We start from the raw sequence: 54,286 nt of genomic DNA, 5'->3' as shown, positions 1-54,286 counted from the left end.
ATTGCTGGGCTTACCTGGTCTAGTCTAGTACGCTTTATAAGCCCGCTACATGGCCGCTATATGATATCTATCACAGACCACACAAGCCCGCTTATATGACACGCTAGACACCTTACACAGCGCGCGCTTGTCTGCTATCCATGACCACACAGCACAGCACAGACCGACCGACCACAGCCGCGCGCCTGGTATAAGTTGCCAGGGTAAAGGCCCGGTAAAGTTAAGGCCCGTAAAGTTTGAGCACCAAAAAAAGCCCGCCAAAAAAGCGGGCTTTTAGCATGCAGTCATATATTAGATAACACGTATTATTTTATTTATTTGATAACAACTATTGTTTTATTGCTATTGCAAGTTATTTGATAACACTTATTATTTTATTGCTATTTGGATTGGTCTATACCCCCCCTGGGGTTGCTTACTGAAGGTAAGCGGCTAGGGGAGCGGGCGCCAGGGGTTAACGCGCGATAAATTCGTTTTTTGCAAGTCTGCTATACGCCCTGTGCATACGTACGAGTTAGACCTGTTCCAAACGAACTTATCGCGTTCACCTTCATTCTAGCACAAGCCGGACAAAACGCAAGACAGCCCAGGAAAACTTTTCCAGGCTGTGATTCTTGCGGTGTTAAATTTTAAATCTTGTGTCACTGACATTATATACCCTATAGAAAGCCCAGACAAGCCCGTAGAAACGTTTTATTTTCGTTTGTAGATAATCATGCCTAAGTGGGCTGAAGCGGCTCAGATCGGCTTAATTCGCGTTTTATTAACAGGCCATGCGGGCGCTGGTGTAGAAGATAGCAAGTTAACCAACCCCTCTCTTAGCTGAATTTTGGACACAGCTATTTTCTCAAATTGACCACCTCTCTCCCTAAAATCAGACCACACCAAGAATCCCGTTATATCAACGTTTCTAAGCTCTACCATGGTCAAATCTATCTACCGTGGTCATCCCTAAACCCTTGGGGCTCTAAGCCCCATCTATATATGACCACATGACCACACCTAATATATAAAGTATAGGGGAATATACTAGGGTAGGGAGATACCCCTCTCTATATATAAGGCTGATTTTGGTGTGGTCACGTGGTCAATTTGCTTAATCCCTTGGGAGAGTAAGGCTCAAGGCGTGGACACAGTGTGGACATTGACCACAGCGCAGGCGTGGTCAGCCCCAAAATCAGCTCAAAAAGCGTGTGGTCAATTTTTCTCGATCAGAAAACCATGCCCCAAAATCATCAGAGGTGTGGTCACCTACTTCACCAATCAAATGTTTGCATGAGACAAAAATGAGACAAACAAGATGGGCAAAGATGGTATATTAGTAGCATAGAAAATTAATGGGACAGCTATAACGGCTGCCCTTTTTGTTTTGCCAGAAGGGAGGGAAAAGGAAAATGGCACAGAGAATCCAGTCTAGTCTTGTGGCCTTGGTGAACGGCAATCCAAACCGCAAGACCAAGAAAGAACTCAAGCAGAACATCAAGAATGAACGGCTACTAGCCGTTGATGATGACAAGTTGTCTAAAGTACCCACTTGGCTAGATTCATACGGCAAGAAAGTCTTCAAAGAGACTGTTGATACCTTCAAGGCTACTACGCTATACAACAATGCTGACGTGACGACCATTGCCCGCTATGCTGACATGATGAGCGAACTTAAGAAGTGTAACGAAGAACTGAAGAAGTCTGGCCGGTCGAATGAGAAGGGAGACCCTTCCGGTTTCCTTACTCTGAAGATCAAGCTGAACACAGAACTTGATAAGCTGGCTGACAAATTGGGGCTTATGCCTACGTCAAGAACCAGCCTTGCCTTGAACTTGAAAGATGATCTCCAATCCAAAGCTAAGAAGGAAGCACTGGCGGAAGGCGATGACTTCGATGAATTTGAGCAAGAAGCCTAAGGTGTGGAATGGCAAACAGCCGGCTAAGGAAGAAAAGAAGAATGAGCGGTTTGGAACTAACAACAATGAGTTCTATCGTTCAGCTTCCTGGCGATCAATCAGACAGCAGGTACTTCAAAGAGACATGCACCTATGTCAAATTTGCAAGGCTGAGGGCAGATATACGTTAGGCGATACTGTTCACCACCTTGAGCCACTTAGAGCGACTGGTGATGATTCATACAAGGCTTTCAGCATGGACAACCTAATCACAGTGTGCCGGCAGTGCCACAACCGCCTGCACCGTGAAAAGGGAATGAACTTAGAAAAGAAAATCCGGTACATCAAGCCGGACAAGAAGACAGAAGTATTTAAGCCAAATAAAGAGGTGTGGTAGTGAACAATCGATGGCAAAACGGCATTCCTAGAATTGGGCGTAAGACATACAAGGCAAATAAAATATTAGACTTGATCCCAGCCGGAAGTCATCTTGTTGACGTATTCGGCGGCGGTGCTTGTGTCACGCTCCATGCTTTAGCTAAAGGCAAATGGAACAAGATTACTTACAACGAGTTGTCTCCACATATTTATCGATTGGTTGATGAACTGATCTTTAAGAAAAAGCAGGTTGACCTTGAAAAACTTTGCTTTACAACCCGTGAACAGTTTAAGGCAGTACTGGCAAAACCAGAGAGCGAATACACGCTAGAAGATGAAATTATCCGGCTGTTCCTTTCCTTTGGATACAACCAAAAAGAATATATCTATGGTAAGAAAATATTCCCGCAAAAGATGCTAGCAACACGGGCACTATTGTGCGGCGATAGTGGAACAAAGCTTGATGCGGCTTATACTGAATCAAGCAAAGAAAGCACGCTGTCCGGGAAGTATGCCGTATGGCGTAAATATTTCTACAGCAACGAACGACTTAAGCAAATCGAGAATCTCCAGCAAATCGAGAATCTCCAGCAAATCGAGAATCTCCAGCAGATCGAGAACCTTAATCTTGATTATCGTGAACTGAAGATTAAGCTTGATGACATTGTTTACTGTGATCCACCTTATGCTGGTACGAACACATACTACGATGTTCCACCTTTTGATGAAGAAGCGTTCGTCAATTGGTATATGAATTGTCCAGCTAAGGAAATCTATATCAGTGAATATACAGTACTACCTGGGACAGAGTTAGTGGCTGGCCTAGGAAGCAAACATTCATTTAAAGCAACAGCATGGAAGAATGAATTGCTACTTAAAGTAGTTCGTTAGCCAGAAGGAGGTGATAGGTTGAATTACGCTGAATCACCAGAGAACCCGCTAAACATGAACACAAGGGGAATTGAAGAGTGGGTTAAGAATTATAAGGAGCAGGAGCGAAAAGCATACCACCTTATATCTAGGCCGCTCCCTGCGCTTGCTACAGAGGCGTACGCACGAGATGTAGTTAATGGCGTACAGATAGCCTGCAAGGAAGTTAAACGGGCTTGTATGCGATTTTTACGCGATCTGGAGCGAAGCAGGACAGACCCCAACTTCATGTGGAGGTTTGATGAAGCTAAAGCATGGCGGCCAATCAGATTCATTGAACAGAAGGTAGCACCAAGTAAGGGGACTATTCGAAGACTGGTCCTCCAGCCCTGGCAGCACTTTGTGGTTGGTAATCTGTTTGGTTGGGTTCACAAGGAGACTGGCCTCAGAAGATTCAGAGAAGCGCTGATCTTTATGGGCCGTAAGAACGGTAGAGTTTTGCCGTTGTAAAAGTGCGGTAAATCGGTGAAAACCTCACTGAGAAGATACCGAGATAACTGGCCGGATTGCGAAAGGCTGACCAGCATTGTAGAGCATAGAAGCTGAACAAATATAATGCTTCCACGAGACCGCACCTGGACTAGTCCAGAAAATATATGCCGAACTAGTAGGCGACTACTAGAAGCCGGGATAAAAAACCCGTGCGATAACACAAATGAAGACTACACTTGAGTCCGGTCTGGCTGACTATATGGTTGGTTTTGACGGGGAAAACGGTGCGAACGTTTACTTCCTGGCAAACTCGCAGAATCAATCATCAATTCTTTTCAAAGAAGCCAAGAACATGATTGACAGCTCCCCGTGGCTGTCAGAAAGATTTAGAACGACACGTTCAGAGATTCGCTTCCCAGCAACGAATGGTTCAATCGTTGCCATGTCCGCTGAAAAGAAAGACAAGGACGGGGAAAACTTGCACTTTGGCGTGTTCGATGAAATTCACGAATACAGAGACTATTCCTTGATTAACGTCATGAAGCGTTCACGTGGGACACGTACTCAGCCGCTGATTGTTTATATCACGACTGCGGGCTATGTACTGGACGGGCCACTGGCTGACATGATAGATCAAGGCGAAGACTGTCTCAACAATTACGAAGATGACGTAGACGAGCGTACATTCTATTTTCTCTGCAGTCTCGATGACAAGAAGGAAATGGATGACCCTAGAATGTGGGTTAAGGCTAATCCAAATATTGGGCTGATGGACTTAGCCGGTATGCTTGGTGACTATAAGAAAGACAGACGCAGTCCTAAGGAAAAAGCGGACTGGATGACCAAGCAATTCAATTTGTTTGCAGAAACAGATGAGCTTAGCTTTATCTCTCCAGAGACGCTAAAGAAAAACACTCGCAGTATTGACCTGTCAACGCTTGACGGCCGTCAGTGCGTGGGTGGTTTTGACTTATCCGAAACAGAAGACTTTACGGCCGCTTGCTTGGAATTTCCACTTGATGATGGCTCGGTATTCTTCCTTGAACACTCTTGGGTGCCACAGCCTCGCTATGAGCGAGACAACAATCAAGAGCGTATGAGAGCTTGGGAAGAAGCCGGAGACTTGACCATAATTCCCAAAGACTTTGTGGACTATGAGTACGTGCTGGATTGGTACAAAGAGATGTCTGAAAAATACGATATCTTGCAGATCAACTACGACCCAGCCAAGGCGCTTAGATTAAACAAGGCTCTGGAGCTGGAAGGGTTTGCCACCAACATTACCAGACAAGGGGCTATTACTTTGTCCGGTCCAATGCAGAATCTGAATGAGATGTTTTTGGACGGCAAGGTTGTCTTTAATAATCAATCAATGTTCAAATGGTACGTCAATAATGTTCGGCTTGTTAAAGACCGCAACGACAATTGGCTGCCAAGCAAGACTAGCATGTCAAGAAAGATTGACGGTTTTGCCGCAGCTCTTGACGCACACACAACAGTAATCAACATGCTTATGGAGCCAGAAGAAGATGACGACACGAGCATGTTTATCTCATTCCGCTAAACGGGGGAGGTGATTAACCCAGATGTCATTTATGAGTAGAGTCCGACAATTCTTCGGCTTTTACGACCAAGCAAATCAGATTGTTCAGAATCCTATGCCACAGCCGCTAGACATGGCAGGTGTAAGACTGGAACAAGCAAGATTTTCAAGAGAACATATCCTTGAAAGCAACGAATACATTTTCAGTATCGTTACCAGATTGTCAAACGTGTTGGCAAGCTTACCTTTGCATGAGTATCAAAACTATAAGCAAATGGACAGCGAGCCTTTGGCTGATTTGCTGAGAACGTCACCTAATCCGAATATGACGGCCTTTGATTTTATTGTCCGCTTAGAGACTGACCGCAACGTGAATGGCAATGGCTACGCGTGGATTCAGAGAAGCATCACGACTGGCGAGCCTATCGCCTTGTGGCCGCTTGACCCAAACACGGTATCGATTCTAAGAAATACGGACAACAACAGTTACTGGTACAGAGTGACCAGTGATGTTTACAATTTCACAATTCCAATTGGCGATGTGATTCACGTGAAACATGTCGTACCAAGCAACAGTTGGTACGGCGTTTCGCCTATTGATGTGCTTTCATCATCTCTGAAGTTCCAGAGAAGCATCGAGGACTTTTCACAGAATGAAATGGACAAGAAGGACAAGTTCGTTCTCCAGTATGACCGATCTATCTCTCCAGAGAAGCGGCAGGCTATGGTCAATGACTTCCTGCGAATGGTCAAGGAAAACGGCGGTGCTGTAGTCCAAGAAGCAGGCTGGAAGGTAGAGCGGTATGAATCTAAGTTTGAACCAGCTGACCTTACCAGCGTTGAACAGATCAGCCGTATTCGAATTGCTACGGCCTTCAACGTGCCTATTTCATTCTTGAACGATGACCAGGCAAAGGCTACTACCAACGTTGAACACGTCAACTCACAGTTTGTGACCATGACCTTGATGCCGATCATCAGACAATACGAATCTCAATTCAACATGAAGCTCTTTACTCCAGGACAGCGAGTAAAGGGCTTTTACTTTAGCTTCAATGTCAACGGTCTGCTTCGTGGGGATACGGCGGCTAGAACGCAATACTACCAAACGCTTACTCGCAACGGTATCTTCAAGCCAAATGAAATCAGAGAGCTTGAAGGACAAGCGCCTATTCCAGATGAAGCGGCAGACCGCTTGTACATTTCTAAAGACCTTTACCCACTTGATAAGTACTACGAAGCGATTCTTGAAAATCAAATGCAGACTGATACCAGCGTAGCAAGCGCTGATTCGCAAGTACCGAAAGGGGGTGAAAGCGCACATGAAGATGAATTACAAAGCACTGAGCAAGAAGGAAGCTGAGATTGATATTGAAGGCGAAATCACTTCCCAAATCTGGGATGACACTGATACGTCAGCTAGTCAATTCAGAGATTTGTTGAAGCAAGTTGGTGATGTAAAGACTATCAACCTGCACATCAATAGTCCAGGTGGCGATGTTTTCGAAGGCGTGGCTATCTACAACATGCTCAAGCAAAGTAAGGCTGACATTCACGTTTACATTGACGGTCTGGCGGCTTCAATTGCCAGCGTTATTGCAATGGCAGGTGACACGATCACTATGCCAGAAAATTCAATGCTCATGATTCATAACCCGTGGACCATTGCTCAAGGCAACGCCAAGGAATTGCGAAAGATTGCTGACGACATGGACAAGATGGGGGAATCAATCAAGACTTCATATTTGTCTAAGTCAAACGACAAGCTAGATGTGGATACTTTGACCCAGCTCATGGACGAAGAGACCTGGCTGACGGCTAAGGAATCTGCCGAGTATGGTTTGGCTGATGAAGTACTTGAACCTGTAAAGATGGTTGCATGCTTGACTGAAGAACAAGCCAAGAGCTTCAAGCATACTCCAAAGTCATTGGTTACTGCTCACCCAGTTGATGAACAAAAAGCGGAATCAAACACAGAAGAAGAATGGCGCGAGCAAGCGCGGCTGTCAGCTCAAGAGTCACTGAACTACTTGAACGACAGCTTTTTATTTTAACTCAAGGAGAATAATTCATGTCACACAAGATGAACTCTTATGAATTGAACGCTCAGCGTTTGAACCTCAAGGAAACCCTGGCAGACGCTGAACAACGGATTATTGATCTGTCAGTTGACCCAAACGCTGACAAGGAACAAATCGATGCCGCTAAGAAGCACCGTGATGATTTGAAGGCTAAGTTCGAAGCTATCAACGAAGCTTACGAAAAGGCTGCAGCCGAAGAAATCAAGGCCGCTACTCCAGTGGACAAGCCTAAGGCTGAAGTTGTCATGACTCCAGAAGAAAAGAAGGAAACCATTGAAGCCGCTTGGATTCGGAAAACCATGAAGCCAGAAGATGCCGCAACTCTTGAAAAGTGGCACTCAATCAAGGACGAATTGAAGGATGACAAGGACACCACTAACGGTTCAGATATCCTGCCAATCAACGTAGCAAGCGAACTGGTTTACGAACCATTGGCAGTTAACCCACTTCGTTCAATGGAAGAAGTTTCAACCATTACCAACCTGGTATTGCCAACCATTGCCTTTGAAGTTGTAACTGACGCAGTTAAGGACGGCGACAAGGCTAAGGACGCAACTGTTAAGGGTGGCGAAATCGAATTTGGCCGCTTCAAGACTAAGGTTCGTGCAGGCATCTCAGAAACTATCTTGAACGGCACTGACACCAACCTGGTTGAATACGTAAACAACGCACTGTCCTCAGCATTGCAAGAACGTGAATTGACTGCCGCATTGTCAGCATCCCCAGCAACTGGTGAAGAACACATGTCATTCTACAATGCCGCTAACAACATCAAGACTGTTAAGGGCACTGACATGTTTAAGGCTATCAACAAGGCTTTGGCAGACCTGGACGACGCTTACCAAGACAACGCACAAATCTTGATGACTCGTGCAGACTACTTTGACATGCTGGACAAGCTGTCAAACAATTCAACCACCTTGTACGAAAAGCAACCAGAACAAATCTTTGGCGTTCCGGTTCACTTTACTTCAAAGGCAACTACTCCAATTGTTGGTGACTTCAAGCAAGCACGTTTGAACTACGACATTGCTACTCCAGTATTTGAACAATACAAGGACTACCAAACTGGCTTCAACTACTTCCAACTGACTGCATGGCTTGACCACAGAATCAAGTTGGCTAGCGCATTCCGTCTTGTTGGCGTTGACGCATCAGCGGGAAAATAGCCCCGGTTGATGGCGGTTCAACCGGCACTAAGCCGGCTGGCTCAACTAGTGAATCAACCGCCTCAGCCGGTTCTACTAGTTCAGCTGGCACTGACACTAAGCCAACTAGTGCAAACACTGTTGCAGAGATCAAGGCTTACCTTGATGCTCACAACATCAGCTATGCCTCTACCTTGACCAAGGATCAATTGTTAGCCCTGGTCAAGTAAGGAGGTGACAGCCTATGTCAATCAGTTCTCTAAAGACAACTGTCACTGATGAAGAACTGACCAGCGTTCGCAACTTCTGCAAGCTTGATGAGGGTGTGGAAGATGAACTGCTGAAGGTTTGGCTGTTAGCCGCACGAAGAAAAGTCATGGGTTCGGTCGGTGAACAAATCGATGATTTCTACGATGACAACCCAGTATTCCAGCAAGCGGTTTGGATTGAAGTCTTCAATCACTTCAATGACCGTACGACAACGTCTACGGCTTATCTGTCTTACAACAGAATTGAACGTGATGATATCAACGGCTTGAAAGATGACTATCGTTACGCACTCGAACAGCAACAATTAAAGGAGGACACCAACGATGGCACATAATGTAAAGCCTTCCCGAATGAAGCTGAGATTGCAGTTTGGCAAATATACGTCCGGCACTAAACGCAATCCTAACACTGGGAGATACATTGAAGAGTTTAAGCCAGACCTTACCGTGTGGGGTGCTGAGTGGAACATCAGTCAGTCAAGACAATTGTCATTGGCTGGCAACGGAATTACTGACGCAGTGGAGTTTGCTATTAGACACAATCCTAAGGTCACGACTGAGCAAAAGCTCAAGTGCAAGGATGCTGTCTATGACATTTACAGCATTGCGTATGACGATACTGGCTCGCCTAAGGACTTTGACATTCTGACGTGCAGAAAGGTTGATAAGCATGGGTAGAGTTGAATATTGGAATCAGCCGGGTACCGGCGTTCGAATGAAGGTCAGCGACCCAGGCAATATCGATAGGGTATTGGCATCCCTTCGCTCATCGTTTACTGGGCGGGAAGCTATCCGTATCAACACGGCAGGTGCTGAGGCTTATAAGGTTGTCCTTAAAAAGAATTTTCTTGCGCGCGATAGAGCTGACTCTCCGGGTGGCCCTATCACTCACCACGATGATTCTAAGGGCATTCCCTATGACAACAAGCATGACCGTGACAAAATGGCTGACACGCTGATTGTCGCTCATGAACGTGGGCAGACGGCAGTTGGGGTGGGCTTCTCTACGGAAGGGAAGCTCGCCTATGTTGGTCGTTTCATTAACGATGGCTGGGATCCACGTAACCAATTTGGTGGTCCATTCCCACACGTCAACGGTGAGTTCTACTTTGAGAAATCAGAAGTAGAAAGCGAAGGGGCTGTCAAAAAGGCGATGGCTGATAAGCTCAACAGAATCCTGGGCGAAATCAACACTCGTGGCGGTGTCGTACTTGATGATACTGGAGACTTAGTTCCAGCTGACAGCGAAGGTGATAGCGATGGCGACTAAGGCCGCAGAACTGGCTATGCTTTTGCAGGACAATGTAGACAAATTCGAAGGACTGAGTGCTAATCATGTTCATGCTTTCATGATTCCGCAAGATGATACCAGCACTGATGTTCCAATCGTAGTTGTCAACGAAGTCCCAATGAAGTTTAGGCAATACGCTAACAATGCTCCAGTAACGGAACTGGGCAGAATCCAGCTTACATATTATTGCCCGCCTACATATGATGGCGACATTGAAGGTCTCGCACGAAGTGTTGAGGCCTTTTTGTTATCCAAAGGCTATGCCTTGTATTCCGATGCAGGCTGGGCAATGACACCAGACAGCCAAAACATTACCAATACTTACAAATTCAATTACGTAAAAGATCTATTAGATTAAGGAGAAACGATTAGATGGCATCTCTTGGTTTACAAATGGTGTACTTCGCATTGCGTGATGTGAACACTGGCAAGATCAAGACTGGCTCTGATGGCTTGAGCGAATCCGGTATCTTTGCAATTGACACCGACAAGTCTAAGGGCAACTTGGGTACTAAGCAAGCCAACATCACTAACCTTGCTGGGTCAAACACCAAGATCAACGGTAACGACCGTGTGGTAGATGTGTCCAAGGGTCAAGCGGCACCTTCAATTGCTATTGACTCAAACGCAATCAACCATGAAGTCAAGGAAAAAATTCTCGGTCACAAGAAGGTTAACGGCTACTGGGTACCAACTGACGACAACGTAGAAGTTGCGTGCGTGGTAGTAACTCGTGACCCGGTAGACCGCAAGGAATTGTACATGGGCTTTGGCCGTGGTATCTGTACTGAATCATCAATGGACGTACAGACCAACACGGACACTGCCGAAACTAGATCAGACGACCAGATTACTTTTGAAGCATTGTCATTCGATGGTTTTGAAGGCAAGCCGTTCGTACGTGCTTACGCATCAGACTCTGACTTTGACAAGGCTAAGTTCTTTACTGCGGTAATGCCTGGCCAAACTATGTTTACTGGTACTACTAGTTCAACTGGTACTGGTAAGTAATTAATAGCGGGCAAGACGTAAGCGTGTGGCAAAGTCTTGCTCGCTTTTTTTATTTGCCGGGAACGGGTGGGCACTAACAATAACAGTCATTGAAAGAAAGCGAGAAAAAGTTATGAAACAAGTTTCATTCAAGATGGGCGAAAAGGAATACCACATCTTAGACACTAACACTAACATGAAGTTGGCTAGCCAAGGGTTAAGAAAGATTCTTGACGCATACAACGAACTGGAAGAAAAGCTCGATGCAGAGCAGAAGTCACCAACCATTCTTGATTATGAAGATGTAGGCAATCCATTAATCATGGAAGGCGTAACTAAGTTGCTGGGCTTGTCTAAGGCTGACGCAAAGGAACTGGACAACATGTCATTCAGTGACATTCAAAAGTTCTATTCAGAAGTCTGCGACAAGTTCCTCAACATGCCTTTGGCAACCGGTGACTACCTGCGTGATGTCAACGAAGCTATGCTGAAATCTCAGCTTGCAGAAGATGGCGTAGATTTTAATGATGAAGGTGCCTCCGACCCAAAACAAGAAGAAGACAAGTAATCTGGGACTTGTATCAGTTAGAGCAAGACATTGATTATCTTGCACAGCAGATGATGGTCAACTACCACATTCTGCCAACTGATTTTTATAACAGTTCTTTCTCTGACTATATCGAAGCACAGAACGCACAGTCACGAGAGAAGCGGCCTGGGCGAATAAGTGATTTCCTTGAATCACTCTAGAAAGGACTAGGCTATGACACGAATTTCTGGTTATGAATTTGTTATCAACCTTGATGCACGTCAAGCGATAAACTCTATTAACACTTTCAGCAACCGTGTGAAGGTTATGAAACGTGTTATGGAGGCCAACTTTAGCGAACTTTCTCGTTCGGTAGGTTCACTCAGCGCTTACGGGCAAAGATTGCATGACTTAGGCAGGCAGGAAGAAGAAGCCATGATGGAGGTGGACAAGCTTAGAGATAAGCTTGCTAACCAACGGGCTGAACAAGAGCGCTTGCGCAAAGAGTTCCAGAACGGGGCGAAAGCTCAAGACCAGTACAGAGCTGGGTCAGACAAACTGGACAGTCAGATTGCCAGCACCCAACGCAGGATTGCCAATGTCTTAATCAGAATTGCGGCAATCAACAAGGACATGGAAGAATCACGTCAGCATATTCTTCGACTGTCCACTGGTGTTGATGCTTTAAGAGAACACAATGAAGGCTTGCAAAAGTCTTATAACGCTCTTGAAGAATCTCTGCGCAAGTCGGGTAATCTCTACCGGGCTAACCGCACTCATGTTGAAGGCTTACAGCAAACTGTCAAGGGCTTGAGCAAGCAAGTCAAGGCTGAATCAATGGTGCTAGACCAGAACAGAAAGCACCATGCTGAACTTACTGAGCAGTTTAAGGCACAGTCAGCAACTGTGGATAGATTGACCGCTAAGAAGGCTAAGAACGGCAAGCTGACCGAAGCTGAAAATGCTGAACTGACTGAAGCTAAAGGCAAGATGCAAGGCCTTAATGAACAGATGGGTGCATCTAGCAAGGCTATTGGCGAACAGTCAGAACAGTTGCGGAAAACTACGCAAGCGTTGAGAGACGCTAAGCAGGCGGCTGGCTCTTTCTCATCAACTAAGATTGGCAGTTTCTTCAGTGCGGCTGGTTCCAAGATGGATATCGTTAAGAACAATAGCGAACATATGCGGAACTGGGCAAGCTCAGCCAAGTCCACAGCCGTAGCGGTAGGCGGCGCTTTGGCGAGTGTGGGTACTGGAGCTGGTGTCTTAGTCAAGAAGGCATCTGACGTTCAGAACAAATTCATTGAAGTACGAAACCTCATGGAAACAGCGGGCGAAGGCTCAGCCAAATCCATGAGAAACATGAATAAGATGATGTCACAAGCCGTGGCATTATCAACTAAGTACGGGGTAAGTCAAAAAGATATTGGTGCCCAGTACGAAGAATTAATCAAGCGTGGGTATTCTGGGACTGCCGCATTAGGTTCTATGAACTCCATGCTTAAAGCATCAAAGGCATCTGGCGATGAGTTCTCAGATGTCGTTAAGGTATCCTCAACCGTATTGGACTCATTCGGTCTGCGTGTTGAGAATGCTACTAAGATGGCCGCTAACTCCAAGCGAGTTAACAACGCAATTGCGTCAGCCGCTGACAGAACGAGTACTAGCTTCAAAGATTTGGGCGCTGGTATGGCGTATGTTTCTGGTACTGCACACAATGTTGGATACTCGGTTGAAGAAACAGCGGCCGCTCTTGGGGAATTGGCGAACCGTGGGATAAACTGTTTGTCCCGGCTGTCAGAAATGGCAGCATGAAAAGTCCGTGAATACGGGGAACGCTAAGTCTGATATAGATAAGCCAATCCCGTGCCAAGCTCACAGGGAAACCTGGAGAAGGCGTAACGACTAGATGAAGTAAGCTACGGCAAAAGCTATGCTGAAACATCCACGAGTGCGGACCACCTAACCATGGTGATGATATAGTCTGAACACTATGGAAACATAGTGATGCCCAGGATAAAGAGCCTGGACGATAACATAATTGGGACGGTACGAGAGCAGGTACTGGTCTGCGTAAGGTATTGACTTCCTTGACTGGTCCAACCGATTCAGCGCAAAAAGCGTTTAAGAAAATTGGACTGTCAACGAAAGACTTTACCGACCAAAAAGGCAACTTGCTTTCAATTGACCAAATCTTCAAGAAAATTAATGACCACTTAGGCGGTGAGTCCGGTACAGATAAGGCTAAGTTCTACAAGACAGTCTTCGGTGCTACTGGTATGGAAGCCGCTCAAGACTTAGCTAAGACAGCTGGGGAAGTAGGCAAGACTGACCAGAGCATCACGACCTTGATTAAACACATCAAGGAAGATGAATCTGGTGACTACATTACCAGATTGGCTAAGAAGAACATGCAGTCCACCAAGAACCAGATGGCGGCATTAAAAGAAACCTTGTGGGCTACTGGAATCATGATCGGCAACCAACTGTTGCCAACCGTGAACAAGGTGGCTAAATCATTAGGCAAATGGACTGTAAGCAAGGAAGGAAAGCAAGCCATTAAAGATGTATCCGATATGGTCAGTGGCTTGCTTACTGGAATTACTAAGCGGTCTGGTTCAATTCTTAAATTCCTGGAAGGCGCTGTGACCGGGGTTAAGGATATTGGCAAGGTAACCGAAGTTGTCTTCGGCCCAGTAGTCAAACTCTTTGATATGATGTCCGGCAAGAAAGGCGATGGCGCTAAATGGATGGGCAGAATAGCCGGTTGGTTTATTGCTGGTGCGGCGGCTGTCAAATTATTTAATGCAGTATTCGGCTGGACTATTGCCGGATTCAGAGACCTTAGAGCGATGGCAAAGAATGGTTTGTTTGGTTCGAAGCTGACTACCGAACAAATTCAACTCAAAGGCGTAAATGAACAGCTGACCATCACAAACGATTTGCTTAGTCAGATTCAACAAAAGCAGATTGACATTAATCAATATGCTGGAGAAGTAGCTAACGCTACTACGTACAAATCAGAACATGGACCGCTTGGGAGTAAAGCTCCGTCTGGTGTGGAAAGTGCTAACTCTGATCTGTCAATCATTGACTACAACCAAGGTGGCAAGTCAGCTGAAAAGGTTGTCTCTGGTGCTGAGAGCGAAGGCTCAATCATTCCTTACGCTAGAGAAGAAGGACAGGCTATTGCCCAGGAAGTAAGTGCAGGTGCGACAGAATCTGGTGCTATAAAGCAAACTGGAACAAAGCTCGCCCAAGAAATGGGTGAAGCCGTTGAATATTCCGGCGGTATAGCTAAAGGCGTTGAAGGTGCTGTTGAAACGGCTGGCAAGTCAGCTGGATTTTTGTCTAAAGCGGCAGGAGTAGCTGGCAAGCTGATGAGTGTTATCGGTACAGCACTTGTAGTTTGGGATGTTGGCCGTGATATTTACGGCGCACTAAAAGGTGCCACTAAGGATGAGCGGCTAAAGCGAGGTGGCAGAGCAGTTGGTGAAACGATAGGCTTAGCAATTGCTGGGCCAATTGGTTCGCTAGTCGGCGGCACAGTTGGCGAACTTGTCGGTAAGAACACGCCTAAGAAAACAGGTAAGCAGTTCCGCTTGCAACGCCAAGGCGGTATCACTGCATCAAATTTAAAACCACTGAGCGAACAAGGTGTGATTACACCTAAAGCTAAGAATAAGAAGTCCGTCTTAGATAAGGGACAAGTCAAGCAGGCCGAAGACGTTGCCAAGGATGTAAGAAATCTGGGCACGGCTAACCTTAAACTCAAAGTAAGCGTCAATAGCAAGTCCATCAAGAACGCTGGCAAGTCTCTTGAAGACATGTACAGAAGCTTGCAGAAGAAAGCTGACAAGGCTTCAAATGCTCGCATGAAGGGTGATAAAAAAGCCCTTGACTTTGCCTTGAAGTCTGGGGTCATTAACAAACAACAGTATCAGAAAGCAATGGGTGAAATTCAAGATGCTGACACTAAACGTCAAAAGCACAACAAGACCGTTGCAGATAAATTAGTCCAAGATACAAAAGCTGAAACCAAAGAAAGATCTAAAGCTTACAGTCAGTACTACAAGGACTTGAAGAAGAAGGGCGTTAGTCGGGAATTTGCTGAAGCAAATCTGCAAGGCAAGTTAGTCGCAATCGATAACAAATATGCCAGCTCAAGAAAGAAAAACGAGAAGGCATTAACAAAAGCTCTGGAAGCAAACTGGAAAACCAGAAACAATAAAGAGCTTTCTAAGATGCAAAGCATTGTTAAGAAGAAGGGCAAGCTTTCTGAAAAGGAAGCAGGCCAGCTGATTAATAACAGTGCTAAGGCTACTGAGAAAACTATCAAGAATGCTAACAAACAACATGATAAGACTGTTCAAGCGGCAAAGGATACATACAAAGAAAAAGTTAGAACTCTCAGACATCTTCGTGACGATAGTAAGACAATCAGCAATTCTGAGTACAAGGCACTTAAAGATAAAGCCTTAGACGAAAAGAAAGCCAAGATTGATGCGGCTGATGCGGCTAGAAAAGGCGTGGTAAAGCAGGCCAAGAATCAGCACAACAAGACGATTGAGTATGCTGAAAGCCAGAGCAAGGAAGTAAGCAAGCACATTGTCCGCCAAGGGAACAACAGTATTGATTCCTACAATGCTCAAAGTGAAAATGCAAGTGGCGTGATTGGGGCAATCATGGATGCGTGGAATGCGTTCATTGGCTTCTTTGGCGGCAAGGCAAATACAAAGCCTAAGACTAGCACTAAGAAGTCAGCCCACATCTCAGCAAACAGTTACGCAACTGGCGGTGTGGCTCGCAACGGCTTAGCCCTTGTGGGCGAAGCAGGGCCGGAACTGGTCTACACTCCATATGGCGATAACGTAAGAGTTGTCGGAGCAGGTGGGGCTGAGTTCACTCAGCTTAGAGCAGGCGAACAAGTCTTAAATGCTAGAGACACTAAGCGCTTGATGGATGGCAGTTACTCGGGCATCCTGCCAGGTTATGCTAAGGGCACTTCAGTATTGAGCGGTTGGTTAGGCAAGATCAAGAAGGCCAGCGAAAAGGTTCTCAAAAAGATTCCTAAGTCAATCAAAAACATGCTGAAAGCTCCGGTGAAATGGATTAACAATCTGTTCAGTACCAAGTGGGATGCACCAAAGACTGCTTATTCATTCGCTCACATTAGCGAAATGGGCAAGCTGAAGGATACGCTCAAGAAGAACATCACCAACTTCATCAAGGGCATTTTCAAGAAAGCTTACAAGGCCTTGCTTGATTCTGAGGAAGGCGCATTTGTAAAGGGTTCTCTATCCGGTTCACAAGCCCAGCGTGCAAGACAGCTTGCCAAGATCATGAAGAAGGTCTACCCAGCCGCTACCAAGGCAGGTATGGCTGCAATCATCGGTAACTGGGTATTTGAATCTGGGCTGAACTCAGCAGCTGTCAACCCAAGCGGCGGCGCTAGTGGTTTGGGCCAATGGTTAGGTGGACGTAAGTCAAACCTTATTGCCTATGCTAAAAAGCATGGTACAAGCTGGACTAATGCAGGTACGCAGGTTTCATTTGCCTTGAATGCCGAAGGCTCAGACAGTGCTATCTTTAAGCGAATCCTGGGCGGTCATGGCTCTGTAGCAAGCCTTGCTAATGCGTTTTCAAGTCAATGGGAACGCGGTGGCTACAACGCACAACACGTTAATGGCGCTTTGCAGGTAGCCAAAGCATTAGGCTATGCAAATGGTGGCCTGGTAACCACAGACCAATTAGCTCATGTGGCTGAGGGGAATAATCCAGAAATGATTATTCCATTGTCGCCACTCAAGCGCCCCCGTGCTACTCAATTGACTCAGCAAGTGGTTGATAAATTCAATGCTGAATCAAGTCAAGGTATGCAACATACGAATACCAATGTCGAAGATAAGCTTGATGTTTTGATTGACCAGTTTACATCAGTGCTTGGTCAACTCAAGCAAGTAATCAGCAATCAAGATAATCCAGTCCCGGCAATCATGGGCACGGCTCAAGCTTACTCAGCATTAAATAAATACAAGAAAAATCAAGAGCTGAAAACTAAGATGCTCTACTAACAATTAATAAGCGAGCGTGGCTTTTAACAGCCACGGGATAGGGTGGGTATTATTTTTGAGGTGAACAAATGATCGACATGGAACATCACACGCCTGTTGACCCGGATACCATCAGTGATGATGATGCTTGGTTCAACGGGCTTTCTTTTATCAAGGACATTAAGGTTCGGCCTGTCAAAAGTTCAATCTCTATCGGGCCAACCATGAGTGCCGTCAATGAAAGCATTCCCGGCAAGTACGGAAATTTCTATGAAGGCATGAACTATGAAAGCAAGGAAATAAGCTTTCAGATTTTCGCTAAGTGCGGGACTGATGAACGGCTGGAGCAAGAAATCAGAGAAAACATTGCCCAGGCCTTTATCAAGTTCAACCCTAGCAATCCAACGCTGGAATACCAATTAGTGTTTGGCAATGAGAAAGCATCGGGGTTTGGTTACCATGCACACAAGCATTATGTTGGTCACATCACAAGCATTGGCAATCCGCAGTATTTGCATGACGATGAGACCAGAGACTTTACCTGTGACATTACGTTTGAATGCTCTGACCCACGGGCTTACTTGCCTATGCACACGGTTCAAGGCGTGTTCAGTTCAAACGACAACGCAGAGATCAAGATTAATTACAATGACGGCACAGCACCAGCCGAGTTTGAAGCTGAAGTGTTATACGCCAGTGGCAAGGCCGCACACCATGTAGGGTTTATTACTGACAGTGGCGGTGTCATGGCAATTGGCGATGACAGTTCCGAAGTAGGGAGTTGGTCAAGCTCAAGTGGCACGTCAGAAACAAACAATCTGATTCCAGTCAAGTGGGATCCAACTAACCTTGTGGACATTGCAAACTCAGTATCTGGCACATTAGCAAACTGGGTGACAGATCAAGCAACTATCTCACAAAACTTTGCAAACATTCAGTGGGGACACGATTCAGTCGGTCAAACGATTGGTGGTTCAGTTAAAACCGATGGTACGAAGATTACCGTAGGCACTCGCAAGGTCAAGGGATATAAGCCTAGTGAGTATCCTAAGAACAAGGAGTTGAAGGCTACTGACGGCAAGAGCTATAGCGTTCAAAACTACGGCACTGATACAGTAATGAGAACGGTTAAGGACGGCAAGCCTAACGGTTGTCCATGGTATGGGCCTGTGATCGTAAGCACTGGGATTGTCCCAGCTGACACAAGCACGACCATGAAGAACTTCAAGATTACATTCAGAATCCACCATACCAAGTTTGGCAAGGGACATCCACATAACGCTAGAGCCATGGGAGATATTGAATTTATGCTGCTGGACGCAAGCAACAACGCATTCTTTAGAGCTGGGATTAAGGATTCATCAACTGGTGAAGCCCCGACTCTGATTATGCAATTCTGCAAGCCTGGCAGTAAATGGAGTGATAAATCTAATGTGCTTACTCTGGTAAGTGATTCTAAGACTGCGCTCAAAGGGCAGACCAAGAAGAATGACCAGATTGTTAAAGTGCCTTACAAGACTAAATCAATCACAACGATTGTCAAGAAAGTTGTAAGCAAGACAACTAGAAAGTCTAGCTCATCAACCACACGGACTACCAAGACCAAGAAAAGTGGTAAGCACAAGTCAACTACTTCCCACTCTGGCTCAAGCACAAGCACGACTACCAAGACTGAGAAGAAAACGTCATACCAATACACTTACTACACTGAGAAGACTAAGAACGAAGAGAACGCATTTACTAACGGCTGGATTGAAGTGACTCTCAGCCGTGAGTTTGGCAAGTTTTATATCGAAGCGTACAAGCTGGATGGTAACGGCAAGCACATGAAGAACGGCTGGTCATTCACCAAATACCAGAAAGCGCCTGTGCCTAACGTTCCAACTGGTGACGTTTCATTAAGTCGTGTCGCTTGTGGATTCTTCAAACATTCCATCATGGAAGATACGGTCACTCCGTTTGAAATCTACAAGTCATGTGCATTGACTATGACACACTGTTCTATTTGGTCAATGAATCAAGAGTACTACAACATGTATGCGCCAAAGAATGTTAAGAGCTATCCTAACGTGACTATCTCAAGTGGTGACCATGTTACCTTTAGTTCAATTGAAACTAAGGTTGAAAAGAATGATGTAGCGGCTCAGCCGACCTGGGGAACTAACTACCCTACGCTTACTCCGCAGAAGATTAACACTTTGCATTTTAAGAGTGACGGAGATTTGACCGGAGCAACGTACAAGATTGAGTGGGCACCAAGAATGCTTTAAGAAGGAGCGTGATTAAATGGCAGTAAGCGAATACGGACAATACCGGATTCTGAATGAGGACTTGATGGCGATTGGCGTTTTGAAGATTGGTGGCAAGACTGAGTTCTACGGCGATACGATTACGCACCAAGTTGCGGACGCTGACCAATCTTCATCATCATACGGTGAATCGCCACAAGCCCCAGTGAATGAAAGCAACCCTAACCTTAATGCTGAATCAAAAAACTTTGACCACTCCGGCAGTATCTCAGTGATTGAGAAGCCGGGGACTGATTCAGACAAGATCAAGATTGGCAATTGCTTAGCATACTATGACGAACCACAAGAGCGCTGGTATGTCATGAAGATTTGGAATGTGGAGAGAACACTGAACGCAAGCGGTGCTCATGTCCTTACAGCACAGCTGGTCAACCTAGGCTTGTGGGACTTGCATTACAGAATGACGCAGAAAAAGTCTATGAAGAGCGCGTCAGCTAAGACAGCTTTTTATTGGCTCTTGCAAGATATGGATTGGAACGCAGACTTCAGCGCAATCCAGGACTATTCTGTAACTGGCAGTGTGGAGTTTAATGCAAACACAAAGAGCTCAGCAATGCTTCAAACGCTGTTACAGCAATACAATCTTGAGTGTGACTTTTATGTAGAATACAAAGGCAATTATGTAACCAAAAAGGTTTTTCAAGTCGCTCCAGAAATTGACTCTGGCTATTACGGCGAAGCCTATGTAGGCAAGAATGTAACAGCCCTCAGCCAGCAAACAAACGGTGACGTTATCACACGGCTTACTGTCATTGGCCCTAACGGCGAAACAATGGCAAAAGCTGGCAACTATACCTCCGGCCCTGTCAAGCATGACAAGGGCTTTTCTTATGTCTACGATGCTGACGCAAACGCTGAATACAGTGACGGCAAGCACTGGCTTGACGGGGTGATTACTACGGATAACATCACTGATGCCGCTGGGCTGATGATGTATGGCGCTAAGCTTTTGAAGATGTATAACCATCCAAGAATCAGCTATACATTGCAATGCACTCATACATTCAATCCTAAGCTGGGTGCAACGGTTCGGACTAAGGACTTTTTAGCTGACCCAGAAATTACAACTTACCAAAGAGTAATCAGCAAGACATTCTCATTTGCTGACCCAAGCCAGAACACTGTCTCATTTGGTGAATTTGTGACTGTCAGACGGGTTACGCCTGCATGGCTGGCTAACTATAGTACCAGCATTCAGAAGGCCCTTAAAGCGGCTAAGGACGACGCCTCAAACATCTCAGTTGCCGTGCTTACCCCAGATGGCACTGACTTCAAAGGCACTGACCAGACTAAGAGATTCTATATTCAAGCTTGGTCGATGGGAACAAACATCAGCGGCTATGTTCAGAATCAAGGCTTTGAATTTTTGAAGTATAAAGCTGACACAATTAGTCTGGGCGGAGTGATTGATGACAGTTCGATTGGCGAATACGAGAAGACATTGTATGGCTATTCTCAGACGCTGACTAGCAAAGACCTGGGCAACTACAGAGCACAGGTAGATAACGACTACCTTACCAGCGATGCTGAAATCTATCCAGATCAAACGGCTAGCGTAAGCGTAGCTCAATTACCACACGAAGCATTCGGTCACCAGATGGCTATGCAAAACGCACGGCGACTGAGTGATGGCTCAATTGTTGCTAGCTATTCTTTAGAAGGTGCAACGACAGACAGCTTAAATAGTCACCAAGATGATTGTGCATTGATTCACTATTCAACAAGTGGCACTGTCTTAGGTTCAGCCAGAATTGCAAGCGGTGGACACGGGTCTTGCTTCGGCGTAGAAGAAGTCAATAGTGACTACTGTTACGTTTACATGAATACTTACAATGATGACGACTCAAGCAAGAAATATAGATTCACACGAATCAAGTTTATGTTGAAACAAACCAATGTAAAGGTTTTAGACAACAAGACCAGTCGTGATGATTTCAAGATTGGCTATACCAGTCCCGACTATTTCTATACGTCATTAGACAATGACAGCGGCTATTGCGTAATGGTATTCAGCAAAGATTGGCGTGCTTACACTGTTAAGCTGACCGACCTAATGGCAGGCAACTTTAAGCCAACTCAAACCGCAGTATTGACTGACTACGGCTGGAATCCTAACACGCAGACCTGGCAATCTCCAGCAATCAAATACCCGTACGTATTCTGGCATAGCGGTGACTATGACATGCACGACAGACGGGTACTGTACGGAATCAACATGGAACACAAGGGGCAAGTATTTGAACTGGAATATAACTTCCTCGACTATATCCACACGCCAGCTGACTACAACGTGGTTGAACCCGAAGCATTGTCATATAGAAATGGCAAGCTGTTAGTGTCATTCAACTGTGCAAGCACAAACAGCAGTAGCGTTAAGAGAATCGAACCTGTGTTTGAAATTCCATTGAAGGGAAGATAGCATGAAAAGTAAATCAGTTTCAGTCAATGTTACGGCAAACGGCTTAGCCGCTAATCAAGCACAACAAACAGCAAATCAAGCGGTAGCATCAGCCAACAAATACAGAACTGAATGGGAAGAAGTCAACTCTGAAAACCTCGCAGCTTTAAGCACTGCTCAAAGCGAATTTGAGTCAAACCTTGCCTGGGCTAAAAGCCAAATCTATGAAGGTCAGCACCAGAACGATAGTGCGGTAGCTAGCCTGCAATCTGATATGGAATCCAGCTGGCAATCAATGTCAACGGTGGAAAAAAGCCTGTACAATTCAACAAGCACGGCAACGAGCGAAGCGGACAGCCGGCTTGAAAGCTTGCGCGCGCAGAACAGCCAATCACTTGCTGACCTCCACAGTGCAGCCAACAGCCTCCATGCGGCGGCAAATAGCTTACATGCCGATGCAGACTCAATGAGAGGCTCTCTGGCAGGCGCTACTAGCGAGCTTGGCAAAGACATAACGGCAACGAGAGACAGCCTCACAGCGGCTAAAAATAGCCTTGCGGCGGTGGACAGTAGCATGCGTACGGCAACCAGCGAAGTTGCCGATAATCTGAACAGCGTCAAGAACAGCCTAACCGCAGTAGACAATGATCTGAGAAACGGCGTCAAGCAGGCTGGCAATGATCTGTCAGTGGCAAAGACCAGCTTGACGGCTACTGGGAACAGCTTAGCAACGGCGACAAGCGAGTTGCAGACCAAGACCGGGCAATTAAGCGGGTCATTGTCCACGGCCGACAGCATGATAATGTTTAACAGCAACGCAATTTCCGAGGTCAAGAAAACAGCGGGCGAGATCAGCACGACCGTAAGCAATATTAGGGTTGGGGCTAGGAATTTACTTAGAAATTCGGCTAAGTTTCCGTATTCTGGGAATAATGATAATTCTTGGTCAACGGGCCAGTGGCGCATTGCGGGCATGACAACCGACACGAACGATATGAAACGGGCAAGCAAAGAAATCACTGATTCACCATTGGGTGGTAAAGCTACAGTAGTTTCCTTCACTGGCATCTTGCGTTCAAGCGTCAATGACATTTCGCTAGTCGCTATTAACAGCGTTCCGGTTTCCGGCAATGTGACACTCAGTTTTTGGGCACGGCAAACAAGCAGTGTTGACACGGCGTTTGTGTCCGCAGGCTGGAGTGGTAGAGGAATGGCAAACACCAACGCTTCAACCGAACGCTGGGGAACTACCCAATACCGCAAACTTTTCTTGCCTAAAGACGGAAGCTGGACCAGATTCTGGGCAACGTTCAATGTAAACAGCAAAGAAAATGTTTATATTGGTGCTGGGGATACTGGGACATCGGCGGAAGTTCAAATTTGCTTAGTTAAAATCGAAACAGGCACAATGGCTACGGACTGGGCGCCAGCCCCGGAAGACACCGACCAAGCGATCAGCACGGTCAGCCAGACCGCAGACGCTATCAAGGCCGACCTCAGCAACACAAAGGGCGATGTGGCTTCGATAAAGGCAACCGCAAACAGTTTGCAGAGCCAGATTACGGACAACAAGAATAACATTTCTTCGGTTAAGCAAACGGCAGACAGCATTAATACCAGTCTGACTAATGCTAAGGGAGATATCTCCAGCTTAAAGCAGACAGCGGCGGGATTGCAAACTGCCGTGGCAGATAACAAGAAAAACATCTCCAGTGTCACGCAAACCGCAACGGCATTGCAATCCAGCCTCAGCAATGCGCAAGGGGAAATATCCAATGTCAAACAGACCGCAAGCAAACTCCAGTCTGATTTAACTAATGCTAAAGGCGACATCAGCAGTTTGCAACAAACGGCTAACGGGCTGACCAGCACGGTAAGCAATTTACACGCTGGGGACAGAAATTATGCACGGTATACTTTCAACGATTGGAAGACATTTACCGGATTTACAGGGGCAACCAACTACTGCACACCAAGTTTAGGTGTTTTCTACTTAGACGATTTAAAAGTAGGCGATATTGTAACAATCGGCTACACGATCAAGAACAGTGGCATTCAATCTGGCAAGTTTTGGATACAAGCTCCGGGCAATGTAACGGACTGGAGTACTGGTGCCATTGGACTTGCTTCGCATGATATAGCCCAAGTATGTCCAGACGGCGCAACCACAACGTTAATAGCTTACTTTAAACTGACCGCTTACAATTTTAAAAACAGTAGTTTTGATTTTGATATCAGAACGGATAATTTTCCTGCCGGAACGTTATCGTACAAGGGCTTGTTCGTTAAAAAAGGCAATCTAGCCACCGATTGGTCTCCAGCCCCGGAAGACGTGGACGCTTCAATCTCCCAAATCAAGCAAACAGCCGACCAGATCAAAGCACAGGTCAGCGATAACAAGAGCAATATTTCTAGTGTCACGCAAACTGCCACGTCTTTGACAACCGGGCTTGCCGATGCAAATAAAAATATCTCTAGCCTCCAACAGACGGCAACCACATTAACCAGCGGATTGGCAGACGCTAACGGCAACATCTCAACCTTACAGCAGACGGCCAAGGGCTTGCAGACCTCGGTTACCGACAGCGCTGGGAAGATATCCAACTTACAGCAAACGGCGGACGGCTTAACAACGACCGTGGGCAAAGGCAACCGAAATTTAATTGCATGGTCGGGCAATTACACAACCGATCACTGGGGTATTAGAAGCGGTGGTAACGGGCGAGGCATAATTGCAACGAATGACGTAACCACATTCCCGGACAATTTGAGTACTGACAAGATGCTGACCATTAAGGGCAACACCTCCGGCAATCGTGATTGGTATGAATTTGACAAGATCAACGTTGTTAAAGACACAACTTACACAGCTTCCGTTTACGTCAAGCTCAACAGCGACACGGCGGTAACCAATCCAACGGTTCAATTCAGATTGTGGAATGACACCACTGATACACCGACTTGGGGGCTTGCCAGAAACAATTTGGCGCTGTCAAAGACAGCGTGGACACGAGTAACGTTTACCGTCAAGGCAATAGCAAGCGGACTTTCAGACCCGATATTTGGTATCTCTGGCACTGGCTCTATTGACCTTGCCTTCCCACAATTTGAAATTGGCTCAATCGCCACGCCATGGTCTAATGCACCAACTGATGTCGCCCAACTCAAACTCACCGCAGACGGCCTTACGAGCAAGGTAGCCGACACGCAGGGCAATGTAAGCAACCTCCAGCAGACGGCAAAGAGTTTGCAAACGCAGATTACGAACGCCAATGGTGATATTTCCAGCGTTAAGCAGACAGCCGGGGAAATTCGCACAGACCTCACGAATGCAAAGGACGATATTGCCAGTGTAAAGGCCAAGGCGGACAGTCTGACCTCCAGCATGGCAAACGCAAACAACCAGATCAGCACGCTACAGCAGAGGGCAGACAGCATTACTAGCACGTTGAGCAACGGTGGGCGCAATCTGCTGTCCAACACCAGAGAAATGAATGATCCATCAATTTGGAGCAACTTAACGTTATGGGACAAAGGCGACTTTTATCACGATGGTGGAAACGACTGTCAAATCGTGCAAACCAGCACTCAACAATGGAATGGGTTAAAGCAATATGTCTTTGTTGAGGCAGGTAGAAAGTACACCTTCTCAATCGATGCAAAGTCTGGTGACAACAGCAATCATACGGCTAGTTTCTACATCACTCTTAACAATGCACAGGAAGGCCAATACAATAGGGCAGATGCACTAGGTAACGGTCAAAAGCTGAATTACACACCGACATGGACTAGATATTCGTTCACAATCACGGCAACAACGAATGGCTATGTCGCTCCAAGAATTGAACGTGGGACAACCACTAACGAATTGTTGCAATTGGCAAGGCCACAGTTTGAATACGGCGACACAGCCACCCCATGGCAACCGTCTAATGGCGATATCTCCTCACTCCAGCAGACGGCACAGGGGCTGACCGCAGACATGAAGGACGCAAAGGGGAACATATCCTCGCTCCAGGCTACGGCAAGCGGGCTTAGCTCCGACATGAGAGACGCCAAGAACAACGTTTCCTCCCTCCAGCAGACGGCTAAAGAGTTGGACGCCCAGATCAAGGGCGTTGATGGCAAGGCAACTACGATTAAGGCAACGGCTGACGGCGTCAGTGCTCGTGTGTCTAAGATTGAAGGCAACAAGGTAGTTGGGTCACTGCTGAAGCTGGATGGTAGTGAAGCAGGGCTTGGTACGTATGTGAATGACAAGCTGATTGCTGGGATTAACACAAATCCAGATGGGGTATGTATTAAAGGCAAGAACCTTTACCTTGACGGCCAGACGCACATTGACGATGGTGTGATTAACGCAAGTAAGATTACGGTTTACAACACCGTCGGTGACAACAAAGGCAATCAATATCTTGCTGTAGCTTGGGGGCAGCTCAACTCCACGATTGGTGGCAAGGACGACAAGGGCAATACGCTGTGGGGATCGATCAACCAGACAGCTGGCAAATTCTCCAGCTACTACACGAGAGACGAAACCGATAATAAGCTGTCTCAGCAGTCATCGCTGATTTCACAGACGGCCAACAACATCACTATGTTGGTCAATGATGCAAAGAACTTCTCGACCTATACTGTTTCTTCAACGAATACTTGGAACTTCGATGATACCAAGTCCACATACGGCAACTGGTTCTTGAATGGTGAAACGACTGCCGATCACGTTTACAACGGGCCAAGCTTTACTAACGGCCAAAAGCTGACTCCATTTATGTACGTTACCAGCCGGGGGCCTAAGGACGGGTCATGCTACACTGTAACCGTATGGAAGGACAATGACCCTACGCAGTATCAAAGAACTTGGAATGGCGGTTCTTGGTCCAGTTGGGTAATCCTGCCTAACAGTCAGAACCTTATCTCAGCCATCAACCTTAGCCCAGATTCAGTTAAGATCAGCGGCAAAAACATCGAACTGAACGGTAACACGAAGGTTACTGGGCGGCTTGATTTAATGCAGAACGATAAGAACTGGATTGACCAGGATGAAGGGTATCACAACAGATGGAAGTGGAGTAATGCCCACATCTACTTTGATAACTACATGCAACTCTTGTGTGACAACACGCATGTTACTTACACTGACGGTGACACAACACGAACAACACTGAATGGCTCAAACAACTTCTACACGATCAACACGGTTACGCCAGGTTATATCAAGCTTACGTCATACACCAGTAGTAACTTGCAAAATCAGCTTTCAAGAAGCTATTTGGACTCCAGCCGTATTGAAACGCCAGAAGTCTACACTGATAAGTTCATCATCACTGGTCACCACATCAGAGTACGTGACAATCAATACTTGATGATAACAAACAAGGCTGGTACTAACTTTGACGGCAATGGCTCAGCTGGCTTCCAAGTCTGGGGTGGTATTGTCTTAGGACAGAATACGATTGGCGCACCAAGTGGAGACATCTATTTCCAACGAGGCAATATTGACGCTATCTTAGGGCAGAAATACAGTGATGCATCTAAGTTAACTATGCATGCTCAAAAGCTTGTTTCCCAGGAAGCCAATACCGTATCCTCCAGACTGTCAGTCAAAACAGCAATCACCAAGGTTACCTATGACCGGGCACTTATGGCAGTACAGAATACTGACATGTACGACTACCGTTATACCTCAGATACCACGGGTCAGCATTATGTCTCCGGTATCATCGATGACGTTCACGATAAGCCAGAGTACAACATGGATCCAATGCTGATTAACCAGGACAGAACGGCTCGTATTGACGCCAATCTGCTGGGCTATCACCATGTGGTATTGCAGGAAATCCTCAAGAGATTAGACAAGTTAGAGGCAAAGTAAAATGAGACAAACAAGAGACAAGCGTTCCCCTCCAGAACGCTATAATTGTAGTGTGTGAGAACTATAAAGGAGAACACATATGGATTTAAGAATCAATAACATTGAGCCAAAATACGACAACGACGACATTCAAAGTGAAGCCGTTTCAGTATCCGGCTATGCAAGCGATGGCTCCGGCGATTATGTAAATGGCCGGATTACCGTCAACAAGGCAGAACTGGCAAGCGACAAGACATTCGATGACTTAACGCCAAAGGACGTTTTAGCGCTTGTCAAGAAAAAGTTAACTTTTGCATAAAGGAGAATAGATCATGAAAATTAATGCAAAGGGCATCAGCTACCAATTCGCAGATTCAGATGGTAGTACTCAATCAATCACTGTCAACTTGAGTGGCGAACAATCGCCAAACTACATGAGTGGTTCTTTCGTAATCACGGCGTCAGATATGACTGACGGTACTACCCTCGATGATTTGAACAAGAAGCAGATCACCACCTTGGGCTTGAAGAAGCTGGAAGGCTACGTCAAGGCGGCATTAGGCGAGGCTTGATCATGAACATTGATGCTAATGACGTAATCGCAAAATACCGCAAGCTGACTGATGACTTGCAGTACAACTTGCTGGTAATGCAGGTGCAGGTTGAACAACTTCAAAAGGAACTGGCTGATGCTAAGAAAGATAAAGACAAGACTACTGAATAACGGCTGGCACTGTATCGTAGGCTTGTCTTTAATCTTAAATGGCATTGTGCTTGTAACCAACAAACGCTATTTCTTTTGGCCTCCACAGCCAGAATTTATCACTGATTTTCTTAATGATGACATTGTAGGCTATACGGGAATCCTAATCGGCATTGGCATGATTTATTGGGCATATCAAGAGAGCGGTTCAGTTAATCTGAATCGCTTTTTGCTTGCGGGCAGTTCCGCTTTTTACACTATGCTGGGGCTGACTGAACTTATGCATTCAATATTTGCCAACCCGTATACTCCTCGTATGGAATGGGGAGCTGTCAGTGACTTAATTATGGTCTTGGCAACTTTGTACATGGCAAAGGAATCACCAACCAAAAAAGACAAGTGACAGAAAGGAATGATCGGAACATGGCCTCTTTAATGGACTGGTTGACGAAAATCATTCCGACTGTAGGTACAGTGCTAGTAGCATTATTCAGCTACTGGACTAGTAAACAAAAGAGTGATCGTGAACAACAGCAAGATGAGCGCTCTGCCTTGAGGGAAGACTTGAAAGATCAAAGAGAGCGCAATGCTTATTTAGAAAAGCAGCATGTCGAAGACCAAAAAGAAATCGACAGCTTGACCAAGCAGGTTTCTAAGTATTCTATACGCTTAATTGCACTCGAAGATAAATTAGGCATAGAGCATACGTTTACTGATGCAAGCGATCATGGAGATGATGAATTATGACTCATGAAATTATCGTAGACATTATCCTGGCAGTGATTGCCTTGATTGGGACAGTCATGTGTCAGATTGTAAAGCAGGACAGCAAGGCAAGATTAGTCTTGCAGATCATTAATGAAGTAGCGCCAACTGCCGTAGTTGCCGCTGAAAAGATTGGCGGAGCTGGCAACGTAAAGTTTGCCAAGGCGGTTAATTATGTTCAGCGTGCACTCAAGCAAGCGGGCATTACCAGCGCTGACTTGACTGTGATTGAAAACGCAGTTGAAACTCAGTGGGCTGAACTGTCCAAGGCAGGGACGCTGGACCAATACAAGAAAGAGGTGCCAAGTGAAAAAGTTAACTCTTAGTTTAGCGGCTGGAGCGCTTGCCCTAGCTTTGTCTGCATCCCCGGTTAGTGCCTCCACACGGCGCTTAGGCGTTGATGTATCAAGCTATCAAGACAGCTCATACAGCTATTTTAACGGACTGAAAGCCAAGGGTGCTAAGTTTGTCCTGGTCAAGCTGGGCGGGTCTGGTGGCGGTGAAGGATACCACTACCAAAACCCTAAGGCCAGCGCCCAGCTCTCAAACGCCAAGAAAGCCGGTCTGAGCGTGGGCGGATACTACTGGGGACAATTTAGCGCAGACAAGTCTAAAGCCACTCAGATGGCAAATATGGCCGTCTCAGACGCAAAGAAATTTGGCTTGCAGTCTGGCTCAGTGATTGCCCTTGACTATGAAGCTGGGGCATCTGGTTCAAAGAGTGCAAACACGGCCGCTGTCAAAGTGTTCATGGACGCAATCAAGAAGGCTGGATACAAGCCTATTCTATATTCTGGCGCGTACTACCTCAAGCAGTATGTGGACTATGAATCAATTGGCAAGAAATATGGCAACGTATTGTGGGTAGCCAGCTATAAGACCACAAGCCTACAAACAAAACCAGACTACGGCTATTTCCCTAGCATGAACCACGTAGGGATGTGGCAATACGCAGACAACTGGTATGGTATTGACGGAAATGTGGAATTGATTAGCGGTCTGGTATCCAGTGGCAAGGTAGCAAAGAAGACTCCAGTCACTCCAGCAAACGCAACGACCAACAAGGCCCAGGGCGTTCAGCCTATTCCTAAGTCAAACAAGTACACGATCAAGCAAGGCGCCAGCTGGTATGCAATTGCCAAACGCTATGGACTTGATGCTGGCTTGCTTGCACAGCTGAACGGCAAGACGACCAAGAGCATGATTCATCCAGGACAGGTTATTAAGCTGACTGGCGTAATCACAATCAAGGTCCAGCCTAAGAAAACCAAGACAACCACTGCCACTCCGAAGAAAACCAAGACAACCACACACGTGGTCAAGGTCAAGAGTTTAGGTACTGGCAAGGCAAACTGGAAGGTGAACTTGATTGGCTCAAACGGCAAGTATGCTAATCATTACGTTGCCCAGGGTTCAAGCTGGAAGACTACCAAGAGCAAGACTTTCAAAAAGGGGAAGGCTTACTTGATTGGCAAGGATTTATGGATTCTTTCTAAATACGTAAAGGTGGTCAAGTAATATGGCATTAAGTTTAGGCGTAGCGGAAACTGTTGCCAAGGTTGGCGACACTTCACAGATTTATACGCTTGATTTATACGATGATGAAATGGACTTGTATCTCACTGAAGACTATGATCCAGAAGACATTGAGGTCAGAGTTGCCAATGAGCAAGGCCAGTATTTGTTTAGCACTGATGCAAGCGATATTGTGATTACCGATGATGACACGATCAGTGTCTTAGGAACTAAGCTTGCAAAACAGCCAGCAGGTCTGTACCAATTCGAAGTACGGTTGAAGAATGATGATGACACGGAGACCATCTTCCCGACTGGCGCGCGACCGGTTGTTCGGTTAGTGGGGTCTATCTAGTAATAGGCCAGGCCGACGCTGTAGTAGGGCGTGGTCAATCATGGTCAACCGTAACCACCCCGAGCCCTTGGGGCTCTAGGGATTATATATAGTGACCACATGACCACACCTAATATATAAATATATTTTTATAAGATAGATAGGGGGAGATACCTCTCTATATATAGTGAGAGATTGGTGTGGTCATGTGGACAAATCGCTGAAACCCTTGAGGCTCTAAGGTTCAAGGGGTGACCACACCTGTCCAAATGACCACAGAGGCGTGGTCATTTCTCTATTTTTAGTGTGTCCATAGCCAGCTCCAGCGCGAAGGCTGGTTAACCAGCTACACCTACATAAAACTGAAAGCCTTACCGGAGAAATTCTGGTAAGGCTTTTTTTCTTTTGCTATAATAGGGGTGTGGAGGAAAGACCGATGAAGAAAGAAAAATGCTTACCATTGCAGATGCTGAAGTTCATGTCCAGCAAATACCCAACCGCTTGGTCTGAGATTGAATCAGCTAGGGCAAATAGGAATTGGCCGGACTGGTGCTATGTTCCGATCAACCGCTGTTTGACAATAACCATGGCTAGCAAGGCAAACCTATTCCAGCAGGTCCAGGATGCCGTTCTCATGTCAGCACTAGCGCCATGGAGGATGAGCAAGGAAATCTATGTGTTTGATGATGAGCTAGCCAATGATCTGTACAGTCAGCCACTGGATACTCTTCCCACTGTGGTATTTGAGAGACTGCCGTTTCCTGCAATCTACATTCAAGCGCCTGGACTGGGCGTGAATGGCTTCTTTGTAAGCCGGGAATATGATGTAAAAAGCAAGGCGGTCGAACTGCGGCTTACTTTTTGTAACGGGCTTACCGAAGCATGGCCGGCCTACATTGCTTATGATTCAGCAAGCACGATCAAAGAGGCTGTGGATAAGATGTCACTGGGGCGGAGCAATCCAAGGCTGTTTGATATGGTCAAGAAAGCAATGCAGTTAGCTCTGTATCTTTGCACCAGTAATCCGGAAGCCAGACCACGCCAGAGTCGATTTAAGCGGCCTGCAAGCCGTCCTAAGGACAACTATAGGGAAATACGCACGTGGGACGTAGGGCTTCGCTACGGGGCTGCTATCAAGCAATACAAGCAAACGAATAAGACACATGCAGGAAGTCATACTGGCAAGCGGCCACACTACCGCAGAGGACACTTTCAACATTACTGGAGAGGGCCACGAGACGGAGAACGCACGCTTGAGTTTATCTGGATTGACCCGATTTTGGTCAATGCAGATAAGGTTGATGGAGAACTGCCAGCTGTTGTACACGAGGTGAAGAACGATGATTAAGAGAAGATTAGTAGGCGGTATTTTGTTGTTTATAGTAGCTGGGTTTGAATTGCTGATGTCTACTGGCTATTACGAAAGAGCGAGTGGCGATGCTGTTATAGATGATGCAGTGTCATATGTTAAGGACATGCGGTTGGCTGTTTCGTATATTATCTTTGCAGTGCTGGCAATCATTGTTGGCATTATATTTGTCTCTACGTGCAAGGGACAGCCAGTCAAGTGGTTTGAATACACTTTGCTTGCGGTTATGCTTTTAGCAATGGCAATAATTCCATACATGGCGCCACACACTGGTAATGATGGCGGGCTTTTTGGTTTTGTTGCGACTGTTGAATTGTTCTGTTATGCTGTTGGTGCTCCAACAAGAAAAGGCTTTAAGAATTTTCCATTCAAGAGCAAAGATGATGCTCACAGTGAAAAGAGCATCGACAAGCTGACCAAGCTCAAAGAGCTGTTGGACAGTGGGGCGATCACTCAAGAAGAGTTCGATCAAGAGAAAAAGAAAATTTGGAAATAATATTTTAAAGAGCCACTCGGAGATTAATCTGAGTGGCTCAATTTTGGCACAAACTCCAGCAACTTTTATGGACTTTAATAGCCTAAGATGACCTAACCAAAAGTGCTGTGAATCCCAGTACTATGCGGTTTTGCGGGAAGTGCCGGGATTATGATTAGATGTGGGACCAATATATTAACAAAGTGGCATGACCCTTGATATGATTGGGGTTGTGCCGCTTTTTATTTTTTCGTGGCTCAAATATGGCTCAAATAGAAAAATCATCGATTTGTTTCTCCATGTCTTCCTGCATCTTCTTAGTGACGTGAAGATAAATTTCTCTTGTAGTTTCCGCTTTTGTGTGCCCAACTCTTTTCTGAATTACATGCAGAGGGACACCTTGTTCAGCCAGTTTGGAGATGTGGGTATGTCTGAACATGTGCGTAGTTACTTTTCTGCTGAGTCCGGCTTCCTTAGATTTGCGGCCCAGCAAAAGCTCAGCCGCTTCAATCGTAAATGGCTTGTGTGTTCTCTGATTGATAAATACAAAATCATCTGGCTCAGCATCACGACTACATGATTTAATGATCTGTACAGCTTGCTTAGGCAGGAAGATCGTTCGATAAGATGCAAATGTTTTGGGTGAATCAGACTTAACTCCTCCACGCCAAATAGTACCCGTTACGTCAGCGTAGGGAAGGTGAACATTCTTAAATTGCAAGGCGGCTACTTCACCGAAGCGCATGCCAGTTAAATACATGAATTGAAAGAAGTACAGGTAGTCCGGCCGATCTATAACGGAAAAGAGCTTGTCCAGCTCATCATCAGAAAGCAACTTGGTAGAAACATCTGTGTGGTCTTTTGGTCGCCACTGTATTTTTAATCCTTTGGCTGGATTTTCGGTTAGGTATCCGTAGTTGATAGCAAACTCATACATAGCGCTCATCTCTACTCTGTAGACATTGACAGTGGCGTTTGCCTTGCCCTTCAAACTAGACTGGAGATATTTGGTAACCATAGGCTTGGTAATGTTTCTAGCTATTGCATCTTCGCCAAAATATTTCAGCATTGCGGACATTCCAGTTCGGCGGGAATTTAAAGTGGTTGGTTTGATTCCACGCTCTTGCTCATGATCTAGAAACAGCTTCGATAGCTCACCTATGGTTATGTCTGTCTCTGTTCTAGTATCGCTTATATTGACTAATTTCTGCGCTAGAATGAGTTCAGCTTCTTTCCTGGCCTGTTGACTGCCACGAGGAAGAAGACAAGTCACACGCTTGATCTTGCCTGTCAGCGGGTCACGATAGCGCTGATACCATTGATACTTGCCAGACTTCATTTTCTTAGGTTTTCCTATAGGATAGGTTTTCATCGTTGTCCTCCAGGGAAAATAAAGGCGCCTTTACTATCTATTAGTAAGGGCGCTCTTTTAGTATGCCCTCATTAATTTGCTAACTGTGTCAAACATTCTGTTAGGTATTCCGAAGGCCTGCATGAAGCTGTAAACATTATCGTATTCCACACCGATCAGTTTTGAATAGTTCCAGATGATTTCAGTTGCGAATACGTCAGCTTCGTGTTCCATTTTTATTTTGATTGTGGGTGCGGCTAAAGAACTGTATCTGTGCTGTAACACAATGTGTCCTATCTCGTGGGCCAAGATAAAAGGTGATTCAATCTGCCTGGCCCAGTTGCCGTTTAAAATGATAATTCTAGACTTAGCATAAGAAACAGATGGTGCGTCCGAAGGTAGAGTAGCATCGTAGATAACACCAATCCCTGCCTCTAAGGCGTAGTTCATCAAGTATTCTAGCAAGTCATTCATGGACAGATTTCTTTCTCTTCCTTATATAGGTTTCTGCCATCGATCTGTAATAGCTTTTTAGATCATCGGGCAACTCTACGCCTCTATAAGAAAGCGGTTCGTCTTCTCCGAGATCATAATGAACAGCTGACTCTCTGACTTCCAAATTTCCAGTGTCTCTACCTAATAGGTAGTCAGTAGAAACATCGAAGAAGTCTGCCAGTGTTACGATCATGTCTGCGTTTGGTTCTCTAAGCCCGTACTCCCAATTGGAATAGGTGGTATTTCCTACGTGAAGTCTTCTGGCAACTTCAGCCTTAGTAAGGCCTAGTGATTCTCTCAGCTGTGTTAAACGGCTGCCAAGTGCTTTGCTCATAATGCACACCTCCATTCAGCAATGTACACGTTCTGAGTTATTTCTTTAGACTAAGCTTAGACCAAAGCAAACGCTTTTGCAATATTTCTTAACAAAAAGAGAAAAGAGGGTTGCAAACTTCTCAAAAGGTGGTATCCTAATATGTGTAAGGAAAACACGAAAGGAGGAAACTGAATGACGGCAGTCAAAAGTGGTACTGGCCGCAAGCTAAAGGGAGAAATTGACAAGCGAGGACTGCGGTATGCGTTCGTTGCTGAGAAGGCTGGAATAGCTCCACAAACTTTAAGCAAGTACCTGCACGACCGTATTCCGATCAATGTCAATAACCTATATAGCATTTGCCAGGTGGTCGGAATTGACTACAAAATTTTTTTGAAGTAATTCTTCCCGTAGGGTGTAGAATTTGGAAAGGAATTTCTCATATGGAGAAGGAAGTTTTAAAGTTTACCTTTGAAGGCACTGAAGAAATTCGTGCAGTTCAAATCGATGGTGAGCCTTGGCTCGTTGGTAAAGATGTTGCAGAGGTTTTAGGATATGCACGGCCAGTAAAAGCCGTTCATGACCACGTTGACCAGGAAGACCAAAAAGAAGACATTGTGACGATTTCACAAGCGTCCCAAATTGGGACTCCCCAAAATGTGCTGTTAATCAACGAATCCGGACTCTACTCATTAATCTTGTCCAGCAAGTTACCAACCGCTAAGAAGTTCAAGCGCTGGGTAACGAGTGTGGTATTACCAAGCATCCGCAAGCACGGAATGTTCGCAACGGAAAAGACAATTGATGAAATGCTCCAGGACCCGGACAGCATGATTAAAGTCTTAACGGAAATGAAAGAAGAACGGGCCAAACGAAAGCTGGCCGAAGAAAAGGCTGCGAAGCTTGAACCAAAAGCAAAGTTCTGCGATGTGGTTCTGCAGAATCCGGCCTTGGTCAATGTAACCGTAATTGCTAAAGACTATGGCATGAGTGCACAAGCAATGAACAAACTGCTAAAGAAGCTGGGCGTTCAATACGATCAGCATGGAGTTTGGTTCTTGTACGCTAAGTATCAAAGCAATGGCTGGACTCAAAGCACTACCAGTATGATTAAAGGAAAAGACGGAGTTGAAAAGGCAGTAGTTCATACCAAGTGGACACAGAAGGGCCGCTTAGGATTGTACGAATTGCTAAAAGATCATGGATTACTGCCAGTGATTGAAAGAGAAGACAGCAACAATGAAGATCAGCACGATTAACGCAATTAAGCAACGCCTGGAAGATGATTGGAAGGGCAGAGAATTCAAGCCAGAAGTGGTTTTGCACTCAGCCAAGAAAATCATGGGCATGGATATCACTGAACATCAGATTGAAGTGACCTGCGATCATTACCGCAATGCTCAACGCTGGGATAAGAGTGATGAACATGTTGCTAACGAAATCTTCTTTCTTATTGATACAGAAAGACCATTTCGTTTGCTTGCCTGGATTGAAGACATTGAAGGACATGAAACCGCTGAAAAGATTTACAAGCACTTCGAAGAAAATGATGAAGGCCAAGACCCGTGGGGCTATTACAATTTTAAGTTTCTGGAGGAAGAACAATGAACGTAATCGAATTACACCCAACGAAAACTGAAGAAGAACTTGATGAAATGGAATACACGCCAATGAACTACATCATGGCGTTTCTGAATCCAGATCATCCGCCTGTGGTTGACGGCAGAGAAATGACTGACCATGAAATTGTGGAGTGGTTACGGCAATGCGTTTACTAACAAGCAAGGAAGTGATGGACCAAATGAAAATTAGCCGTCACTTCCTATATGAATTGAGACTTGAGTGCGAATACAGCCCGTACTCTGATGCAGTAATTAAGTTAGGCAAAAGAACATACCGGTATAACGAAGACCGGTGGGAGGAATTTTTAAGATGGCAAAGAAAATAGGAGAACAGATTAGATCATTAAGAGCAGCTAACCACATGACACAAGCAGAACTTGCTGAAAAGCTAGGTGTTTCGCCTCAAGCGGTGGGCACCTATGAGCGGGGAAGTCGAAAGGTAAGTCCTAAAATACTAGACAAGCTATCAAAAATCTTCGGCCTTTCAGTTGAACAGATCCTTTGTTGCGATGATGATATCACCATCGGCAGCAGATTGCGTGAATTGAGAAAAGGCCTTGGACTTACTCTAAACGAGGCCGCCCAAGCAATGACTGAACGCTTTCCAGATGAAACTAAGATCGTAGGGAATGCACTTGGCAAATACGAAAACGGCTTTCGCAAGCCGTCAGTTCAAACCTTAAAAATGCTAGCCAGATTTTACGGCGTAAGTGTGGAATACTTGCTAGGTACATCAGCAGAAGAGAACGTAATTGGAATTCTTATGGATTGCTACAATGCTGAGCCAAAAGTGAAGCTAAGTGAAGACAAATTATTCACAGTCAATGTAGCGCCTGCACCATTGCTTAAAGCAATTATCAGACGAACAGATGCTTATCTTGCAAAGCACCAAAAGCAAAATCTAGTCAAAGAAAAGAAAAGAAGTTTGGACTTCTGGAAAGAGACATTCGAATGGTTGAACACTGATTACAACTATTTGACTGAGTGCTATGGAAAAGTCAGCAAGCAGACTTTAGCACTAATGATTTCAGCTGCAATAGCAGCCAAAAATGAAGAGGAGGCTAGCCATGATTAGCGGCTGGGAAACATTATGTTGGTTTATTATAGGCGTTCTCATTGGGTTGATCATCGATGACCCTAAGAAGTATTTCAACTAAAGGAGGTGATAGGCGTGTCTAAGGAGACAATCAAAAAGCTAGTCAAGGCCAGCAATGCTTTCACGGTGAAAACAAAAAAGCTGGCTACCAAAAGATAGTCAGCAAGTCTAAACACTAAGGAGATTATAGCATGTTGACTCAACACATTCAACAGATGATTGACATGTCAGATGACTTTGAAGAGAAGCTCTACGACAAAGTAAAGGCTGGCTCAAAGTCACCTGCAGATGCGATCAGCAAATTGAACAAGATGAAATATGAACTGCCAGATCACACGTCTGGCACGCGTGATGAGTTGATTGCGTACTCTCTTTCTTATAAAGAAATTGATGACGTAATCAAGATGATTAGGGAGGAGGCAATGAAAAGAGAATGGCCTACGAGTTAAGAGACTACCAGGTTGATTTGATTAATCGAATCTACCAATCTCTTTTAAAAGGTCATAGACACATAATAGTTCAGTCTCCGCCAAGAACAGGCAAGACCGTGGTCATGTCTGAGATAGCCCGCAGAACGACTGATAAAGGCAATAGAGTTTGTTTCATTATCCACCGCAAGGAGGTCTTGGAACAGGCAAAAGCTACCTTTAAAGCGCAAGGGGTTAATCCAGACTTGCTGACAGCCGGAATGGTTCAGACACTGACTAGGCGAATCAACAAGATGAAAGCTCCAGCTGTAATTATGGTTGACGAAGCGCACCATGCGCTGGCTAAGTCTTATACCAAGATTATTGATGCTTTTCCAAATGCAATTGTTCTCTTGTTCACTGCTACTCCAGTTAGAACTGGGCGTAATCAGCTGGACAAGATAGCCGATGATATTGTACTGGGCAAGACAGTTAAACAGCTGATCGATGAACATTTCCTAGCTCCATTCACTTATTACGGAACTAAGTTCAAAGATGTTGATACTGAAAAGCTCAAGGTGTCAAACGGTGATTATACTAATGCATCAATGGAGGAAGCACTGGGGCGCAAAATCTACAGTCATACAGTTGATGAATATCTTGAAAAGGCAAAAGGAATGCAGGCTGTTGTCTACACCTATAGCGTTGAATCAGCAAAGAGGCTTGCCGAAGAGTTTAATGCAAGGGGAATTTCCGCAGCTGAATGTGACGGGGCTACTAATAAGGACGTTAGAGACTACATTGTAAAGAAGTTTCGCGATCAAAAGTTAAAGATTTTAGTCAACGTCAATTTGTTTACTGAAGGCATCGACTTACCTAATGTGGACTGCGTGATTATGGTTAGACCAACTCAATCACTAGCTCTGTTCATGCAGTTCAGCATGCGCTGTCTTAATCCTAGGCCAGGCAAGAAAGCAGTCATCATAGATCAAGTAGATAACTATAAGCGCCACGGCTTGCCTACTAAAGATCATGACTGGAAGAAGCTTATGACTAGTAGAAAGAAGCGTAATTCTCCGTCTGAAATATCTGTCATTCAATGTCCATCTTGCATGACTGTATTTGAACGAGCTGAGCTGAAGGAAAACACCTGCCCGTATTGTGGATATAGTCCAGTTTTACAGCAAAAGGCTAAGCAAGTTGAAGATGCTGACCTTGTAGAGATTAGCGAAGATTACCTTGATAGCGTTACGCAGAGAATGCAGAAGGCTATCAAGCAAGCGGCTAAGGTAGACGATTGGCATAAGCTTAATTCTTACCAACAGCTGATTGAGTATGCTAAGGAACACGGCTATAAGCGTGGGTGGGCCTGGCATAAAGCACAAGAGAGAGGATTTATCTAACTACTAAAGAGAGGATTTATCTAATTGTTTCAATTACCAAAAGATGAAGTACTTCATCCAAAAGTACAACCGAAAAATTTCTTCATTTATGGAAAGACAATGAGCGGTAAGAGTTTCTTTTCAAGCTATTTTCCGCATCCAATTGTCTTAAATACTGATGGAAACTCTGCCCAGGGAACAGCGCCAAGCGTCCAGATCAGAAACGTTCGTGACGCTAACGGTAACTTGGTAGAGAATGCAATGAAAACTATCAATGATGTTGTCATTGCCCTTCAACAACCAGACGTCACTTTTCAAACGGTGGTCATTGATGTTATCGATGATATCTGCGTAATGATTGAGCAAGCTATCTGTATTGATAACCACGTTGAATCATTGTCAGATATCCCGTACGGCAAGGGACACTATATGTTCAATAGCTTTCTTCAGCAAATGGTCATGGACCTTAAAGCATTGCCAATGAACGTGATTTACATCAGCCGTGAAATTGAACAGACTGATGAGAGCACGGGCAGAACTAAGATCAGCCCATCGTTAAAGAGCAGATTGTACAACGTGGTCAACGGCAACTGCGACCTGGTTGTACGTACTTACAAAGTTGGTGACAGTCATTACCGCATGGTCATGGACAAGCGGGCTGACTACAAGCCAGAAGATATTGAAGACCCAAGAGTAAGACAGCTGTTAGAAAGTTGTCAAAACATGTTCAAGAAATAACAGGAGGAACACAATTTATGTCAATGGAAGATGTTTTAAGCAAGATGATGAGCGGTGAATTGAAGGCTGGTTCAAGCAAGCAAAGAGAAGACTTGCCAGCTGGAACTTACAACGTAATCTTCAAGAGTGTTACGCATAATGTGGGCAAGAACTCAAACCGTGACTTCCTTATGGTCAGTTTCCAAGTTATGGACGGTCAATATGCAGGACGCACTGAGTCAGTCTTTCCTAACTTACACACTGTAAAGGCCGATGGACAAGACTACAACGAGATGTACACTGTACGTCAACTGGCCGAGGTGGTAAGCATCAGTCAAGCGATTGGCGCAGGTGTAACTTTCCAATGGCTTAACGAAGCCACTAAGCAAATCGAAGCACAAGCCCAGGGTCAAAATATGGACAAGGTTCAATCAAGCGATAAGGTAGCATCTGAACTTTATGAAGCATTGGAAAAGAGCTTTAGCCCGTGCATTGGCCGGCCGTTAAAGATGGCTATTGTAGAAAAGCCTAATAAGCGCAACCCACAACAACCATACCGCAACTACGAGTTTGCCGCACTGCCACAACAATCAGCTCCTCAGCCTCAGCCAGTTCAGCCTGCACCTCAACCACAACAACCTCAACCGCAGGCAAATCCATTCACTGCACCGCAAATCAACGATAGTGATCTTCCATTCTAGGAGTTTTAACAATGGAATCTTTAGTCAAGTACGCACAAGCCTATGCTGAAAAAGGCTTTAGCGTAATTCCAATTGAAGGCAAAAGGCCGCTGATTAAGTTTGCCAATCAGCCAGCTTTGACTAAAGAGGAAATTGCCGCAATCTGGACTAGACACCCAACAGCGGCAATTGCCCTCAAAACAGATCGTTTTTTAGTGATCGATGTTGACCGCCACAATGGTGACGGGATGGAATCAATTAAAGCTTTAGGCCACAATGAGTGGTTTGAAAATACTCTTTACGAACGCACACATTCTGGCGGCTATCATTTTTACTTTGTGAAACCGATGAAATACAACATCACGCAGAATATTGGCTTCCTGCCAAACGTGGATATTAAAGCCCACGTCAATAACTACGTGGTGGTTGCACCGAGTCCTGGTTATCAATGGCTTAATCATAATCCTATCCAGCCTTTGCCAGATGGCTTGTTGCAGTTAATTTTGGAAAAGCAAAGAGAACCTAAGCATGGTCCAGGGATTAGACCAGGCTACAAGGTTGAATCACAAAATACTACTGCCAAGCTATTTGAAACTATAGCACATGGATTAGGTGATTTAGGAAGCCGTAATGACACGCTGGCTAGCTTTATGGGAAGCTTGCTTTATAGAGGAGTAAGCCCAGAAACAGCAGCGTATCTGGCGGAGGTAGCTAACAATAATACGCCTAACAAGTTATCTGATATAGAGGTGGAGGCAACAGTTAATTCAATGATTATCAAGGAGTTTCATAGAAGACGAGGTGAAAGCAACTGATGGAGTTAGTAAAAGAAGCCGATGCAATAGTAGCAGATCAAAATAAAGCAAAGCTTGATTTTACTGTTACTACAAAAGGCAAGATCAAAAGCAATTCTCCCCGCAATGTTTCTTTGATTTTGGAGAACGACCCTTATTTAAAGGATGCTATCAAGTTTAATGAGTTTACAGAAAACATTGATGTTGTCCGTCCAATCGATATTGATTTGTCTAGCTGGGGGCTTCCTTCAATTCATATCAAAAAAGGCATTTACACTGATGCAGTTGGCGAAGACCTTGCCTTGTACATGGAAGTCAACCCGGACTATGGCAATACAATTTTCACGCCTACATTGATTCGGCAAGCAGTAGGCAATACCGCCCGTGACCATAGATATAATCCAGTAGTTGATTACTTTAACGAATGTCGCAGGAAGTGGGACGAGAAGGCTAGAATAGTTGATTTCTTTCCAGAGTTCTTAGGCGTTGAAAAGAATGAAGCTAACACATTGATTGCTAAGCTTTTCTTTCTGGGCATTGTAGGCAAGGGTCTTGATCCAGATGTTAAGTTTGACTACGTAATCGATTTAGTAGGTGGTCAAGGCGTTGGTAAAACCACCTTGCTCCGAAAGATGGCGCCAGGTGGTTTCTACACTGACAGCATTTCTTCATTCACTGAGAAAGATGACTTTGCAGAAATGAGAACTGCTGTGATTGTGAACGATGATGAAATGAATGCAAGTAATAAGGCAACGTTCGAAGAGACTAAAAAGTTTATCACAATGCCGGAATTTTCTTACCGTCCACCTTATGGCAGAGACAATCTTACGTTCAAAAAGAAGTTTGTCATTTGCAGAACTACCAACGAAATCAAGCACTTGAAAGATAAGTCTGGGGATAGAAGATTCTTGTCTCTCATGTGTGACAGAAGCAAACAAGTTCATCACCCAGTAACTGATTTAGACCAGGGCTTGGTCGATCAATTGTGGGGAGAAGCAATGTGGCTGTATGAAACAACCGAAGAACCATTTGCTTTAACTCCAGATCAGAATGAGCTGCTGGAAGAATCACGTGAAAAGTTTCTTTACACGTCAGCACTTGAAGATAATCTGCGCGACTTGCTGGATAACGAGTTTTCCAAAGAAGATTTCATCACTAATGATGAGATGTGGAAAACACTCAGCATGACGCAAGGCGGGCAAGCTGTGACTGAACAACAAAAGCGCAAGGTTCGCTACTACATGGAGCACCTTGATTGGGAAGTCGGAGCAACTCGCAAGATCACGCAAGCTGATGGCAGTCGAAAGACTTTCAGAGGATTTAAGAGAAAATGAGCTTAACAAGATTGCACATGCTTGACGGCCAGGACTTTACTGTTGAGATCGATGTCAATGGCTTGAAATGGAAAGTTGAAGAGGACAACAAAGAATGGCTGACTCTGACTTTGCCTGGCCTGCATAATGCAAGAATTATCAATAAGCATGCTATCTCGTGGTTTGAGCCAGTGGTAGACATGCAAGAAACAGCAATAAAAGATTGGCTGAGTTTTGGTCAATACGAAGGCGGTCACTCAGACATGCCAATCATGTGTACGACCATTCATCAAGACTTTTTAAAACACTGTGCTGATCGAAAGCTTAAAGTGCCAAGTCTTTATACGAAACAAAGTGAGTTCGATTTAGCACTTGAGCGCTATGGCTTTCACAAAAGCAAGCGTGGCGGAATTGATGTATGGCTTGATTTAAAGAGAAGGTTTTAGCAATGGCGATTATTAGAATGAACGTCCACGGATTAGTTTTGTATGACGTGCGTGAGTCATACGAAGAAGTGGCAAAGCTGCTGTCTAGTTATGACTCAAGTTTTCTGCAACTTCACCGTAGAGACAATCAGCTTCCTGTAATGCTTAACAGATTGAATATCATGGATGTGTTCCCTAGTGAAAAAGAATTGGAGGAATAAAACAATGACGGAAACAGTTATTTATTTAGACAACGAAAGATCAGTAAGAACAGAAATGGCCTATTTAGATGTTATCAAAGCATTGAGTAATACTGATGTTGCTTTCGTTGAATTCAAAAATCTGGTGGGGTACAAAGAAGCCGTTTCACCAGCTCATGTTGTGGAAGTGTTTCAATACAGAGCCTAGCCAATGCGTGAATCAGATATTCAGAAATTAACAATGGTTGCCTTATCGAAAGACAACTGCACGGTATTTAGAGCAAACGCAGGCAAGTTCCGCAGCATGGACGGCAAGCGAATTGTCCAGGGCTTGCCAGTTGGGCACTTCGATTTGTATGGATTTAAGCATGACGGCGGCAAGGTGTTCTACATCGAAATGAAAACCAAGACTGGCAAGGCTAGAGAAAGCCAGGTTAGGTTTCATGAAATGCTGAGTCGCTGGAATATCATCCACGGCATTGCACGAAGTCCAGAAGATGCGTTGAAGATTGTAAATGAGGAGTTAGTAGGATATGGCTTTAGATAAATGTGCTGAGTGCAAGACACCACTCGAAGACGGACAAGAGTACTGGGATATTGACGGCTTTAAATTGTGCAGTGACGACTGCCTGGTAGATTTCATGATGGAATACTACTGTCCAATCAAAGAGGTCTACCACCATGGTTGAGCAGATTAGAATGATGAATGCTTACCTGCAGGCGGCTTTAGAGGGCCGTGAGCAGGCTTGCAGAGATATCGTAGTCAATTACGCACATGTCTACCGCAAGCCCGTGAGAGACGTGCTAGCAATGATTAGCGTAGGTTTAATGGACCCGACTGGGTTTGAATACAAGGATTATCACAAGGTGAAGGAAATGATTGTTAAGAATTTGAACAGGGGGGACTCGAAATGACTTACAAAGAATTTATTAGCGAACTAGAAGAGTACAGTTCATTCACGTTAAATTTTAAAAAAATTACTGAAGAATGTCTAATCTTATATGTCGGAAGTGAAGTGCCAGTCGCCGCACTCAGCTTGGTAAACGATGACTGGCAGTTTATTAACCAGTCTGCAAACTTTGACGCCACCTTTTTAGGTGCAATGGCAGAATTAGCAGATACGCCTAAAGAGCAACGAGGCGACTGGGAAAATGACAATTAAGCAAGTGCCTCCCCGCTGGGAACGGCTGGGGTTTAACAGTGAAGAAGAGATGAAAGAGAATGAGCAAAGATACAACAATGAAGAAGCTTGAGGAAGTCCAGGGCTTGATTAGCAAGGCGGTTGATGGATGGAAAAAAGGTGATCTGGCCGCCTATAATGACAGCCTGCGCAAGGCAAGACATATCATCTTTCAAGCCTACTACAACGAGACATACGGTGATCGGAGGGAATCAAAATGAACGAAGTAAAAGTATTTAACAATGGCAAGATTGACCTGCCAGTAAAAGAAGTAAACGGTGAAGTTTACTTTGAAGCTGAAGCGGCCGCAATTGGGCTGGGAATTTATCTGGGAAAAAATGGCACTCAATATGTTCGCTGGGAACGAGTACGAAAATATTTAAATTCTCCACAAGTGGAGAAAGGCTCTTGGATTACTGAACAGCAATTCTACAAGCTTGCATTTAAAGCTAACAATGCTGTGGCTGAAGCTTTTCAAGACTGGGTAGCTGGTGAAGTCTTACCTGCAATTCGTAAGCACGGCGTATACATGACTGACCAAAAGGCTTACGACTTGGTTAGCAACAAAGATAGCTTGATTGACTTGCTGGAGCAGGCCGCCAATCAGTTAAAACAAAAGGACATTCAGATTAGCGAGATGAAACCTAAGGCACTGTTTGCTGATTCAGTATCTGGTTCAGAGACCACAATCTTGATCGGGGTGCTTGCCAAAATCATTAAGCAAAATGGGGTTGATTATTTGACTGTTGAAGGCAAGCAAAAGCCAATGGGCCCAAACAACTTCTTCAAGTGGTTGCGTGAAAATGGATACTTAATTAGCCGTAAGGGTGACAGCTGGAATACTCCAACGCAAAAGGCAATGGACATGGGCTTGTTCGAAGTTAAGGAATCAACTACACCTAATCCAGATGGTTCAGTACGAGTTACCAAAACCACCAAGGTTACTGGCAAGGGTCAGCAGTACTTTATCAATAAGTTTTTAGGGGAGGATGCGGCATGACAGAAGTAATTGTTTGCCGTAAGTCTGACAGAGAAGTCAGAACTATTTACGTTGATGAATCTGTAGATGTTGTCAGAGAAAAATATATTAAAGCAGCCCTGGGCGACAGACAACTGAGCATGGGCAAGTGGTTAATTGATTTAGACGAAAACCTCGTACTGTCAATTGAGCAAACATTGATGCCAATTGTCAGAGTAATAAACAACCCATTCGGACCGAGCAAAACGGTTAGACGTGGGGGCAGAAAGCGGCCAAGCAGTGCTGGACATTGAGACGGCAGTCTGGACTAGCGAGATAGCATTAGTTAAGTCATTAGGCAATGCACAAACCCAGCCTGCATTTGAAGCTGCTGTGCTGATTGTGGCTTACATGGCAAAGGCTAAGACTACCAACTATGCCCAGGCGACAGAGGCAATAGAACAAGCGTCTGGGGAATCATTAACCCTTGGGCTGAAAACAATAGAGCAACGCAGGCTTTACATTAAAGCTAGAGTTGTTGATTTAGCAAAGGAAAGCAACGATGAAAATTAACGTGCCAGAGAACAGAACAGCACCGGACTTTAACCCTATGACAAGGGAAAGATTTATCAAGGGGTTGGAATATCCTTGGTCAGCTGAAATAGATGACAGAGAATTTCTTAGGCTTAGCTATGCTGGAAAAGAGAAAGCCAGTATTCTTCCAGGCGGTGACCATTGGCTTTTTACCTCGAATGATTCAATTTATGACATTGACATTCCACTGATGAAAAATATGTTGGCATTGGCTGAATATGAGCATAATGGTAGACCGTATGTTCTTGCCAATGGCAAGGCAAAGCTTGAAGCTAATGGAAAAAGATATCGGGGCGTCTTTATCTTAGGGGCGGATGGCTTGGAAACAACGATTGCGTTTGATGATGAACTACAAAACTATGCTTATTCGAAGAAAGAACTGGAACGGCGGACCGAGCATTATCCAATTGAATTGCAATCAGTAGTTGATACATTAGCAGTTCCACTTGATGAGGTGTTAGCAAGCAATGACTAGCGAAGATTTCGTAGATGAGTTTAACGAGCAATACGCAGATGATTGTCGTGTTGTGGCAGATAATCAAGGCAACATTAAAATTTTGAACCGTGTAGGCACTATCTTGTTTGACTACAACGGCAAGGTTTGGCAGTTCAGAGGTGACGGATGCTTGGTTTTAAAGCTTTCAGAAAAAGCGTTAGAGCTGATGGCTGAATACGCTAAAGGCGATGTCAACGAACACATTGGTTTAAATTGGGAGGATTAATCATGACAACTGAAGAATTTATTGATGCATTCGATGGAGATTCAGCACATGCCGAAGTTGATGAGCAAGGAAATGTTTACATCTACGGAGGCGCTGGTTCGATGATGGCAAGGCTGGAAAGTGACAGTCACGTGTGGCTAATAGAAGATAAGAGTTTAATGTTTCCAGCTTTACTCGACTTGATGGCACAGCTAGCCAGTACGCCACCGGAAAAGCGAACTGAACCACGCAGATATGTGATCTTAAACTCTGAGCCACGTCACCAGCATTGGGACTATTTCAGAATTGGTGATAAGCACGAGTACTTGAAAAGCTTCAGCACGAACAACCCAGACTTCTTGATCGGCGGTTCTTACACGCTCGAAGAGCTGGAAAAAGAAAAGCGGTGGTTGCCAGAAGAATGGCGTGATGCAATTGACAGCATGCTGACACCACTTGAAGTAGCCTTAAAGGAGGGCAAGTATGACCACATGGAGCAAAATAGATCATCCAGCGATTTATGCCGTGGTCGCTAACTTTGACCAGGACCATTGGTATGTAGCACACAATGCTAACGGCAAGGCCAAGATTTACATTGATTTAGCAAGTGCATTGACCCAGCTCAAGCGGGCAAAAGAGAAATACGGTTGCCCAGTAAAGCTGGTTGAATACAAACTTGATGCAGAGGTTGTAACGGAATGAGGTTAAGGAAATGACACTTGATGAATGGAAGAGAGTATGCACGGCGGTTACGAGAGTAAGCGAGGTTGACTTCTTGCTGGCGACTGTGGATATCAATGCTGTGCTTGGTAAAGGCAATAAGTATTCTAAGCAACTGGAAGAGATTGGCAAGCAGGTTACTGAACTCAAGCTGAGCATGCAAGCCCAGCTGATTAAAGAACACCCGGAGGTCAATGCAGCTGAATTCATTTTCCCTGGAGGGCAAGATGATTAGGGAGCTTGGCATTTTTGCAGGCGTTTTCGTAAGTATCTTAGGACTGGCTTAAAAAAGCATTGAGGAGGATTGACATGTATTACATTCCAAGCACTGGAAGCCGTAACAGATTAGGCAATGCAGAGATCAGACGGCGGTTTAAGGCGAAAGCTGGTCACTGGGAATTGCTTTATCCAGGCATCGAAGATATTAACAAGCTGGCAATCAAGGCAGATGTGAAATGTCTTGATTGTGGGAAGACTCAAACTGTGGGGCTTAACTCATGGCTGAATCCTAAGAATTTAAAGAGAGGTTGTCCATACTGTGAATACAAAAGACATGATTAACGTACTGCTGTGGAGCGGGCTGATCGTACTCATCATTGACGAAATCCACAATGTGTTTGGCAATGACGACCTGCGAGATGAGATTAGAGACTTGAAGAAACGTGTAAAGAAACTGGAGGAAAAGAAATGAGCATCGTATTTGACATTTTGTTTGGATTGATTGTAACCACTAGTTTAGCTGGCTGGGGAGTGTGGATTATTGGTGACTAGCTACAGAGACACAATCAGAATGAAGGCATCAACAGCTATTACTAGCATTGCAAACAAGGCAGATGGTCAGTCTGTTTTGTTTGCAGGCACTGAACTGATTACTGAACTGTTGGCTAATGGCGTGAACCCTAACTTGTTAGATCAAGCCGTTAAGACAGTCAACGAAAAGCTGGAGGCTGGCGAGTATGAGTTCTTTTGATGTAACGATACCTGCTGGCAAGTCGGTTGAAGATTGCGTTAAACAAGCATACTTAGGCAAACCTATTGAGACACCCGTTAAATTGACCATACGGGCTGTATCAGCCGTTCCAAGATCGTATACGGATAATCATGCCAAGGCTTGCTTAGCAGGGCTGGAATGGCCTTCTAAGTGCCTTGACGTAAGCCAGGTGTGCAAGTCACTTGAAGGAATTGCCTATGACGATATCAAACGTGTAGCAATGATCGATGCGGCTAAGATTTACGGCAGTGAGAACAAGATTGATGTGAGAGTGGAGGACTTATGTTACTGACGGCATTTATTTATATCAGCTGGGGAGGACTGATTGCGGCTATTGCATTTTTGATGTGCAAGCCCAGTCCGCTGACCATGCTTATCTTCCTGGGCTTTATGCTTACGGCTTACTGGTCGGTGATGATCGTATGATGTTTCCAGAGATTGACGTAAAGCAGACAGCATTAAACGTGCAGACTTTTTTCAACGACACAGTGCCACGGCTGTTAAACTTCGCTGGTCGGTCTATCAATGACTTGACCAAGCCCGAAGAATGGCAAAAGCATTACCAGGAAGAATCAACGGGCAACGAATATGAGCAAGCGGTTGATGCACTGATTGAAGCAATTGGCATTATGCGTGATGGAACGGTTTACCACTACCACAGAACGCTGTTGATTGATTGTTATATCAAGCGCAAAACAAATCTGGACGAGGAAATTAAGCTGGGGTTCAGAGAGCGGACCATTAATAAATACCGCCAGCAGGCCTGCGTTGAATTTGCTGAATGCTTTGAGGGCGTAAAGGCAAGACGGGGGTTGAACATAGCTGGAGTGTTGGTAGAAACATGCGGTGAATGTGCGGTATGATTGCGGTGCTTATACGCTCGGTTAACGGTATCATTAAAGAGTACTCATATGAGTATATGCGCAAAGGTCTCAGCGTGACGGATAATAGTTGAACATTGCGCCTCCTTTTTTACTTAATCAACACAATTTTTTTCTATCGTTAACGAATCACTAACAACTTCGTGAATACTCCTTTCACAATTTGGTAGCACGGCACCATAGAGAGCCACTGGGTGCAAGCCCCAGACCGTGCATTGCTGTGATCGGCGTGGAAAACCGTGAACGGCAAATGAAGAAAACAGATATTGTAGTAGTAACTCCAAATATTTTTTAGCAGTGTTACTACGAGATTAGTATTAGTCTCGTTGCAGTTGTGTTTCGGTAGTATGCTGGTTCGAATCCAGCACACAACTTAGGGTCATTGAGTGGCCTGTTAATTCAATACGATTGCCCTGGCATAACGGGGTTCGACTCCCCTTTATGTCTTAGCCCAGCACCTCCGGCTGGGCAACCACCACTTTGATCTAAATGTTCTTCATTCGTTGATAAATGTTGGATTGTTTATTTTTCTTTCTTTTACCAGCAAGTCGGGGTTCAACTCCCTGGCTTGCCTTAGCCCTGCCGTGATAGCTAACGCTTAGCGGGGCAGGATGGTAGCATTACCTGCCGGAGTGGGTACTACCATCAACGGGTTGATTCATTACTCCATCGGTAACTTTTCTGGTAATGACAACTCATTTCTACAGACCATTAAGTTAGGACTTTAAGTCTGGTTCGATTCCAGGCGATGGTTATATTAATCTGGCTTGTGGTTGATCTGCAAGCCTTTTTATTTAAGGAGCTGACAATGAGACGCAAGCTGACTCTACTAGGAGATAAAGGCTATCCACTTTACATCATGCACTTTAGTCCACAGTGTCCAGACAAGACTTACTGGGACTTGAGAAAAGCGGCAGAATGGAAGACTTGCTTTAAGTTTGATAAAGGCATCGACTACTTAACACTGATCGGTGACGGCTATCGAAAGATCAAGCTTAACTGGCAGTGGATTAGCAGGCTGGAGAAATACAGATGAGAAAGTTAGTTAAAGCTGGTCAGATTATAGCTTACCTAATTGCATTCACAGTGATTATTTTGTCAGCTGTTTTGGCTGCTAGTCAGCATCTTTTAGTAGCTATTTTGTGGGGCTTTTTGATTGGAGCAGTGGTCTTCCCACTAACTAAAGCCTTCGTTGATGAATGGGAGAAGCATTATGGGAAAGATTGAAGCACGGACGGATAAACCATATCAGATTTACACTGACAAGCTGGCAGATATCTTAGCCAAAAAGAACACGGCCTACGGCGATGCATTTGGCAAGAGCATTAAGAAATACGGCTATGTAGCGGCATTGGTAAGAATGTCAGACAAGTGGAATCGGCTAAATAATTTAATGCTTGATGGTGAAGGTGTGGACAATCTGGGCGAGTCAGTCCAGGATACCTTGCTTGATCTGGCTGGGTACTGTATTTTAACCATGGCGGAGCTGGATAATAAAAATAAACGCTAAGCATTACCAGATAATTCATGACTGTGAAAAGCGGTATGGTTCACTGGGCAAGACTCCAGATCATTTGCTAAAGCCACTGTGGGACGATCTGTATGAAGATGATAGAGCTAACGCAGGCAATCCACACTATGACGATACAGAACTAAACAGCATGAAGCAGAAAGTTTGCCAGATGGCTAGGGATGGCTATCCGTGTGCTGAGATTGAACAGCATGTGCCGGTCCAGCGCACAACTGTTAACAGATACATTCGGGAAGCTGGGATTACAACCAAGCGCTGGTTTAAGTACTTGATTGTCAGTCCAGATGGCGTGAACTACTATACCACGGCAAAGAAAACTGCGTACAAGAAATTGCTGGGCGGCGGTGGCGAAAGCAACAAGGTAATCAACCGAGCCTTAGCAAGAAACGGCTATATTGTGGTCGACATTAAAAATGTCTGGGCGGATATACCCGACGGTGACTACTACATCACGCCTAACGGCTTGTTTAAAAAGCATGGGGACAATAACTATGAATGTTAATCTGAACGACTGGGATGAGCTGGCTAGCTATTTTGACAAACAGCCTACGTCACCCGGAATGATCTATGAAGACGGCATACTGCTAGGCTTCGGCTTTTCCAAAGACGACTATGCAGACTTGATCTATCTTGATAAGCATGGCAGTTGGCATTTCCGGGGTGACTGGGAACTTGGTGCTGAAGAGATTAACTTGATGAAGGCAATGACGAATGAGCGATTACATGAACGACAACGTAGCAAAACTCAGCCGTGAGTTGAGCTACTTTGACTGGTCAGATAATGAACCAGCCTTCGAAATTTCAGATGATGGCGATCTGGCAATCCACATGGACGATGACCACACGGGCTGGCTTGTGGAGGAAATGTCTGATGAGACTACCGGTTATTTGAGCAAGGAAACCTTGCGATTGATGTTGGAGATGCTTGAAGATGATATTTAGAATGGCGTCATTTCCAGAAGGCACGAGAGCTACGATCAGCGATGACGAAATTATGCTTTACGGTGCTGATGGCAAAGAGTGGGCTAGAATTGTACGAACGGACACTAAACTAATTCCGTTTCCGACTGATGACATTCCGGATGATTGTAAAGAAACCCTTTGCAGAATTTGTGAAAATAGTGTACAATAATATATGTAGGAACACGTATTCCTATATTTCTTAGGAGGTGAAAAGGTGTCGATCAGCAAACGTGAACGGAATGCCAAGCGCTATATTGAATCATTGCTTGAAGACTATCCACACTATGACGAATACGTAGAGCAAAGAAGATTTGAACTCCAGCACCCATATGTAGAGCCGGACGACAATGTGGGTGGGGGTAAATCCTGCAACAGCACACCATATCAAGAGCGGTGGATTGTAACGCTTGATGAAGACAAGCGGCTGAACGCATTGAGACAAGAGCATACGGCAATTCGAACTTGCTTTGAAGAAGCACCAGAGGAAGTACAGACAATCTGCAAAGAACTGTACTTCAAGCCGTCAAGACTAAGAAATGCAAGCACTATTCGAGACTTGGTGACTCAGCGGAAAATTCCCGTTAGTCCTGCCGAGGGATATCGAAAGTGGAACGATTTTATTTTTGATGTAGCTAGAGAGCTGCATCTGCCAATTTAGTAAATTAATTAAGTGTGTTATTTGACAAAAGTTGTGTGAACCACTGCATTTTGTTTTGTTTAGTTTATTTAATTCAGACTCACATGACTTCGGCTATAGTACGGGCGGAACTGTGCTATAGTCTTAAACCCTTGCATAGCGCTCTACTGCGGAGTAGGGATGCTGTACTCAAGCGATGACGGTCAACTGATCTGAGCGGGTTATTATAGCCGGGATAGCCGGCTTTTTGTTTATGGAGATATATCTATGCCGATTTATTTTTGGATTGGGCTATTGGCTGGACTGTTTAGTCCTGCATTGTCTTTAGCTGAAGTGGCTGTCTTGCCAAGACATGGCGTTGAAATTGCTACAACCACACTGATTTTAGGCGAGTTTGTAGGCTGGCCGCTGGTAATTATTGGAGCACTGGTAAGGTGGCTGGGGTGACTAAATGAAATTTATCGATTTATTTGCCGGAATTGGTGGTTTCCATTCTGGCCTGGAAAAAGCAGGTCATGAGTGCGTGGGCTGGGTCGAGTGGGATAAATACGCTAGACAGAGCTACCAAGCGATCTATGACGTTGACGGACTGTACACAGCTACAGACATTCAAGAAGTAAAAGGAGTTGATCTACCAGATGCAGACTTATGGACGTTCGGAAGTCCTTGCACAGATATCTCGCTTGCAGGACGAAAAGAAGGGCTTGAAGGCAAGCACAGCAGCATGTTCTTTGAAGTTATCCGGTGCCTTGAAGAAAGAATCAGACAGCGCAAGCAGCTCCCTGCCTATTTGCTCATGGAAAATGTTAAAAACCTTTTATCAAGCAATGGAGGGTGGGACTTTGCCCGGGTGCTCATTGAAATGGACAAAGTCGGGTATGATTGCGAATGGAGAGTTTATAACACTGCCGACTTCCTTCCCCAAAACCGGGAAAGAGTGTATATTGTCGGACGTTCTCGAAAAAAAAATACAGCCCAAATATTTCTTGAGCCAGGAGAAACTGAACAACCTGCTAAGAAGCCTCGCAAGAAAATTAATGTAATTGGTTCGATGAGCGACAAAGAAAACCCTAGACGTGACCGCAATC

At 45.0% G+C, this 54,286-nt stretch carries 74 protein-coding genes; 71 read left to right on the top strand and 3 right to left on the bottom strand.

Translation table 11 applies throughout. From position 1 onward, the window contains the following. Window positions 1-1,394: 1,394 nt before the first annotated feature. The 29 genes from ACYVUT_RS11400 (at window position 1,395) to ACYVUT_RS11260 (ending at window position 33,267) form a co-directional block, all read left to right on the top strand. Window positions 1,395-1,901 (top strand): phage terminase small subunit P27 family, encoded by a 507-nt coding sequence (locus ACYVUT_RS11400; protein WP_484502132.1) that lies wholly within the window; start codon window positions 1,395-1,397, stop codon window positions 1,899-1,901. Further along, window positions 1,879-2,277 (top strand): HNH endonuclease, encoded by a 399-nt coding sequence (locus ACYVUT_RS11395; RefSeq protein WP_484502131.1) that lies wholly within the window; start codon window positions 1,879-1,881, stop codon window positions 2,275-2,277. The genes ACYVUT_RS11400 and ACYVUT_RS11395 overlap by 23 nt, the downstream gene beginning before the upstream one ends. After that, window positions 2,277-3,149 carry a DNA adenine methylase gene (locus ACYVUT_RS11390; RefSeq protein WP_484502130.1) on the top strand — a complete coding sequence of 291 codons (873 nt, stop codon included), beginning with the start codon at window positions 2,277-2,279 and terminating at the stop codon, window positions 3,147-3,149. Before ACYVUT_RS11395 ends, ACYVUT_RS11390 begins: the two co-directional genes overlap by 1 nt. An 18-nt stretch (window positions 3,150-3,167) precedes the next feature. Further along, the gene (locus tag ACYVUT_RS11385; protein ID WP_484502129.1) at window positions 3,168-3,638 is read left to right on the top strand and encodes a terminase large subunit domain-containing protein; all 471 of its coding nucleotides are present in this window, start codon (window positions 3,168-3,170) and stop codon (window positions 3,636-3,638) included. A gap of 205 nt (window positions 3,639-3,843) precedes the next feature. After that, complete coding sequence (locus ACYVUT_RS11380) at window positions 3,844-5,184, top strand: terminase large subunit (protein WP_484502128.1); 1,341 nt, start codon at window positions 3,844-3,846, stop codon at window positions 5,182-5,184. Between the two features lie 112 nt (window positions 5,185-5,296). Continuing rightward, window positions 5,297-6,526 (top strand): phage portal protein, encoded by a 1,230-nt coding sequence (locus tag ACYVUT_RS11375; RefSeq protein ID WP_484502127.1) that lies wholly within the window; start codon window positions 5,297-5,299, stop codon window positions 6,524-6,526. Further along, window positions 6,486-7,217, top strand: coding sequence for a head maturation protease, ClpP-related (locus ACYVUT_RS11370; protein WP_484502126.1), 732 nt, complete (start codon window positions 6,486-6,488; stop codon window positions 7,215-7,217). The genes ACYVUT_RS11375 and ACYVUT_RS11370 overlap by 41 nt, the downstream gene beginning before the upstream one ends. Window positions 7,218-7,234: 17 nt before the next feature. Further along, window positions 7,235-8,413: a phage major capsid protein gene (locus tag ACYVUT_RS11365; protein ID WP_484502125.1), complete on the top strand. Its 1,179-nt coding sequence runs from the start codon at window positions 7,235-7,237 to the stop codon at window positions 8,411-8,413. A gap of 223 nt (window positions 8,414-8,636) precedes the next feature. Then, on the top strand, window positions 8,637-8,996 hold the full coding sequence (locus ACYVUT_RS11360) for a head-tail connector protein (RefSeq protein WP_484502124.1): 360 nt from the start codon (window positions 8,637-8,639) through the stop codon (window positions 8,994-8,996). Continuing rightward, a complete protein-coding gene (locus ACYVUT_RS11355) occupies window positions 8,986-9,339 on the top strand; it encodes a phage head closure protein (protein ID WP_484502123.1) in 354 nt (117 codons plus the stop codon). Before ACYVUT_RS11360 ends, ACYVUT_RS11355 begins: the two co-directional genes overlap by 11 nt. Then, the gene (locus ACYVUT_RS11350) at window positions 9,332-9,931 is read left to right on the top strand and encodes a hypothetical protein (protein WP_484502122.1); all 600 of its coding nucleotides are present in this window, start codon (window positions 9,332-9,334) and stop codon (window positions 9,929-9,931) included. The genes ACYVUT_RS11355 and ACYVUT_RS11350 overlap by 8 nt, the downstream gene beginning before the upstream one ends. Beyond that, window positions 9,921-10,310, top strand: a complete 390-nt coding sequence (locus ACYVUT_RS11345; RefSeq protein ID WP_484502121.1) for a hypothetical protein — start codon at window positions 9,921-9,923, stop codon at window positions 10,308-10,310. The genes ACYVUT_RS11350 and ACYVUT_RS11345 overlap by 11 nt, the downstream gene beginning before the upstream one ends. Window positions 10,311-10,324: 14 nt before the next feature. Continuing rightward, complete coding sequence (locus ACYVUT_RS11340; protein WP_484502120.1) at window positions 10,325-10,963, top strand: phage tail protein; 639 nt, start codon at window positions 10,325-10,327, stop codon at window positions 10,961-10,963. 112 nt (window positions 10,964-11,075) lie between these two features. Beyond that, the gene (locus tag ACYVUT_RS11335; protein ID WP_484502119.1) at window positions 11,076-11,510 is read left to right on the top strand and encodes a hypothetical protein; all 435 of its coding nucleotides are present in this window, start codon (window positions 11,076-11,078) and stop codon (window positions 11,508-11,510) included. A gap of 288 nt (window positions 11,511-11,798) precedes the next feature. After that, window positions 11,799-13,286 carry a phage tail tape measure protein gene (locus tag ACYVUT_RS11330; protein WP_484502118.1) on the top strand — a complete coding sequence of 496 codons (1,488 nt, stop codon included), beginning with the start codon at window positions 11,799-11,801 and terminating at the stop codon, window positions 13,284-13,286. Between the two features lie 275 nt (window positions 13,287-13,561). After that, a complete protein-coding gene (locus ACYVUT_RS11325) occupies window positions 13,562-17,545 on the top strand; it encodes a phage tail tip lysozyme (protein WP_484502117.1) in 3,984 nt (1,327 codons plus the stop codon). Between the two features lie 77 nt (window positions 17,546-17,622). After that, on the top strand, window positions 17,623-19,794 hold the full coding sequence (locus ACYVUT_RS11320) for a hypothetical protein (protein WP_484502116.1): 2,172 nt from the start codon (window positions 17,623-17,625) through the stop codon (window positions 19,792-19,794). Window positions 19,795-19,810: 16 nt separating this feature from the next. After that, window positions 19,811-22,252, top strand: coding sequence for a phage tail spike protein (locus ACYVUT_RS11315; RefSeq protein WP_484502115.1), 2,442 nt, complete (start codon window positions 19,811-19,813; stop codon window positions 22,250-22,252). Window position 22,253: 1 nt separating this feature from the next. Further along, entirely contained in the window at window positions 22,254-28,106 is a 5,853-nt protein-coding gene (locus ACYVUT_RS11310; RefSeq protein WP_484502114.1) for a gp58-like family protein, read from the top strand. A gap of 79 nt (window positions 28,107-28,185) precedes the next feature. Further along, complete coding sequence (locus ACYVUT_RS11305) at window positions 28,186-28,404, top strand: hypothetical protein (protein ID WP_484502113.1); 219 nt, start codon at window positions 28,186-28,188, stop codon at window positions 28,402-28,404. 13 nt (window positions 28,405-28,417) lie between these two features. Next, window positions 28,418-28,657 carry a hypothetical protein gene (locus tag ACYVUT_RS11300; protein ID WP_484502112.1) on the top strand — a complete coding sequence of 80 codons (240 nt, stop codon included), beginning with the start codon at window positions 28,418-28,420 and terminating at the stop codon, window positions 28,655-28,657. 2 nt (window positions 28,658-28,659) lie between these two features. Then, the gene (locus ACYVUT_RS11295) at window positions 28,660-28,809 is read left to right on the top strand and encodes a hypothetical protein (protein ID WP_484502111.1); all 150 of its coding nucleotides are present in this window, start codon (window positions 28,660-28,662) and stop codon (window positions 28,807-28,809) included. After that, complete coding sequence (locus tag ACYVUT_RS11290; protein ID WP_484502110.1) at window positions 28,775-29,191, top strand: hypothetical protein; 417 nt, start codon at window positions 28,775-28,777, stop codon at window positions 29,189-29,191. The genes ACYVUT_RS11295 and ACYVUT_RS11290 overlap by 35 nt, the downstream gene beginning before the upstream one ends. A gap of 20 nt (window positions 29,192-29,211) precedes the next feature. Further along, window positions 29,212-29,535 (top strand): hypothetical protein, encoded by a 324-nt coding sequence (locus ACYVUT_RS11285; RefSeq protein WP_484502109.1) that lies wholly within the window; start codon window positions 29,212-29,214, stop codon window positions 29,533-29,535. After that, window positions 29,532-29,879 (top strand): phage holin, LLH family, encoded by a 348-nt coding sequence (locus ACYVUT_RS11280; RefSeq protein WP_484502108.1) that lies wholly within the window; start codon window positions 29,532-29,534, stop codon window positions 29,877-29,879. The genes ACYVUT_RS11285 and ACYVUT_RS11280 overlap by 4 nt, the downstream gene beginning before the upstream one ends. Further along, window positions 29,860-31,071, top strand: coding sequence for a GH25 family lysozyme (locus tag ACYVUT_RS11275; protein ID WP_484502107.1), 1,212 nt, complete (start codon window positions 29,860-29,862; stop codon window positions 31,069-31,071). Before ACYVUT_RS11280 ends, ACYVUT_RS11275 begins: the two co-directional genes overlap by 20 nt. A 1-nt stretch (window position 31,072) precedes the next feature. Further along, the gene (locus ACYVUT_RS11270; RefSeq protein ID WP_484502106.1) at window positions 31,073-31,423 is read left to right on the top strand and encodes a hypothetical protein; all 351 of its coding nucleotides are present in this window, start codon (window positions 31,073-31,075) and stop codon (window positions 31,421-31,423) included. Window positions 31,424-31,838: 415 nt separating this feature from the next. After that, on the top strand, window positions 31,839-32,750 hold the full coding sequence (locus ACYVUT_RS11265) for an AcrVA2 family anti-CRISPR protein (protein WP_484502105.1): 912 nt from the start codon (window positions 31,839-31,841) through the stop codon (window positions 32,748-32,750). Next, window positions 32,743-33,267, top strand: coding sequence for an SHOCT domain-containing protein (locus ACYVUT_RS11260; RefSeq protein ID WP_484502104.1), 525 nt, complete (start codon window positions 32,743-32,745; stop codon window positions 33,265-33,267). The genes ACYVUT_RS11265 and ACYVUT_RS11260 overlap by 8 nt, the downstream gene beginning before the upstream one ends. Window positions 33,268-33,514: 247 nt before the next feature. Here the strand turns inward: ACYVUT_RS11260 and ACYVUT_RS11255 are convergent, their stop codons facing one another. The 3 genes from ACYVUT_RS11255 to ACYVUT_RS11245 are packed head-to-tail and all read right to left on the bottom strand — an operon-like array spanning window position 33,515 to window position 35,426. Beyond that, window positions 33,515-34,618, bottom strand: a complete 1,104-nt coding sequence (locus ACYVUT_RS11255; protein WP_484502103.1) for a tyrosine-type recombinase/integrase — start codon at window positions 34,616-34,618, stop codon at window positions 33,515-33,517. Between the two features lie 57 nt (window positions 34,619-34,675). After that, window positions 34,676-35,071 carry an ImmA/IrrE family metallo-endopeptidase gene (locus tag ACYVUT_RS11250; protein WP_484502102.1) on the bottom strand — a complete coding sequence of 132 codons (396 nt, stop codon included), beginning with the start codon at window positions 35,069-35,071 and terminating at the stop codon, window positions 34,676-34,678. Then, window positions 35,064-35,426, bottom strand: coding sequence for a helix-turn-helix domain-containing protein (locus ACYVUT_RS11245; RefSeq protein WP_484502101.1), 363 nt, complete (start codon window positions 35,424-35,426; stop codon window positions 35,064-35,066). Before ACYVUT_RS11245 ends, ACYVUT_RS11250 begins: the two co-directional genes overlap by 8 nt. A gap of 174 nt (window positions 35,427-35,600) precedes the next feature. Here ACYVUT_RS11245 and ACYVUT_RS11240 point away from each other — a divergent pair, with 174 nt between their 5' ends. The 42 genes from ACYVUT_RS11240 to ACYVUT_RS11035 form a co-directional block, all read left to right on the top strand. Then, window positions 35,601-35,807 (top strand): helix-turn-helix domain-containing protein, encoded by a 207-nt coding sequence (locus ACYVUT_RS11240; protein ID WP_484502100.1) that lies wholly within the window; start codon window positions 35,601-35,603, stop codon window positions 35,805-35,807. A 41-nt stretch (window positions 35,808-35,848) separates the two neighbouring features. Beyond that, a complete protein-coding gene (locus ACYVUT_RS11235) occupies window positions 35,849-36,664 on the top strand; it encodes a phage antirepressor (RefSeq protein ID WP_484502099.1) in 816 nt (271 codons plus the stop codon). After that, the gene (locus tag ACYVUT_RS11230; protein ID WP_484502098.1) at window positions 36,645-37,013 is read left to right on the top strand and encodes a hypothetical protein; all 369 of its coding nucleotides are present in this window, start codon (window positions 36,645-36,647) and stop codon (window positions 37,011-37,013) included. The genes ACYVUT_RS11235 and ACYVUT_RS11230 overlap by 20 nt, the downstream gene beginning before the upstream one ends. Then, entirely contained in the window at window positions 37,010-37,183 is a 174-nt protein-coding gene (locus tag ACYVUT_RS11225) for a hypothetical protein (protein ID WP_484502097.1), read from the top strand. The genes ACYVUT_RS11230 and ACYVUT_RS11225 overlap by 4 nt, the downstream gene beginning before the upstream one ends. Before the next feature lie 154 nt (window positions 37,184-37,337). Beyond that, window positions 37,338-38,102 carry a helix-turn-helix domain-containing protein gene (locus tag ACYVUT_RS11220; RefSeq protein WP_484502096.1) on the top strand — a complete coding sequence of 255 codons (765 nt, stop codon included), beginning with the start codon at window positions 37,338-37,340 and terminating at the stop codon, window positions 38,100-38,102. A 212-nt stretch (window positions 38,103-38,314) separates the two neighbouring features. Then, window positions 38,315-38,572, top strand: a complete 258-nt coding sequence (locus ACYVUT_RS11215) for a hypothetical protein (RefSeq protein WP_484502095.1) — start codon at window positions 38,315-38,317, stop codon at window positions 38,570-38,572. Further along, window positions 38,557-39,933, top strand: coding sequence for a DEAD/DEAH box helicase (locus ACYVUT_RS11210; protein ID WP_484502094.1), 1,377 nt, complete (start codon window positions 38,557-38,559; stop codon window positions 39,931-39,933). Before ACYVUT_RS11215 ends, ACYVUT_RS11210 begins: the two co-directional genes overlap by 16 nt. A gap of 24 nt (window positions 39,934-39,957) precedes the next feature. Next, window positions 39,958-40,650, top strand: a complete 693-nt coding sequence (locus ACYVUT_RS11205; protein ID WP_484502093.1) for an AAA family ATPase — start codon at window positions 39,958-39,960, stop codon at window positions 40,648-40,650. A gap of 17 nt (window positions 40,651-40,667) precedes the next feature. Further along, window positions 40,668-41,330 (top strand): DUF669 domain-containing protein, encoded by a 663-nt coding sequence (locus ACYVUT_RS11200; protein ID WP_484502092.1) that lies wholly within the window; start codon window positions 40,668-40,670, stop codon window positions 41,328-41,330. An 11-nt stretch (window positions 41,331-41,341) separates the two neighbouring features. Next, window positions 41,342-42,124: a bifunctional DNA primase/polymerase gene (locus ACYVUT_RS11195; protein ID WP_484502091.1), complete on the top strand. Its 783-nt coding sequence runs from the start codon at window positions 41,342-41,344 to the stop codon at window positions 42,122-42,124. Next, window positions 42,124-43,437, top strand: coding sequence for a VapE domain-containing protein (locus ACYVUT_RS11190; RefSeq protein ID WP_484502090.1), 1,314 nt, complete (start codon window positions 42,124-42,126; stop codon window positions 43,435-43,437). Before ACYVUT_RS11195 ends, ACYVUT_RS11190 begins: the two co-directional genes overlap by 1 nt. Next, on the top strand, window positions 43,434-43,862 hold the full coding sequence (locus ACYVUT_RS11185; protein ID WP_484502089.1) for a hypothetical protein: 429 nt from the start codon (window positions 43,434-43,436) through the stop codon (window positions 43,860-43,862). Before ACYVUT_RS11190 ends, ACYVUT_RS11185 begins: the two co-directional genes overlap by 4 nt. Before the next feature lie 2 nt (window positions 43,863-43,864). Next, window positions 43,865-44,062 carry a hypothetical protein gene (locus ACYVUT_RS11180; protein ID WP_484502088.1) on the top strand — a complete coding sequence of 66 codons (198 nt, stop codon included), beginning with the start codon at window positions 43,865-43,867 and terminating at the stop codon, window positions 44,060-44,062. Between the two features lie 4 nt (window positions 44,063-44,066). Then, the gene (locus ACYVUT_RS11175; protein ID WP_484502087.1) at window positions 44,067-44,249 is read left to right on the top strand and encodes a hypothetical protein; all 183 of its coding nucleotides are present in this window, start codon (window positions 44,067-44,069) and stop codon (window positions 44,247-44,249) included. Window positions 44,250-44,252: 3 nt separating this feature from the next. After that, window positions 44,253-44,588, top strand: coding sequence for a VRR-NUC domain-containing protein (locus tag ACYVUT_RS11170; RefSeq protein WP_484502086.1), 336 nt, complete (start codon window positions 44,253-44,255; stop codon window positions 44,586-44,588). Then, window positions 44,575-44,730 (top strand): hypothetical protein, encoded by a 156-nt coding sequence (locus ACYVUT_RS11165; protein WP_484502085.1) that lies wholly within the window; start codon window positions 44,575-44,577, stop codon window positions 44,728-44,730. The genes ACYVUT_RS11170 and ACYVUT_RS11165 overlap by 14 nt, the downstream gene beginning before the upstream one ends. Further along, the gene (locus tag ACYVUT_RS11160) at window positions 44,723-44,956 is read left to right on the top strand and encodes a hypothetical protein (protein ID WP_484502084.1); all 234 of its coding nucleotides are present in this window, start codon (window positions 44,723-44,725) and stop codon (window positions 44,954-44,956) included. Before ACYVUT_RS11165 ends, ACYVUT_RS11160 begins: the two co-directional genes overlap by 8 nt. After that, complete coding sequence (locus ACYVUT_RS11155; protein WP_484502083.1) at window positions 44,953-45,204, top strand: hypothetical protein; 252 nt, start codon at window positions 44,953-44,955, stop codon at window positions 45,202-45,204. Before ACYVUT_RS11160 ends, ACYVUT_RS11155 begins: the two co-directional genes overlap by 4 nt. 59 nt (window positions 45,205-45,263) lie before the next feature. Continuing rightward, complete coding sequence (locus ACYVUT_RS11150) at window positions 45,264-45,443, top strand: hypothetical protein (RefSeq protein WP_484502082.1); 180 nt, start codon at window positions 45,264-45,266, stop codon at window positions 45,441-45,443. Then, complete coding sequence (locus ACYVUT_RS11145) at window positions 45,440-46,222, top strand: phage antirepressor KilAC domain-containing protein (protein WP_484502081.1); 783 nt, start codon at window positions 45,440-45,442, stop codon at window positions 46,220-46,222. Before ACYVUT_RS11150 ends, ACYVUT_RS11145 begins: the two co-directional genes overlap by 4 nt. After that, the gene (locus ACYVUT_RS11140; protein ID WP_484502080.1) at window positions 46,219-46,494 is read left to right on the top strand and encodes a hypothetical protein; all 276 of its coding nucleotides are present in this window, start codon (window positions 46,219-46,221) and stop codon (window positions 46,492-46,494) included. Before ACYVUT_RS11145 ends, ACYVUT_RS11140 begins: the two co-directional genes overlap by 4 nt. Beyond that, entirely contained in the window at window positions 46,481-46,753 is a 273-nt protein-coding gene (locus tag ACYVUT_RS11135) for a hypothetical protein (protein ID WP_484502079.1), read from the top strand. The genes ACYVUT_RS11140 and ACYVUT_RS11135 overlap by 14 nt, the downstream gene beginning before the upstream one ends. Continuing rightward, window positions 46,743-47,249 carry a hypothetical protein gene (locus ACYVUT_RS11130; protein ID WP_484502078.1) on the top strand — a complete coding sequence of 169 codons (507 nt, stop codon included), beginning with the start codon at window positions 46,743-46,745 and terminating at the stop codon, window positions 47,247-47,249. Before ACYVUT_RS11135 ends, ACYVUT_RS11130 begins: the two co-directional genes overlap by 11 nt. Further along, window positions 47,242-47,496: a hypothetical protein gene (locus ACYVUT_RS11125; protein WP_484502077.1), complete on the top strand. Its 255-nt coding sequence runs from the start codon at window positions 47,242-47,244 to the stop codon at window positions 47,494-47,496. Before ACYVUT_RS11130 ends, ACYVUT_RS11125 begins: the two co-directional genes overlap by 8 nt. Window positions 47,497-47,498: 2 nt before the next feature. Next, window positions 47,499-48,011 carry a hypothetical protein gene (locus ACYVUT_RS11120; protein WP_484502076.1) on the top strand — a complete coding sequence of 171 codons (513 nt, stop codon included), beginning with the start codon at window positions 47,499-47,501 and terminating at the stop codon, window positions 48,009-48,011. Beyond that, window positions 47,959-48,177: a hypothetical protein gene (locus tag ACYVUT_RS11115; RefSeq protein WP_484502075.1), complete on the top strand. Its 219-nt coding sequence runs from the start codon at window positions 47,959-47,961 to the stop codon at window positions 48,175-48,177. Before ACYVUT_RS11120 ends, ACYVUT_RS11115 begins: the two co-directional genes overlap by 53 nt. Before the next feature lie 10 nt (window positions 48,178-48,187). After that, window positions 48,188-48,430, top strand: a complete 243-nt coding sequence (locus ACYVUT_RS11110) for a hypothetical protein (RefSeq protein ID WP_484502074.1) — start codon at window positions 48,188-48,190, stop codon at window positions 48,428-48,430. A gap of 74 nt (window positions 48,431-48,504) precedes the next feature. After that, window positions 48,505-48,756: a hypothetical protein gene (locus ACYVUT_RS11105; protein WP_484502073.1), complete on the top strand. Its 252-nt coding sequence runs from the start codon at window positions 48,505-48,507 to the stop codon at window positions 48,754-48,756. Beyond that, entirely contained in the window at window positions 48,749-48,886 is a 138-nt protein-coding gene (locus ACYVUT_RS11100; RefSeq protein WP_484502072.1) for a hypothetical protein, read from the top strand. The genes ACYVUT_RS11105 and ACYVUT_RS11100 overlap by 8 nt, the downstream gene beginning before the upstream one ends. A gap of 72 nt (window positions 48,887-48,958) precedes the next feature. Continuing rightward, window positions 48,959-49,165 (top strand): hypothetical protein, encoded by a 207-nt coding sequence (locus ACYVUT_RS11095; RefSeq protein WP_484502071.1) that lies wholly within the window; start codon window positions 48,959-48,961, stop codon window positions 49,163-49,165. Beyond that, a complete protein-coding gene (locus ACYVUT_RS11090) occupies window positions 49,152-49,478 on the top strand; it encodes a RusA family crossover junction endodeoxyribonuclease (RefSeq protein ID WP_484502070.1) in 327 nt (108 codons plus the stop codon). Before ACYVUT_RS11095 ends, ACYVUT_RS11090 begins: the two co-directional genes overlap by 14 nt. Further along, the gene (locus ACYVUT_RS11085) at window positions 49,469-49,612 is read left to right on the top strand and encodes a hypothetical protein (RefSeq protein WP_484502069.1); all 144 of its coding nucleotides are present in this window, start codon (window positions 49,469-49,471) and stop codon (window positions 49,610-49,612) included. The genes ACYVUT_RS11090 and ACYVUT_RS11085 overlap by 10 nt, the downstream gene beginning before the upstream one ends. Next, entirely contained in the window at window positions 49,609-50,049 is a 441-nt protein-coding gene (locus ACYVUT_RS11080) for an ArpU family phage packaging/lysis transcriptional regulator (RefSeq protein ID WP_484502068.1), read from the top strand. Before ACYVUT_RS11085 ends, ACYVUT_RS11080 begins: the two co-directional genes overlap by 4 nt. An 826-nt stretch (window positions 50,050-50,875) precedes the next feature. Continuing rightward, window positions 50,876-51,103 (top strand): hypothetical protein, encoded by a 228-nt coding sequence (locus ACYVUT_RS11075; RefSeq protein WP_484502067.1) that lies wholly within the window; start codon window positions 50,876-50,878, stop codon window positions 51,101-51,103. Further along, window positions 51,100-51,294 carry a hypothetical protein gene (locus ACYVUT_RS11070; RefSeq protein ID WP_484502066.1) on the top strand — a complete coding sequence of 65 codons (195 nt, stop codon included), beginning with the start codon at window positions 51,100-51,102 and terminating at the stop codon, window positions 51,292-51,294. The genes ACYVUT_RS11075 and ACYVUT_RS11070 overlap by 4 nt, the downstream gene beginning before the upstream one ends. Further along, window positions 51,281-51,577: a nucleotide modification associated domain-containing protein gene (locus ACYVUT_RS11065; protein ID WP_484502065.1), complete on the top strand. Its 297-nt coding sequence runs from the start codon at window positions 51,281-51,283 to the stop codon at window positions 51,575-51,577. Before ACYVUT_RS11070 ends, ACYVUT_RS11065 begins: the two co-directional genes overlap by 14 nt. A 151-nt stretch (window positions 51,578-51,728) precedes the next feature. After that, on the top strand, window positions 51,729-52,100 hold the full coding sequence (locus ACYVUT_RS11060) for a hypothetical protein (protein ID WP_484502064.1): 372 nt from the start codon (window positions 51,729-51,731) through the stop codon (window positions 52,098-52,100). Beyond that, window positions 52,090-52,353, top strand: a complete 264-nt coding sequence (locus ACYVUT_RS11055; RefSeq protein WP_484502063.1) for a hypothetical protein — start codon at window positions 52,090-52,092, stop codon at window positions 52,351-52,353. Before ACYVUT_RS11060 ends, ACYVUT_RS11055 begins: the two co-directional genes overlap by 11 nt. Beyond that, complete coding sequence (locus ACYVUT_RS11050) at window positions 52,322-52,540, top strand: hypothetical protein (RefSeq protein ID WP_484502062.1); 219 nt, start codon at window positions 52,322-52,324, stop codon at window positions 52,538-52,540. Before ACYVUT_RS11055 ends, ACYVUT_RS11050 begins: the two co-directional genes overlap by 32 nt. A gap of 235 nt (window positions 52,541-52,775) precedes the next feature. Then, window positions 52,776-53,219: a transcriptional regulator gene (locus ACYVUT_RS11045; RefSeq protein WP_484502061.1), complete on the top strand. Its 444-nt coding sequence runs from the start codon at window positions 52,776-52,778 to the stop codon at window positions 53,217-53,219. A gap of 246 nt (window positions 53,220-53,465) precedes the next feature. Beyond that, a complete protein-coding gene (locus ACYVUT_RS11040; protein ID WP_484502060.1) occupies window positions 53,466-53,645 on the top strand; it encodes a hypothetical protein in 180 nt (59 codons plus the stop codon). 4 nt (window positions 53,646-53,649) lie between these two features. Then, window positions 53,650-54,286, top strand: a 637-nt coding sequence (locus ACYVUT_RS11035; RefSeq protein ID WP_484502059.1) for a DNA cytosine methyltransferase, incomplete at its 3' end; no start/stop codon positions are given.

This window comes from Lactobacillus sp. WILCCON 0059, assembly GCF_057197985.1.
Note: the sequence above shows the minus strand (reverse complement) of the source record. Positions and strands in the feature narration are given on the sequence as shown.

Bases quoted from the DNA above. Each gene is read 5' to 3' on its own strand.
- ACYVUT_RS11400 (WP_484502132.1), top strand. From the start codon at position 1,395: ATGGCACAGAGAATCCAGTCTAGTCTTGTGGCCTTGGTGAACGGCAAT.
- ACYVUT_RS11395 (WP_484502131.1), top strand. From the start codon at position 1,879: ATGAATTTGAGCAAGAAGCCTAAGGTGTGGAATGGCAAACAGCCGGCT.
- ACYVUT_RS11380 (WP_484502128.1), top strand. From the start codon at position 3,844: ATGAAGACTACACTTGAGTCCGGTCTGGCTGACTATATGGTTGGTTTT.
- ACYVUT_RS11375 (WP_484502127.1), top strand. From the start codon at position 5,297: ATGGCAGGTGTAAGACTGGAACAAGCAAGATTTTCAAGAGAACATATC.
- ACYVUT_RS11370 (WP_484502126.1), top strand. From the start codon at position 6,486: ATGAAGATGAATTACAAAGCACTGAGCAAGAAGGAAGCTGAGATTGAT.
- ACYVUT_RS11365 (WP_484502125.1), top strand. From the start codon at position 7,235: ATGTCACACAAGATGAACTCTTATGAATTGAACGCTCAGCGTTTGAAC.
- ACYVUT_RS11360 (WP_484502124.1), top strand. From the start codon at position 8,637: ATGTCAATCAGTTCTCTAAAGACAACTGTCACTGATGAAGAACTGACC.
- ACYVUT_RS11355 (WP_484502123.1), top strand. From the start codon at position 8,986: ATGGCACATAATGTAAAGCCTTCCCGAATGAAGCTGAGATTGCAGTTT.
- ACYVUT_RS11350 (WP_484502122.1), top strand. From the start codon at position 9,332: ATGGGTAGAGTTGAATATTGGAATCAGCCGGGTACCGGCGTTCGAATG.
- ACYVUT_RS11345 (WP_484502121.1), top strand. From the start codon at position 9,921: ATGGCGACTAAGGCCGCAGAACTGGCTATGCTTTTGCAGGACAATGTA.
- ACYVUT_RS11340 (WP_484502120.1), top strand. From the start codon at position 10,325: ATGGCATCTCTTGGTTTACAAATGGTGTACTTCGCATTGCGTGATGTG.
- ACYVUT_RS11335 (WP_484502119.1), top strand. From the start codon at position 11,076: ATGAAACAAGTTTCATTCAAGATGGGCGAAAAGGAATACCACATCTTA.
- ACYVUT_RS11330 (WP_484502118.1), top strand. From the start codon at position 11,799: ATGAAACGTGTTATGGAGGCCAACTTTAGCGAACTTTCTCGTTCGGTA.
- ACYVUT_RS11320 (WP_484502116.1), top strand. From the start codon at position 17,623: ATGGAACATCACACGCCTGTTGACCCGGATACCATCAGTGATGATGAT.
- ACYVUT_RS11315 (WP_484502115.1), top strand. From the start codon at position 19,811: ATGGCAGTAAGCGAATACGGACAATACCGGATTCTGAATGAGGACTTG.
- ACYVUT_RS11310 (WP_484502114.1), top strand. From the start codon at position 22,254: ATGAAAAGTAAATCAGTTTCAGTCAATGTTACGGCAAACGGCTTAGCC.
- ACYVUT_RS11305 (WP_484502113.1), top strand. From the start codon at position 28,186: ATGGATTTAAGAATCAATAACATTGAGCCAAAATACGACAACGACGAC.
- ACYVUT_RS11300 (WP_484502112.1), top strand. From the start codon at position 28,418: ATGAAAATTAATGCAAAGGGCATCAGCTACCAATTCGCAGATTCAGAT.
- ACYVUT_RS11295 (WP_484502111.1), top strand. From the start codon at position 28,660: ATGAACATTGATGCTAATGACGTAATCGCAAAATACCGCAAGCTGACT.
- ACYVUT_RS11290 (WP_484502110.1), top strand. From the start codon at position 28,775: ATGCTAAGAAAGATAAAGACAAGACTACTGAATAACGGCTGGCACTGT.
- ACYVUT_RS11285 (WP_484502109.1), top strand. From the start codon at position 29,212: ATGGCCTCTTTAATGGACTGGTTGACGAAAATCATTCCGACTGTAGGT.
- ACYVUT_RS11280 (WP_484502108.1), top strand. From the start codon at position 29,532: ATGACTCATGAAATTATCGTAGACATTATCCTGGCAGTGATTGCCTTG.
- ACYVUT_RS11270 (WP_484502106.1), top strand. From the start codon at position 31,073: ATGGCATTAAGTTTAGGCGTAGCGGAAACTGTTGCCAAGGTTGGCGAC.
- ACYVUT_RS11265 (WP_484502105.1), top strand. From the start codon at position 31,839: ATGAAGAAAGAAAAATGCTTACCATTGCAGATGCTGAAGTTCATGTCC.
- ACYVUT_RS11260 (WP_484502104.1), top strand. From the start codon at position 32,743: ATGATTAAGAGAAGATTAGTAGGCGGTATTTTGTTGTTTATAGTAGCT.
- ACYVUT_RS11255 (WP_484502103.1), bottom strand. From the start codon at position 34,618: ATGAAAACCTATCCTATAGGAAAACCTAAGAAAATGAAGTCTGGCAAG.
- ACYVUT_RS11250 (WP_484502102.1), bottom strand. From the start codon at position 35,071: ATGAATGACTTGCTAGAATACTTGATGAACTACGCCTTAGAGGCAGGG.
- ACYVUT_RS11245 (WP_484502101.1), bottom strand. From the start codon at position 35,426: ATGAGCAAAGCACTTGGCAGCCGTTTAACACAGCTGAGAGAATCACTA.
- ACYVUT_RS11240 (WP_484502100.1), top strand. From the start codon at position 35,601: ATGACGGCAGTCAAAAGTGGTACTGGCCGCAAGCTAAAGGGAGAAATT.
- ACYVUT_RS11235 (WP_484502099.1), top strand. From the start codon at position 35,849: ATGGAGAAGGAAGTTTTAAAGTTTACCTTTGAAGGCACTGAAGAAATT.
- ACYVUT_RS11230 (WP_484502098.1), top strand. From the start codon at position 36,645: ATGAAGATCAGCACGATTAACGCAATTAAGCAACGCCTGGAAGATGAT.
- ACYVUT_RS11225 (WP_484502097.1), top strand. From the start codon at position 37,010: ATGAACGTAATCGAATTACACCCAACGAAAACTGAAGAAGAACTTGAT.
- ACYVUT_RS11220 (WP_484502096.1), top strand. From the start codon at position 37,338: ATGGCAAAGAAAATAGGAGAACAGATTAGATCATTAAGAGCAGCTAAC.
- ACYVUT_RS11215 (WP_484502095.1), top strand. From the start codon at position 38,315: ATGTTGACTCAACACATTCAACAGATGATTGACATGTCAGATGACTTT.
- ACYVUT_RS11210 (WP_484502094.1), top strand. From the start codon at position 38,557: ATGGCCTACGAGTTAAGAGACTACCAGGTTGATTTGATTAATCGAATC.
- ACYVUT_RS11200 (WP_484502092.1), top strand. From the start codon at position 40,668: ATGTCAATGGAAGATGTTTTAAGCAAGATGATGAGCGGTGAATTGAAG.
- ACYVUT_RS11195 (WP_484502091.1), top strand. From the start codon at position 41,342: ATGGAATCTTTAGTCAAGTACGCACAAGCCTATGCTGAAAAAGGCTTT.
- ACYVUT_RS11190 (WP_484502090.1), top strand. From the start codon at position 42,124: ATGGAGTTAGTAAAAGAAGCCGATGCAATAGTAGCAGATCAAAATAAA.
- ACYVUT_RS11185 (WP_484502089.1), top strand. From the start codon at position 43,434: ATGAGCTTAACAAGATTGCACATGCTTGACGGCCAGGACTTTACTGTT.
- ACYVUT_RS11180 (WP_484502088.1), top strand. From the start codon at position 43,865: ATGGCGATTATTAGAATGAACGTCCACGGATTAGTTTTGTATGACGTG.
- ACYVUT_RS11175 (WP_484502087.1), top strand. From the start codon at position 44,067: ATGACGGAAACAGTTATTTATTTAGACAACGAAAGATCAGTAAGAACA.
- ACYVUT_RS11170 (WP_484502086.1), top strand. From the start codon at position 44,253: ATGCGTGAATCAGATATTCAGAAATTAACAATGGTTGCCTTATCGAAA.
- ACYVUT_RS11165 (WP_484502085.1), top strand. From the start codon at position 44,575: ATGGCTTTAGATAAATGTGCTGAGTGCAAGACACCACTCGAAGACGGA.
- ACYVUT_RS11160 (WP_484502084.1), top strand. From the start codon at position 44,723: ATGGTTGAGCAGATTAGAATGATGAATGCTTACCTGCAGGCGGCTTTA.
- ACYVUT_RS11155 (WP_484502083.1), top strand. From the start codon at position 44,953: ATGACTTACAAAGAATTTATTAGCGAACTAGAAGAGTACAGTTCATTC.
- ACYVUT_RS11150 (WP_484502082.1), top strand. From the start codon at position 45,264: ATGAGCAAAGATACAACAATGAAGAAGCTTGAGGAAGTCCAGGGCTTG.
- ACYVUT_RS11145 (WP_484502081.1), top strand. From the start codon at position 45,440: ATGAACGAAGTAAAAGTATTTAACAATGGCAAGATTGACCTGCCAGTA.
- ACYVUT_RS11140 (WP_484502080.1), top strand. From the start codon at position 46,219: ATGACAGAAGTAATTGTTTGCCGTAAGTCTGACAGAGAAGTCAGAACT.
- ACYVUT_RS11130 (WP_484502078.1), top strand. From the start codon at position 46,743: ATGAAAATTAACGTGCCAGAGAACAGAACAGCACCGGACTTTAACCCT.
- ACYVUT_RS11125 (WP_484502077.1), top strand. From the start codon at position 47,242: ATGACTAGCGAAGATTTCGTAGATGAGTTTAACGAGCAATACGCAGAT.
- ACYVUT_RS11120 (WP_484502076.1), top strand. From the start codon at position 47,499: ATGACAACTGAAGAATTTATTGATGCATTCGATGGAGATTCAGCACAT.
- ACYVUT_RS11115 (WP_484502075.1), top strand. From the start codon at position 47,959: ATGACCACATGGAGCAAAATAGATCATCCAGCGATTTATGCCGTGGTC.
- ACYVUT_RS11110 (WP_484502074.1), top strand. From the start codon at position 48,188: ATGACACTTGATGAATGGAAGAGAGTATGCACGGCGGTTACGAGAGTA.
- ACYVUT_RS11105 (WP_484502073.1), top strand. From the start codon at position 48,505: ATGTATTACATTCCAAGCACTGGAAGCCGTAACAGATTAGGCAATGCA.
- ACYVUT_RS11100 (WP_484502072.1), top strand. From the start codon at position 48,749: ATGATTAACGTACTGCTGTGGAGCGGGCTGATCGTACTCATCATTGAC.
- ACYVUT_RS11090 (WP_484502070.1), top strand. From the start codon at position 49,152: ATGAGTTCTTTTGATGTAACGATACCTGCTGGCAAGTCGGTTGAAGAT.
- ACYVUT_RS11085 (WP_484502069.1), top strand. From the start codon at position 49,469: ATGTTACTGACGGCATTTATTTATATCAGCTGGGGAGGACTGATTGCG.
- ACYVUT_RS11080 (WP_484502068.1), top strand. From the start codon at position 49,609: ATGATGTTTCCAGAGATTGACGTAAAGCAGACAGCATTAAACGTGCAG.
- ACYVUT_RS11075 (WP_484502067.1), top strand. From the start codon at position 50,876: ATGAGACGCAAGCTGACTCTACTAGGAGATAAAGGCTATCCACTTTAC.
- ACYVUT_RS11070 (WP_484502066.1), top strand. From the start codon at position 51,100: ATGAGAAAGTTAGTTAAAGCTGGTCAGATTATAGCTTACCTAATTGCA.
- ACYVUT_RS11065 (WP_484502065.1), top strand. From the start codon at position 51,281: ATGGGAAAGATTGAAGCACGGACGGATAAACCATATCAGATTTACACT.
- ACYVUT_RS11060 (WP_484502064.1), top strand. From the start codon at position 51,729: ATGAAGCAGAAAGTTTGCCAGATGGCTAGGGATGGCTATCCGTGTGCT.
- ACYVUT_RS11055 (WP_484502063.1), top strand. From the start codon at position 52,090: ATGAATGTTAATCTGAACGACTGGGATGAGCTGGCTAGCTATTTTGAC.
- ACYVUT_RS11050 (WP_484502062.1), top strand. From the start codon at position 52,322: ATGAACGACAACGTAGCAAAACTCAGCCGTGAGTTGAGCTACTTTGAC.
- ACYVUT_RS11040 (WP_484502060.1), top strand. From the start codon at position 53,466: ATGCCGATTTATTTTTGGATTGGGCTATTGGCTGGACTGTTTAGTCCT.